Source organism: Streptomyces rishiriensis (assembly GCF_003112535.1).
Classification (GTDB): Bacteria; Actinomycetota; Actinomycetes; order Streptomycetales; family Streptomycetaceae; genus Streptomyces; species Streptomyces rishiriensis.
Window position 1 is genome coordinate 280,498 of sequence record NZ_BEWA01000007.1, and the last position, 56,507, is coordinate 337,004.

Here is a 56,507-nt window from a genome sequence, read left to right on the forward strand (position 1 = left end):
GAGGCCAGGGCGACGACGGCGTTGGCGATGTCGTCCGGGTCCCCCACGCGTCGGTACGGGATCAGGCGCAGAAGGTCGGCCTCGGCCTCGGGGGTGGACCAGGCGTCGTGGTTGATCGGCGTGCGGATGGCTCCGGGGGCGACCGCGTTGACCCTGATCCTCTTCGGGGCCAGCTCCTGGGCGAGGGTCTGCATCAGCATGCCCACGCCACCCTTGGAGGAGGCGTAGTTGACGTGCCCGGCCCACGGGACGAGCTGGTGGACCGAGCTCATGCAGATGATCTTTCCGGCCGACCGGGAGACCTCTTCGACCACGCCGCGCCGGAGGAACTCCTTGGCGGCCTCGCGCGCGCACAGGAACTGGCCGGTGAGGTTGACGTCGATGACCTTCCGCCACTGGGCGAGCGTCATCTCCGTCACGGCCGCGTCCCGTTGCAGGCCCGCGTTGGGCACCATGACGTCGATCGTGCCGAACTCCTCGACCATCCGCGCGACCATGGCGGTCACCTGGTCCTCGTCGGACACATCGGCCTGATGGGCGTAGGCGCGGACCCCGAAGCCCTCGATCTTCTTCACCACGTCCTCGGCCTCGCTCGCACCGGCGACGTAGTTGACCACGACGTCCGCCCCGGCCCGGCCCAGGGCGATCGCGGTCGCCAGGCCGATGCCCGAGTTGGCGCCGGTCACCAGCGCTTTCTGCCCCTTGAGAAGCGGCGCGGACAGCGGCCCACGGCTCTCGTCGACGTTTCCTGCCACCACGATCTCTCCTTCTGCCTTGCGGACGGCCGCCCTGGGCAACCGGACGACGCGCAGGAGCACGGCTGGACGTCGGCCGGGCCGTCAGGACAAGCCACAGGAGCCGTCGCGTACCCGGCCTGCCGACGAAAGCACCCGTCGCCACGGGGGAAACGGACCGGCACGCAAAGCAGCCGCACTTCGACCGGCCACGTCACACGGTCGGGCTAGACAGGCCCCAAGTGCCTCGCCGCGCCCGCAGGACGCGACATGCGCATAAATGAACCAAAGGGGAGTATCGGACGTATTGAACTACGGACCCGTCTTCCGTCGGGCCCCTGGACCGGACCTACCGCACACGGCACGGCAGGAGGTCCCAGCGGAAAGAAGAACGCCATGCAACGCGCCGTCACCCTCGCAGTGGCCGCGACCGCCGTCGCGGCCTTCGCCGCCGGATGCGGAAGCTCCGGCTCCTCCGGCTCATCGTCTTCGTCTTCGTCTTCATCCTCGTCTTCGTCTTCATCCAGCGGCTCCGCGCCCCCGTCGAGCAGTTCGGCGCCCGCCACCGGCGGATCCGCCGCACTGCGGGCGCACAGCTCCCCTCTGGGCCAGATCCTCGTCGACGGATCCGGCCGGACCCTGTACCTGTTCAAGGCCGACAGCGGCACGACCTCGCACTGCTACGACGCCTGCGCCCAGGCATGGCCGCCCGACACCACCACCGGGCGGCCCACCGCCGACGGCCTGAACGACGCCCTGGTCGGCACCACCCCCCGCAACGATCACACCACCCAGGTCACCTACAACGGCCACCCCCTCTACCGCTTCGCCCAGGACGCCAAGCCCGGCGACACCACGGGGCAGGGCAGCACGGCCTTCGGCGGAGCCTGGTACGTGCTCAGCCCCAGCGGCACCCCGATCACCGGCGCCGCACCCAGCCCCTCCCCGACCGGGTCGGGAGGCGGCTACGGCTACTGACGAGGTCGCGGCGCCGGGAACTCAGGCCGGATCGACGCCGGGCCAGCGGCTGGCAACGACCGACGTGTCGAATTTCTTGTTGCTGGCGTACTGCTTGGCCACCGCGCGGGCCGGGATGGACGGGTTGTTGTCGTACTGGGCGATCCAGTAGTTCGGCTCGGTCACGTGCGCGGCCTGGAACGCAGCGCGCACCTTGGGCCAGGTGGAAGTGTTGCAGTAGACCGTCAGCTCCTTGTTCGACGTCTGGGCCATGGTGTGCGTACACCACACAACCGCCTCCGGAGGGGTCGCGTCGCCCCGCTCGACGTCCAGGACGTGCGCCGGGGTGGTGTGGCGCACCGCGATCGACACGACGGTGGCTTGCGGGAAACGTGACTTGATCTGCGTCAGGTTGGCATACCGGCCGTCGGCGTAGCCGGCGACCATCTTGGCGCCGGCCGGGATATTCGACGGCGTGACCGCGTCGTACATGATCCGAGCCATGGGAGCCTCCTTCATTCCGATGTGACCAGGCACGATCAGACGCAGCGCAAGGCCTCAGGCGCTCGCGCCGGCCTCGGCTTCGCTCTCGGCCTCGGTGTCGATGCCGGTGCCGGTGTCGACACCGGGGTCCGTCTCCGTGTCGGCCCCGGCGTCCGCCTCTGTGTCGGTCCCGGTGTCCGTCTCTGTGTCGGCCCCAAGGCCTGTCCCGGTGTCCGTCTCTGTGTCGGTCCCAAGGTCTGTCCCCGTGTCGACCCCGGTACCCGCCCCCGCGTCGACCCCGGTATCGGTCCCGGTGTCCGTCCCCGCCTCGACTCCGATATCGGTCCCGGTGTCCGCCCCCGCATCGACCCCGACGTCCGTCCCCGCATCGACCCCGGTGTCCGCTCCCGCGTCGACCCCAGCGTCGGTCCCCGCGTCCGCCCCCGCGTCGATCCCGGTGTCGACCCCGGCGTCGGTCCCGGCGTCCGTCCCCGCGTCGACCCCAGCGTCGGTCCCCGCGTCGACCCCGGCGTCCGTCCCCGCGTCCGCCCCGCCGCTTTGCGGTGTGCCTGCGTTCGCCGCGGCGGAGTCGTACTGCAGGAGATTCTGCTGCTGGATGATCCTTACGAGGGCGTCCGCGTAATGGGGGTCCGTAGCGTAGTGACCGGCCGCCACGGCTCGCGCGAAGGCGATGCCATCACTGGTCTTGAACGCCGGTGCGTAGTTGGAGTTGTTCCGCAGGAATGCGCCATGGTCACGAAAGGAATCGGTCATCGAATTGTACGAACGGAAGTTCGCCTGGACCGTCACGCTCTGGCCGTTGATCACCTCGCGGGTGGGTACCGTGACGTACCCGGTGGCGATCGAGCCCCACGTCACCTGGCCGTTCCGCGTCTGAGCCTTGATTCCGAAATAGTTGTTGGCGTTACCCATGTGCTTCGCTCCCCAACCACTCTCGAGAATGGCCTGAGCGATCGTGACCGAGGCTGGAACCTGGAACTCCGCTTGCGAGGCCCGGCCCGCACTGACGGCATCGGAGAGGAACTGCTGCTGTGCCTGCGTGAGCGTCATGTCTACTCCAAGAGGCGTGATGCGGTGAGTCCACAACGGGAGCCCGTGCGGCACGAGGAAGCGGAAAGCGGAAAAGCGAGCAGAACGCCCCGAGTTGTCATCGAAGTGGACGACGGCCGCCGACAAGCGAAGCCAGGCCGGCGAGGAGAACAAGCGCCGGCGCGCTCCGCATGATTCCGCGATCATTTCGGAACCCGGCATGGTCACGGGGCCGGATAGCGCTTGCCCGAAAGGCAGTTGAATGGAGGACGTTCCGACCTCTCCCGGCCTTGCGCCTCTGGCAACCGCATGAGCCGGTAATGCCAATGCTATTGGACATGGCGATACCGAGCAAATCAGGCGAATTCCCTCCGCGCGGTTCCACGGAAGTCCGGTGACACCCCATCTCCATTGCGCGGCAAGGGATTTGCGTGCCGAGCGGCTGCGCTCCCGCGCTCTCCGCACCTGTGACGCGGACAGGGAAGAGGCCGGTCCGGAGCGCGCGCTCCGGACCGGCGGTGAGGGGTGTGTTCAGCCGGCGGCGGGCACCGGCTCACGGTCCGCCGCTGCCGCCGCCTTCGGGCCGGACTCCTCGACCGTGTCGGTCTGCGCGTCGGGCGTCGGTCCTGCCTGGGGCCCCGGGGTGCCACGGCCGGAAGCGCCGTGGTCTTCGCCGGGGCCATCGTGATCATCGCGCCGCCGCGCTGAGCGTCATCGGCATCCCGTTCCTGACGACGATGGGACTCGGGGCCGCAGGAGCCGTACTCATCGCCGTGCTGGCCGCGATCACCCTCGTCCCCGCCATCGCCGGATTCGCCGGCTCCCGGCTCGCCCCCAAGCCCGGCAGCCGCGCCGCACAGCGGGCCGCCGGCGCCGACGGCGGTACCGGGCACACCGCCATGGGGGCCCGCTGAACGAAGTGGGCGATCGCCAAGCCGTTGCTCACCGTGCTCGCCGTGACGGGCGCCCTGGTGGTCCTCACCCTGCCCGCGACGGATCTGCGCCTGGCCCTGCCCGACAACGGCTCCGCCCCGCACGCCTCCACCGAGCGCAGGGCCCACGACACGATCAGCGACAAGTTCGGTCCCGGCTTCAACGGCCCGCTCCTCGTGCTGACCGGGGCCGAGAACGGTACGCGTGCCGCGAGTTCACGGGCAGACGCCCAAGTCGTCCGGAAGCTGCGGACCTTGAGGGACGTCCAGGCCGTCCTGCCGCCCCAGCCCACCAGCGACCCGGCACGGCACGTCATCACCGTCCTGCCCGCGTCCGGCCCGGACAGCGTCCGCACCGGCCGTCTCGTCAGCGACATCCGCGAGACGGGGGCCGGCATCCGTGAGGCCACCGGAGCCACCCTCTCGGTCACCGGCACCACCGCGGTCGACATCGACGTCTCCAACCGGCTCAGCGACTCCCTCCTCCCCTTCGTCGCCATCGTCGTCGGCCTCAGCCTGATCCTGCTGATGACGGTTTTCCGCTCGCTCGTCATCCCCGTCAAGGCGGCCGTCGGCTTCCTGCTCTCGGTGGGCGCCTCGCTCGGGCTCGTCGTCGCCGTCTTCCAGTGGGGATGGCTGGCCGACATACTCGGCGTGCCCCACAGCGGCCCCGTCGTCAGCTTCCTGCCGATCATCCTGATCGGCGTGCTCTTCGGACTGGCCATGGACTACGAGGTGTTCCTCGTGTCAGGGATGCGCGAGGAGCGGGCGCACACCGGCCGGGCCCGCCAGTCGGTCGTCGACGGGGCGCGACACAACGTGCGAGTCGTCACCGCGGCCGCACTGATCATGTTCACCGTCTTCACCGGGTTCTTCCCCCTCGACGACTCCCTGATCAAACCCATCGCCTTCGCCCTGGCCGTCGGCGTGGCCGTTGACGCCTTCGCCGTCCGCATGACGCTCGTGCCCGCGGTGCTCGCCCTGGCCGGGCGGGGCGCCTGGTGGCTGCCGGCCTGGCTGGACCGGATCCTGCCCGACCTCGACGTCGAGGGCGCCGGCCTGCGGAAGGCCGCACCGGCGGACCACAAGGAACCCCAGCCCGTCTCCTGAGCGCATCCGGGCCGCGCCCGGGCCGCATCCGGGCTCAGTCGTGCGGCCCCGCCCCGTGCAGGAGGGTGTCGATGACGAGGGCGGCCAGCGCGTCGGGATCCTGTGCGGCCGGGTCCTGGTCCGCGCCGGGCCTGTCGAGAGCTTCGCTCAGGAGGGCGTAGTACACCTGCCGCGTCCATTCCAGGTCCGCGCCCGGCGCGAGGAGTCCCTCGCGCCGGGCGCGGATCAGGAGTTCGCGCGTGTGGGCGTCGATCTCGCTCCACAGGGCGGCCGCGGCTTCGGAGTGGGCGTTGGCGTGGCTGAGGGTGAAGCGCCAGGTGCTCTTGACGCGCAGCACGTTCGCGGTCACCCGGTACAGGGCGACGAGCGCGGGAGCGGCGTCGGGGCGGGCCTCTTCGATGGCGTCGATGAGCTGCTGCTTCGCGGACACGGCGAGCGCGTCCAGGAGTGCCTGCCTGTTCGCGAACCGTCGGTGCACGGTGATCCTGGTCAGCCCCGCGGCCTCGGCGATCTGCTCCATCGAAGCACCCGTGTCCTGGGCGAGGATCCGCTCGGCCGCCTCCAGAATCGCGCGCACACTGCGCTCGGCATCTGCCCGCAGTGCTCGGCCCATGTCTGTCTCCCGTCTCGTCGGCTCATGTCTTGACCCTTCGTAGAGGATACGTGAACGCTACGGCTCTCCCATTAATTGATGCTTCCATGTTGCTTCTTAAGGATGAACTGATACATTGGTGAAACCGATCGGGGGTTCACCCGATCCCGGAACCAGGAGTGCGAGATGACGACAACACGACCGGTGGCCCTCGTGACGGGCGCGTCCTCCGGCATCGGAAAGGCGGCCGCCCTCGCGCTGGCCGCAGCGGGCCACGAGGTGGTCGGCACCAGCCGCGACACCGCACACGTCACCCCGCTCAAGGGCGTGACCTTCCTCGACCTCGACGTGACCGGCGACGCGTCGGTGACGGCCGCGGTCGGCGAGGTGATCGACCGGTTCGGGCGCATCGACGTGCTGGTCAACAACGCGGGCATCGGCTCGGCGGGCGCGGCCGAGGAAAGCTCCGCCGCACAGGCGCAGGGCCTCTTCGACATCAACGTCCTCGGCGTCATCCGCATGACGAACGCCGTCCTGCCGTACATGCGCGCCCAGGGCAGCGGCCGCATCGTCAACATCTCGTCCATCGTCGGCTTCATGCCGCAGCCCTACATGGCCGTCTACGCGGCCTCCAAGCACGCCGTCGAGGGCTACTCGGAGTCCGTCGACCACGAGGTCCGCGAGCACGGCGTGCGCGTCCTGCTCGTCGAACCCGCCTGGACCAGCACCGCGTTCGACGTCGCCAGCGTCCGCCCCGACCGGCCCCTGGACGTCTACGCCCACCAGCGTCACGTCTTCGAGGAGTACATGGCCCAGGCCGTCAAGGACGGCGACGACCCCGCCGTCGTCGCCAAGGAGATCGTCGCCGCCGCGACGGACGCCAAGCCCAAGCTGCGCTACACCGCCGGCGCCATCACCGGACGCGTTCGCACCATGCGCCGCATCGTCCCCTCCCGCATGTTCGACCAGCAGCTGCGCAAGCTCAACCGCCTGCCCGCCGCCTGACACCCGGGCACCCCCACGCCCCCTTCAGCCACCAGACGACAGCGACAGCGACAGCGACAGCGACAGCGACAGCGACAGCGACAGCGACAGGAAAGCGAAGCTCGACATGAGCACCTATCTGGCAGACGCGGCCGAGAACCTCAGCGTCGAAGGACCTTCCGCGACGTTCGCCTACCGGCGCCTGGGCCCGCGGGGCGGCACCCCGCTGGTCCTTCTGAACCGGGTCCGGGGAACCCTCGACTGGTGGGACCCGGAGTTCCTGGACCACCTGGCCGCCGAACGCGACGTGATCGTGTTCGACAACGTCGGCACCGGCTACACCACCGGCGCCCCGGCCGACTCCGTCGGGGGGCTCGCCGACGGCACGGTCGAGTTCATCGAGGCCCTCGGCCTCACGCAGGTCGACCTGCTCGGCTGGACGCTGGGCGGCACGGTCGCCCAGCACATCACCCGCACCCGGCCCGACCTGGTGCGCAGGCTGGTCGTCGCGGCCGCCGGCCCCGGCGGAACGGTGCCCGGCGCGCCCGCCCCGGACCCGCGGATACGGGCCACCATGACCAAGCCCGAGGTCACCGGGGACGACCTGGTGTTCCTGTTCTTCCCGGACACGGACACCGGTCGCGCCGCCGGTTACGCGCACCTCGCCAGGGTGGCGACGCGGCTGGCCACCGGGCTCCCCGAGGTGTCCGAAGCCGCGGCCCTGGGGCAGATCACCGCCATCGCGAAGGACGCGGCGATTCCCTTCGAGCAGGTGCGAGCGGACCTGGCCGCCATCCGGCAGCCCGTCCTCTACGCCACCGGCATGCAGGACGCGATGATCCCGGCGCTGGCGGCCTACACCGCCGTCCAGCACCTGCCCAGCGCCACCCTCGTCGCCTACAGCGACGCCGGCCATGCCTTCCTCTTCCAGCACGCGAAGGACTTCGCCGCCCAGGTGACGGCCTTCCTCGCCGGCTGACCGTCCGACGAGACCCGGCAGCACCGAGGCTCGCTCAGGGCCCCACCCGGCCCGCCTCCCCGAACGAGGAGACCCACTGTGGAGTCGACCAGCGATCCGGCGCGCCGGGAGGTCACGCCGCTGGAACTGTTCTTCGACCTCGTCTACGTCTTCGCGATCGGCCAGCTGTCGCATCAGCTGCTGGCGCACCCGACGTGGACCGGCGCGGCCCAGACGCTCGTGCTCTACCTCGCGGTCTACGCGGCGTGGGCGTACACCACCTGGGCGGTCACCCTCGTGCCGGCCGAGGACCCGCGGACCCGCCGGATGCTGCTGGCGGTCATGCTCGCCGGGCTGTTCATGAACGCCGCGATCCCGCGAGCCTTCGGCGACGCCGGAGGGGTCTTCGTCATCACGTTCCTGCTGATTCACCTCGGCCGGACGGTATGGCTGCTCAGGGTGGGCCTCGACGAGGTCAACCAGGAGCACTTCCGCCGCGTTCTGGTCTGGTTCATTGCGGCCGCACCCCTGTGGCTGACCGGCGCGGCGGTCGGCGGCGGCGCGCGGCTGGCGTGGTGGGCCGCGGCGGTTCTGGTCGAGTTGGCGGGCACCTGGACGGCGCATCCGCTGCCCGGCCGCAGGCTGGAGTCCCGGCAGGTCGGCTTCGCCGGCGGGCACCTGCTGGAACGCGGCCGCCTGTTCGTGATCATCGCCTTGGGTGAGACGGTCATGACCACCGGCACGGCGCTCACCGCGGCGCCGTACGAGCCGATGACCCTGCTGACCGCCGGGGTGGCGCTCACCGGCACGGTCGCGTTGTTCTGGCTGTTCTTCAGCCGTTCCGAGCGCGTCGTGCGCCACTACGAGCGGACCGAGGACCCGATGCGTGCCGGGCGCAGCGGTGTCATCAGCCTCATGGCCACCGTCGCCGGGTTGATCACCGCCGCCGTGGCCGACGAACGCGTCATCGCGCACCCCGCGGAGCAGGCCGGCATCACCACGAACCTGCTGCTGTTCGGCGGCCCTGCCCTCTTCATCGCCACGCAGACGTGGCACGGGGCGACTCTGTTCGACGACCTGCACTGGTCACGGCTGCTCGCGCTGCCCGCGCTGGTCATCGCGGGCACGGTCACGTCGGCGGCCCCGGCGTACCTGGCGGCGGTCGCCGCCGCCGCCATCGTCGTCGCCCTGGCCGCGTTCGAGGAACGCCGTCCGACCGGCGATGCGGACACCGAGCCGATCCCCTCGGCCCGCCCGTCCGACTGACCGATCCCCTTCATCGAACGTCACCCCACGTCTCGTCCGACTTCACTCCCCTTCACTCCCCTTCGCGCCACACAGCCCCCTTCACGCCGCATCACCTGGAGGAATCCATGGGCCAGTCCCCCAGCACCGTTCCCGCCGCCGGAGCCGACCGGGGCCTCGGCCGCCCGCGCGCTGCCGAGCAGTCCGTCCCTGCCCCCGCCCCTGCCGTCGCCGTCCGCTCCGGCGCCCGCGACCCCGGCCGTCCGGTGTCCGGACACGGCGTCACCGGCGCGCGGGAGCGGGTCGCCTGGTCAGGGGGCGGGACGCCATGACGGAGATGACGGAGAGAGGCGTACTGATCTGCGACGCCCACGAGTTGATGCGGGCCGGCCTGCGCGGGCTGGTCGACGGCCAGCCGGACCTCACGGTCGTCGGCGAGGCCGGGGACGGCGAGACGGCTGTGGCCCAGGCACTCACGCTGCGCCCGGACCTCGTCCTCATGGAGGCGCGGCTGCCGTGCCTGGACGGCATCTCGGCCACCACCCGACTGCGCGCGGAACTGCCCGACACACGCGTACTGGTCCTCACCGCCTGCGACCGCGACGAGTACGCCTACGCGGCGCTCCGGGCCGGAGCGAGTGGCTTCCTCGTCAAGGACGCCCCGGCCGCCGAGATGCTGGTCGCCGTCCGTGGGGTACTGCGGGGCGAAACGATGCTCGCCCCTTCGGTGGCGCGGCGGCTCGTCGACCGGTACGTCACGGGCGCCGTCGCCCCGCTCGCCGACGCACGCCTCGACACGCTGACCGGGCGCGAGCGGGAGGTGCTGGGTCTGGTCGGCCGCGGGCTGAACAACGTGGAGATCGCCGAGAAGCTGTTCCTCGGCGAGACCACCGTCAAGACCCACGTGGGCCGCATCCTCACCAAGCTGCGTCTCCGTGACCGCATACAGGCCGTCGTCGTGGCCTACGAGAGCGGACTGGTTCGTCCAGGCGGATGACCCGGTCGGACGCCCGGGAGGACGCCCGACGACCCAGCCGATCCCTAGGTTCGAGGCCTGTCGATCATGCGGGAGTCCCTTCGCCGCCCCCCGGGTCACCGGCGCGGTCACTCCCGCGTTCGGCCGAGGACCTTCGACGCTCGCCCCGTATGCGAACGTCCGCCCCTGCGCCCTCTCGGCACTTTCAGAAACTTCCGCACTGGAGCACACCATGACGCAGCACAGCATGTTCAGCATCGAGACAGTCGCGCCGAAGATCCGCAGGGTCACCTTCTCGAATCCGCCGGTGAACGTCGTCGGCGCGGACACCGTCACCCGACTGGCCGACGTCGTCGACGAGCTGAGCCGGGACGAGCAGGTTCAGGTCGTCGTCTTCGACAGCGGCACTCCCGGATACTTCTTCAACCACGCCGATCTCGGCCAGGTGCCCGAACTCCTGGCGCTGAACGGCCCCGACGGGACCCCGGCCTGGGTCGACCTGGTCACGAGCCTGACCAGCGCCCCGTTCATCAGCATCGCCTCCATCCGCGGACGGACCCGGGGTGGCGGGGACGAGATCGCCCTGGCCTTCGACCTGCGCTACGCCAGCCGCGAGGAGGCGTTCTTCTGCCAGCCCGAGGTCGCGATCGGCATCGTCCCCGGCGGTGGCGGCAGCGACCGTCTGGCCCGGCTGCTGGGAAGGGACCGCGCGCTCGAAGCGATCCTCACCAGCCAGGACTTCGACGCCGATACGGCCGAGCGGTACGGGTGGGTGACCCGGGCCGTCGCCGACGCCGAACTCGACGACCTCGTGAGCGGCGTGGCCGCGCGCATCGCCTCGTTCGACAAGCAGTCCGTCCTGGCCGCCAAGGCACAGATCAACCGTTCGACCCTGCCGCCGGTGGCCGATCTGCGCGCGTCCTGGGCGGAGTTCGCGGAATCGGTGAACTGGCCGGGATTCCAGGCGCGCGTCCCGCAGCTCGGAAAGGCCATCGCCGAGATCGGCCTCGAAGAGATCGAGCGAAACCTCGGCCACTACGCCGGCCTCATCAACGAACAGGCATGAGCGCCGTCCACCCGCGGTGAGGCCCGCTCCACGCCGACCCGCTCCGCCGGAACCGAACGGAAAGGCACCGACATCATGGCTGACATGCAGACGGCCCAGCCGCACGAGGCGGCGCAGGCTGGAATCACGGAGTGGCGACGCATCGTCACGAAGCTGGACTGGGACCGGCTCCCCGATCTCCTCACGGAGAACGTCGCCTACCGCTCCCTGCGGACCTCGAGCCGTACCAGGGGAAGGACACGATGGCGGCGATCCTGCGCGTCGTATTCGCCGTCATGGAGGACTTCACCTATCTGCGGCGTTTCATGGGCGTGCCCCGGGCTCACACACACGGGCATGAAGAGCTACCCCCACTCCTTTCTCCCCGCAGATTCGAGAGAGGGCAGCCGCGATCTCACCCCGTAATGTCACTGGTCGGCGGGATGCTTTCGAGATCGAGGAGGATCAGGAAAGCGTGAGCGGGAAGGTGACCGCCCCGGAGATGCTTGTCAGTGCGACGCGTGGGCCGAAATGGGCCACACCGTGCAACGCACCTTCGGCAGCGAGAATGTCCGGCGAGTGGCTGATCGCGATGTCCTATCCGTCCTGCCCCACCGCCTCGTTCTCCGTGCCCGCATAGGGATTGCCCGTTCCCTTTTCCTTCCTCCCTCGGAGGAGAAAGCTTGATGCCGACCAGAGCCGGGAGCGAGTCGGGATGCTCGATGTCCCTTGATTTCAAGCGTACTTGCGAGGGCCAATACCGGCAAATCGACCGCAGCCGGTGGCCGCCGCCGTACGAGTGGCACACCCCATCCGCCAGGTGTGCAATGGAGTCGGGGAAGAATGTTGTCAACGAGCCTTGTAGGCAAGGGATCCGGACTCAATCGAGGAGATCGGCGATGGTACTGCAGCAAATAACCGTCCCGCATGTGGGCACCTACAACTTCGGAGTCGGAGTGGACCGACTCTCCGGAACCGCTATGAATCTCGTGGTGACTCCGACGACCGCGCCGCCGACCGATGCCAGCGGTTCGAGCCAGTCCTTCGAGGTATCCGTGTCACATCGACACACGACCTGCTGGAGAAGCTGGGAATCGACGTCAAAGCCTCGTACGGCTGTGCCGCGTTCGGTGCCGGCATCTCCGCACGCTTCTCCTTCGCCCAGAGCAGCGAGGTGCACTCGGCATCTCTGTTCATGGCGATAACCGCCACCATCCACCTGGCGGACCTGAGCATCCCCGAGTGCACTCTGACCGGGCCCGCCGGGGCCATGGTGGGCCGTCCGGAGGTGTTCACCCAGAGATACGGCGACATGTTCGCCCGGTCCTGCCGCCGCGGTGGCCTCTTCGTAGGGCTGATCCGGGTGGAGACGTTCGACGAAACGGAGTCCACCGCCATCGAGGCCGAACTGGGCGGCTCGTACGGATTCTTCTCAGGCGAGGCCGCCACGAAATTCACGAAGGTCACCCAGGATCACAAGGTGAACGTCTATTGCAAGATGTATTCGGAAGGGGGCCCCGCGCTCCAACTGACGGACCCGGCCGATCCCGCGGGCCTGCTGAACGCCGCGAACACGTGGATGCAGGCGATGCATGACGACCCGAGCAAATACTCCCAGCCGTACGAGTGGACTCTGGCGCCCATCTCCATCACCGAGGGCCCGACGCCGCCGAACCCGGAGCAGATCGCCAACGCCCAGGAGATCCTGAAGTTCTGCGCCCAGGAACACGCGGCGCTGCTCGACCAGTTCAATCTCCTCAACTGGTGGGTCAAGCACCCGGACCGTTACGACTGGACAGGAGCGACCCCCCTGGCCGAGGTGGTGGCGGCCGGGAGCGGGACCCAGAAGGACCTGGACACGGTTGCGGCGTGCGCCAGCGCCGCCATCGAGGATCCGTCGACGGCGAAGAGGCCCGCCACGTACGCCGAAGAGCAGGGAACGGTCTACCCGGCCGGGGTGATGCCCGCCAGCCCTCCCAAGCCACTTCCCGGGCCCGTCACCGTCTACGACCAGGTGTCGTTCGCCGGTCACTCCCAGACCCTGGCACCTGGCAAGTACGACAACGCCGAAGGCAACATCACCATCGGCAACGACTCGATCCGCTCCCTCCAGCTGCCCGCCGGCATGGTGGTGGGGCTGTACGAGCACTTCCACTTCCAAGGGCAGTTCATCGACATCAGGGAGAGCACCGCGGACCTGAACCAGTGGTCGGCGAAGGCGAGCTCCCTGGCGATCTACCGGGACGGCGAGGAACCGCCGAGGACCACGGAAGTCGTACTGATCCAGTTGCCGAACCTGGACACCTGGGACGGCCCTTTCTGGGTGTTCTCCGCCGCGAACGGCATACAGAACGCGCCCACCATGTCGATCCGGTCCGCGCACATCCCCGAGGGAATGATCCTCACCCTGTTTTCGGGGCCCGACTTCACCGGCTCGGCTTTCGACTTCACACAGGACACGGCCGAGCTCGGCGAACACGCCCCGGGCACGTACTCGTTCGCCGTCTGGGACCGGGTCCAGGGTGAGAAGCCCGTCCTGCCTCCCGGCTGATACCGGGGAGAGGCGGGAACGGCAAGCACGCAGCGGCCGGGGCCGGCGGGTTCCTGGTCGAGGACACCGGTCCCCGGCCGAACGGGATGTCCTGCGGTTGCTCGGCACTCGTCTGTCCGACCGTGGGCGATTCTCACGAGAATGACGGAGCTACGCGGTCACCGCGACCACCCGCTTGCCCACGGCTCCGCCGCGCTCGAACGCCTCGTGGGCGGCCGCGATGTCCGCGAGCGGATAGACGCTGTCGACCACCGGGCGCAGCGCATATGACGTGACGTGGCCGGCCAGCTCACGGAGCACGGCGGTGTCGGGATTGGCGCTGAAAGCGCGGATGCGGCGGGCGCCGTACACGCTCGACGCGGCGATCGCGGCCAGGGCCGAAGCGGACAGTCCCACGGTGACCATCCGGCCGCCTTTGGCCAACCGGCTCCGGTAGCAGTTCAGCTCCGTGCCGACGGTGTCGACGATGACGTCGAAGGGGCCGATCCCCTCCGAGGCGGTGGAGCCGTAGTCGAGGACCTCGTCGGCGCCCAGGTCGGCAAGGAGCCGGGCGTGGCGGTCGCGAGCCAGCGCGGTCACACGGCCGCCCATGGCGTGCGCCAACTGCACGGCGGCCGTGCCGACCCCGCCCGCCGCACCCCGGACCAGGACCCGATCCCCGCCGGCGAGATGCACGCTGTCGCGCAGCGCGATCAGCGCCGTGGAGCCCGCGACGACCAGGGAGGCCGCCTCGACCGACGAGAGGTCCGCCGGAGCCGGGGCGATCCGGTCCGCGGAGACCACGACGTACTCGGCCGCCCCGGCCACGGCATGCCGCCGCCGGGGATGCACCGTGCCCCACACCCGGTCCCCGACCCGGCAGCCCGCGACATCGGGGCCGGTCGCGGCCACGGTGCCCGCGAAGTCCAGTCCCACCCCGATCGGGAACCGGCGCCCCGACATCATCTTCAACTCACCCGTGCGGACGATCACATCGTGCCCGTTCACGCTGGACGCCTCGACCGACACCAGCACCTCACCCGCACCGGGTGCGGGGCGGTCCACGTCATTGACCCGTAGGACGTCCGCTGCACCGTAGCTCGTGATCTGAGCGGCCTTCATGTCGCTGTCCTTCCGTGGCCTGCTGTGGTGGATCAGATACTGGGCCCCGCGCTCGGCATCACGGTCGTTCCCCTTTTCCTGGGTCCGGCAGACCCACCCTCGCGGGCTGCGCCGACGGCATACTGGCGCCGTGACCGACGACACGCTCGCCATGAGTGACGATCCCCGACGCGAACTCGGCGACTTTCTGCGAACGCGCCGGACTCGGCTGCTGCCGCAGGAAGTCGGCCTGGAACCCGGCCCGAGGCGACGGGTCGCCGGACTGCGGCGGGAGGAACTGGCCCTGCTCGCCGGGGTGAGCGCGGACTACTACCAGCGCATGGAGCAGGGCCGCGACGTCCGGCCGTCCGACCAGGTCCTGGACGCCCTGGCCCGCGCCCTCAACTTCTCCGCCGAGGAGTCCCGGCACCTGCACAGCCTCGCCGTCGCCGCGCGCACGCCCACCCGCAGCCCGCGCGAGCACGCTCCGGAGGAGGTACCGCCCACCACGCTGCGGCTGCTGGGCACCATGACCTCGCCCACGATGGTCGTCGGCCGTTTCCTCGACATCCTGGCGTGGAATCCGCTGGCAGGTGCACTGCTGGGCGAGTTCACCCGACTCCCCCGAGCCGAGCGGAACGTGCTGGGGCTGCTGCTGCACCCCGAAGCCGACCAGGCGTGCCCGGACCGGGCGGCGACCGTCGCCGAGCTGACCGGGATGCTGCGCAGGCAGGTCGCCGCCGATCCGGGGAACCCGCGCGCCGTGCAACTCGTGGGCCAACTCGCCGTTCGCAGCAACGAGTTCGCGACCCTGTGGGCACGCCACGACGTCGAGGAGGTCACCCGCGGCCGGATGCGCGTCAACCACCCGCTGGTCGGCGAGCTGAGCCTGGACTGGGACGCCTACCCGATGCCCGGCGCTCCCGGTCCGGTGCTCATCACCTGCACCGCCGAGCCGGGAGGCCCGGACGACGAACGACTCCAGCTGCTGGCAGGCCTGCTCGACGCACCCGGCACGACACCACGGCTGCCCGGCACGACACCGGTGGCCTCCCGGCAGCCGTGACACACCGGTCTGCTCGCGACTGACGTCACCGCCGGACCCCCGCCTGCCTGACGAGCGAGCAGACGGCCCGTGGCACAGCCCGCCCGGCGGGAGAACCCCGCGCGCCTGGCGCGGCCGGCTTCCCCGCCCCCCGCACCCCGCCCCCGGCTTCTCATCACCCCGACCGGAAAAGCCGGGTTAGTCTGCCGGAATGGAGACCGTCGAGCGGCCGCCCGCCTTCGGCGTGGGGTGATGAACGGCTTCGCGGGGGACGTGCGGGTCCTCTTCCTCGTCGCGGCGGTCTGCGCGGCTGCGGGACGTCACCGGATACACCGTCGCCCGCCAGGTCGCCGACCTGGAAGCGATCCGGCGTACGCTCGGCGCCGACCGGATCATCCTGGTCGGCCGGTCCTGGGGCGGATCACTCGCCGCCCAGTACCTGGCCGCCCATGGCGAGCACGTCGCCAGAGCGGTCTTCACCTCGCCGGGCGCGCTGTGGGGCCGTCAATACCCCGGCTCCAGGGCCGGGGAACCCTGGAACCGCCTCTCCCCCGCCCAGAAGGCCCGGCTCGACCGGCTGAACAGCGCACCCCGCATCATCGCGGCGAGCCTGCTCCTCCAGATCAACCCCGGCGCCGCGCACGCGCTGGTCGGCGACCGCGAGGTCGACCACTGGATGCACGAAGTCGCCCTCCAGGGAAAGGACAGCACCTCGTGCGAGGACGCTCCGCCCACCACGGCGCACGACAACCCGCAGGGCTTCTACAGCAACCAGATGACCGTCAGGGACTTCGAGCAGCTCCCCGACCCCCGGCCCCGTCTGCGCACCCTGCGCATCCCCTCTCTGATCATGCGAGGGGAGTGCGACTTCATCAGGCCCGCCGTGACCGCCGAGTACCGACACACCCTCGCAGGCTCCGAGTCGGTGACCGTCAAGGGAGCCGGCCACTCCATCTCAGGAGACCAGCCCGGCCGCTACACCGCGCTGCTGCGGGCCTTCCTCCTGGACGAACCGCTGCCGAAGGGCACCGGCTGAGTCCGGAACGGGCGCTCGGGCCGATCGTCCCCGCGCTCACACGGAACCCGAGACCGTCATCCAGCGCCACTGGGTGAACTGCTCCAGGTTGGCGGTGCCGCCGATGCGGGAGCCGTTGCCCGACGCTCCCATCCCACCGAAGGGGGCGTTCGCGGCGTCCTTGGCGGAGACGTCGTTGAGGTGCACCATGCCGGTGCGCAACTGCTCGGCGATGACCGCGGCCCTCGACGTCGAACCGGAGTGCACCGCCGCCGTCAGGCCGTATTCGGTGTCGTTGGCGATCTCGACGGCCTCGTCGTCGGTACGGAACGCGACGACGGGGGCGACCGGCCCGAAGATCTCCTCGGTGAAGGCGGGCATGGTCCGCTCGACGCGGTCCAGAACGGTGGGCGGGTAGAACAGCCCGTCGCGGCGTCCGCCCGCCAGCACCCGTGCACCGGCGGCCACGCTCTCGTCCACGATGCGTTCGACCCTCGCGGCCTGGCGCTCGCTGATCACGGGACCGAGGGCCACGCCCTCTTCGCGCGGGTCGCCGACCCTCAGCTCACCGGCCTGCCTGATCAGCGCCTGCGTGTAGGGCTCCACGAGGTCGGCGTGCACCAGATGACGTCCGGCGGCGACGCAGGCCTGCCCCTGATAGCCGAAGGAGCTCATCGCCCCGGCTGCCGCGGCGGAGCCGATGTCGGCGTCGTCGAGCACGACGATCGAGTTCTTGCCGCCCAGTTCCAGCGCCACCCGCTTGAGCCCTTCGCCCGCGAGGCGGGCGACCGCCCGTCCCGCCTCGGTGGAGCCGGTGAAGACGACCATGGCGACATGGGGATCGGACACGACCGCCTCACCGGTGCCGGGGCCTCCGGGCAGGACGTGGAGCAGTCCCTCGGGCAGTCCGGCCTCCTCGAACAGCCGCGCCACGACGACACCGCCGGTCACCGGTGTGTGGGGATCGGGCTTGAGCAGAACGGCGTTGCCCAGCACGAGTGCGGGCGCCAGAGCCCGCATGGCGAACAGCAGGGGAGCGTTCCAGGGATTGATGACGCCGACCACCCCCAGGGGGACCCGCCATGCGTAACTGGTCAGGGCGGGTGCCGACGGGCTCAGGATCTCGCCGAGGGGCAGCGACGCGAGGCCGGCGGCCTGCGCGAGCTGGCTGAGTCCGGCCGCGATCTCGTAGTCGCCCTTCGCCGGGACGCCTCCGGACTCCCTGACGATCCACTCGCGGATCGCTCCGCGGTTGTCGCGCAGGGCCCGGGCGGCGCGGAGCAGGACCTCGGCGCGCTCCTGGGGCGCCGTCGCGGCCCAGGCCCGCTGGGCTCGGGCGGCCCGGGTCCCGGCCCGGACGACATCCGCGGGCGCTGCCACACCCACCTCGGCCAGCCGCTCCCCCGTGGCGGGTTCGTTCACCGGCTGAACACCGCCCTCGGACCGCCGCCAACCGCCGCTGTAGATCTTCCCGGTCCATTCGGCCGCGTCCGGCCACGTCTCCTCGTCGGTGACGCTCATGGCACGACCCTCCAGCCCGACACATTGGTTTATCTTTTACATTTATGCCCATATCGATGGTATATGTCCGGCCATCTCTCCTAGGTTGCTCGCGGCCGGGCCGGGACGCACGGTGGAAAGACCGAAGCGAGGGCGGATGAACGCGATGACGGGTTCTGACACCGCCGGCGACGACCGGGCGGCGTGGCGGCCGGACGACCCCATCGACGAGTCGGCCACGGCCGGAGCCTGCGTGGACGCGAACGGCATCGTGACCAGGTGGAGCGAGGGAGCACGGCGGCTGCTCGGATACCGGTCCACGGAGGTAGTCGGCCGGCCCGCGGCATCACTGCTCACAGGCGAGCCGCCCGCCGAGACGCTTCGTTCCCTGAAAACGCTGCCGCGGTGGAACGGGACGGCGACTCTCCTGCACCGGGACGGCCACCACCTCGCGGTGAACCTGCTGGCCCACCGCCGGGAGCCCGGCGGCGAGGACGAAGGCGAGGACCAAGGAGGCGGCGAGTGGCTCCTGGTCGCCCCCCTGGCCCGGTCGGCGTCGCCGCTCCACGACGACACGCTGGTGATGTGGGCGTTCACCCGGTCCCCGCTCACGACGGCGCTCTACGACACCGGCCTGCGGCTGCGGCGGGCGAACGCGGACATGGAGCGGGTGATCGGTCTGCCCGAGGCGGCGATGCAGGGGCTGCGCGTGTCGGAGATCGTGGTCGACCCGGAGAGCGACCGGACGGAACAGTGCATGCGGCGGGCGCTGGAGACCGGCGAACAGCAGCATCTGCAGCAGTCCCTGCACCTGGCGGGCCATGAGAGCGCGAGCGTCTGGACGACGTTGCTCACCCCCGTGCGGGACGCCGAGGGAACGATACGGGGAGTGCTCCTCTCCGCGTACGACGTGACCGAGGAGCACCTGGCCCGAGGGCGCCTGGCCCTGCTCAACGAGGCCAGCATCCGCATCGGCAGCACCCTGGACCTCGCCCGGACCGCGCAGGAACTCGCCGACGTGGCCATCCCTCAACTCGCCGACTTCGTCACCGTCGACCTGCTTCCCGCCATCGAGGGCGGCGACGACCCGCGCGCCGGCTCGCCGCCCAGCCCCGTCATGCTGCGCCGTGTCGCCTACCAGTCCGTCCTGGAGGGCTGCCCCGAGGTCGTGGTGGTACGCGGAACGGTGGCCGCGTACCCGGACGATTCGACCGCGGCCAGATGCCTGACCACCGGCCGGCCGCTGATCGAGAACGTGACGGCTTCCGCGATGGACCGGGTGGCGAGCCAGACCCCGGACCGGGCCGAGCGGATGCGGCACTACGGCTTCCACTCCGTGCTGGCGGTGCCGATGCGCGCCCGCGGCATCACCCTCGGCGTGGCCACGTTCTCCCGCCACCGGCACCCGGAACCCTTCGAGCAGGACGACCTGCTCCTGGGCGAGGAGATCACCGCCAGAGCCGCCGTCTGCATCGACAACGCCCGCCGCTACAGCCGCGAGCGCCGCACCTCCCTCACCCTTCAGAGCAGTCTCCTGCCGCAGCGGCTGCCCCCGCAGGCCGCCGTCGACATCGCCTCCCGCTACCTCCCCGCCAGCACGCAAGCCGGCGTCGGCGGCGACTGGTTCGACGTGATCCCGCTGTCCGGCGCCCGGGTCGCACTCGTCGTCGGCGACGTCGTCGGCCACGGCATCCAGGCCTCGGCCGCCATGGGACGACTGCGTACCGCCGTGCGCACCCTCGCCGATGTCGACCTTCCGCCCGACGAGCTGCTGACCCACCTGGACGACATGGTCATCCACCTGTCCGCCGAGGCCGAAAGCGCGGCCGACGTCGTCGGCGACATCGGCGCGACCTGCCTGTACGCCGTCTACGACCCGGTCTCCCGGCGCTGCGCCATGGCTCGCGCGGGCCACCCCGTACCCGCGCTGGCGACCCCGGACGGCGCCGTCGTGTTCCCCGACATACCCGCGGGCCCGCCGCTGGGGCTGGGCGGCCTGCCCTTCGAGGTCACCGAGATCGAGCTGCCCGAAGGAAGCATCCTCGCGCTGTACACCGACGGCCTCATCGAGGCCCGCGGCCGCGACCTCGACGAAGGTCTCGACGCACTGCGCAAGGTGCTGGCCCGGCCGGCTCCGTCCCTGGAGAGCACCTGCGACACCGTGCTCCAGACGCTTCTCCCGGACCACCCGGCCGATGACGTGGCGCTGTTGATGGCCCGCACCCGCGCCCTGGACGCGGCCCATGTCGCCACCTGGGACGTGCCGCCCGATCCCTCGGCGGTCGCCGAGACCCGTAAGAACGCCACCCGGCAGCTGGCCGCCTGGGGCCTGGACGAGGCCGCCTTCGTCACCGAACTGGTGGTCAGCGAACTCGTCACCAACGCCATCCGTTACGGCGGCGCCCCCATCCAGCTCCGCCTCATCCGCGACCGCAACCTCATCTGCGAAGTCTCCGACGGCAGCAACACCACCCCCCATCTGCGCCGCGCGCGCACCTTCGACGAAGGCGGCCGCGGCCTGCTCCTCGTCGCTCAGCTCACCCAGGGCTGGGGCACTCGCCAGACGTACAGCGGCAAGACGATCTGGGCCGAACAGACCCTCTCCCCGCCTTCTCCACCGTCGACGGAGACGGACTGATCCCGTGAGGATCCTGGCGCCCCCTGCGGCACCGGCGTCGACGGCAAAGCGGATTCCCTTGCCGACGCGCCGATGCTCCACCCCGGGGCGGAGCATCGTCCCTGACGTCCACCGGCTCGTCCGATCAGTCGGCGGGAGGTTGCCCCGACCACCGGGGACGGGACATCGGCCCTGCGGACCACCGCGAAGGCATCACTCCGGGCCGCCCTCGTGCGTCAGTCCGTTTCGATGCTGTCCAGCACGTTCAGCCTCGCGGCCCGTCGGGCCAGCCACAGCGCCGCCAGCAGACCCACCAGAGCCGCACCGACGACGTAGGCGGCGAGTTGCGCGTAAGGGAAGACGGTCGTGAGTCCGGTCATCGCACTGCTCAGCAGCCGGACGCCGGCCAAGGCCAGGAAGCTGCCGATGGCGATGCCCAGGGCCGCGCCGAAGGACGCGATCAGGACCGACTCCAGGCGGACCATCCGCCGCACCGCACTGCGGGACAGTCCGACCGCTCCGAGCATGCCTATCTCGCGCTTCCGCTCCAGTACGGCCATGGCAAGGGTGTTGACGACGCCCAGGGCCGCGATGATCACGGACAGGGCGAGCAGTGCGTACATGGCGTCCAGCAGCAGGCTGATCTGCGAACTGAAGTGGTCCCGCATCTGCTGCTTCGTACGGACGTTGATGAGCGGGTTGTCGCCGGTGGAATCCTTGAGCGCCTGTTGCAGTGACGCTCTGGCCCCGGTGACCCCTTTGACCAGGACCGTGCTGTAGAACGGCGCGGTGGTGTGCGGGCTCAGCACCGACCGGCTCATCAGCACGGATCCGAGTACCTCGCTGTTCCGGTAGACCCCGCCGACCGTCAACCGGCCGCTGCTGCCGTCCGGATAGGTCACCGGGACCGTACTGCCGACGGCCCAGCCGTCGTTGACCACGTGGTCCTGGTCGACCAGGATCTCGCCCCGCCGCAGGGCCGCGGTGGAGCCGCTGACCATGTTCGGGACGATCAACCGGTCGAAGCTCTTCGCGTCGACGCCGGTGACGGGAAGGTCCTTGCCGCCCGAACGGAAGCGCTGGTCGTCCCGGCCATGCCGTCGGCCTGCCGGTGTGGCGGTGGGAGTTCAGCCGACCTCGTTGCGGACGGAGGTGTCGAGGTCGGTGGCGGTCAGGCCGAAGGTCTCGGCGGTCTCCGTCGCGTCCATGTGGAACGGCGCGTACCACTGGTAGTCCATCTCGGCCATCTCGCGGGCGATCGGCACGATCAGCCCGGCCGTACGCGTCACGGAGCGCGGTATCTGGATGAGTTTGATCGGTGGCCGGCCTGCCGCGACGGCGTAGCGCCGCGCCAGCTCGCGAATGGTGACGGCCGGCGCGGACGGCACGTGCCAGGGTCGGCCCCACGCGCGTTCTTCCGAGGCCAGCGTGATGAGGGCCTGTGCCATGTCGCCGTTGAAGGTGAAGGTGTGCGGCATGTCCAGGTGGCCGGTGATCCAGGCCGCTTTCCCCTTCTGCAGGGCCGACTTGATGAGCAGGGAGTAGATGCCGTTGGCGTCCTTGCCGATGTAGTCGGAGCCGCGGACCTCGACGGTGCGGATCCCCCCGGCGAGGGCTTGTTCCCACATGCGTCTGCGCAGGCGGCCCTTGTGCCCGGTGGCGGCCATGGGGGTGTGTTCGTTCATCCGGCCGCCGGGCTGCGGACCGTAGGCGTAGAGGCTGCCGGTCAGCGCGAGGACGGCGTCGTTCGCCTTGGCGGCGGTGATGGCCGCCGTCTGCAGGGGCGGCAACAGGCGCTCCCACATCGTGTATGAGGGTGGATTGGCGCAGTGGTAGATCACTTCCGCGCCGCGGGACAGCTCGGTCAGGCGGGACGGGTCGGACGCGTCCGCGGCGACCCGGTCGACCAGCGGGTGCTCGGGGCCGGTGCCGCTGCGGGTGACGATCCGGACGCTCTCGCCGCGCTCGGCGAGCAGACGAGCGACGTTGGTACCGATGGAACCGGCACCGATGATGACGTGCTTGGCCATGACGGTTTCTCCTTCTCCGGGGTATCGGTCAGTCGTCCACGCCGGAGCCGGTATAGGTGGGTACGTCGGCGAGCATGCCGGCGATCTGCGGGTTGAGCTCGTTGCGGCGCCGGTGCAGTTCCTGGATCTTGGCGTTCAGGTCGGGGTCGTCGTCGTCACTGACGTCGAAGATCTCCAGCCGTTCGACCAGGTGCAGCCCGAGGTGGTCGGTCTGGTAGGTGGTCGGGTGCGTCAGGTAGGCGAAGAGCCCGTCGAGATGTTCGACGACGAACACCGCGCCGTACGTGTAGTCGCCGCCGTGGTCGCGGCCGACGACGAAGGACTTGATGGCGGGGTTCGACCGGCCCTGATTGCGCCAGCTCTCCAGCACCCCTTCGATCTGCTCAGGCGTCGCAGTGGCCTTCATCGTGACTCTGTTGATGTGGTAAATCATGACTTACTACCCGTTCCTAACGTCGTTATAATTCCTAACGGCGTTAACTATGACGCGCGTCGCCGGCGCGGTCAAGACGGTGACTAGTGTTCGAGGACACCATCGAAGCGAAGTGACGGACCATGCCGACCAGCACGAGACGGGCCCGCGAACGGGCGAACACCCGGGAGCGGATCATCGAGGCCGCGCTGCACGTCCTCGAGACCGAGGGCATCGCGGCCCTGACGATCCGGCGCATCGCCACCGATGTCGAATATTCCGCGCCCGTCGTCTACCAGCACTTCGCCAACAAGGACGCGCTCGTACTGGAGCTGGTCGCGCACGGTCACCGCCTGATGCTGAGCGAGTTCCGCCAAGCCGCGCAGGAGCCCGATACGGACCGGCGCATGACGCGCATTGCGTCGCAGTACGTCCGGTTCGCCGGCGAGCACCCCCACCTCTTCCAGATCATGAACGACCCGATGGTCGACGCGGACGAACGCCGGCGCGTCGCAGAACCGGTCATCGACGTCCTCAAGGAGATGCTCACCTCCTGGTCGGCTGCACACGACGTGGTCCTGGCCGATTTCGACCAGGCTTGTGAGATCCTCTGGGGCACGCTGTACGGCATCGCGTCGCTCAGTTACCTCGGCAGCGTCGGCAACGATCGCGCCCGCTGCCTCGCCGAACAGGCGCTTCGCACGATCCTCCTCGGTTGGCGAACCGAGACGCCGGCCAACGGTCGCCCGGCGAGCAGCTAAGGGCTCTGACCACTGTGGTTCGCCGGGTTTAGAGGGAGGACCGGAGTGTTCGTCGAGATCGTCTTCGTGTTCCTGCCTCCGGAGATCAGGCTCGTGCGTCTCGCTGCTGAACTTCCTTGAGGACCCCGGCCACGGTCGCGAAGTCATGGTCCACGTGGAGGACAGTGTGCCCATGGTGGACAGCTGTCGCACACACCAACAGGTCGATCGCTCCCGCCGCCCGATGCTGGCCCCTCTGGGTCAGTTTGTACTGGGCGGTGTCGACCCACCGCCAGGCGTTCTTCGGAACCGGAGAGAGCAGACAGAGCGCGTCCAGCTCCTCGGCCAGTTCATCTCGGTGAGACGGACTGGTCGCCGAGTAGAGGAATTCGGCACGTGTCGGCTCGCAGATGTGGAACACCCCGGCGGCGATGTGTCCCTCCCAGGGGCGCAGCGCACCTGGGGTACGGAACAGATGCCACAGAGCCGAGGTGTCCACCAGATACGTGATCACTCGAAGGCCTCGCGCCGCGCACGCTTCTCGGCTTCACGCGCCGCTGCGGCCTGCTCGAACTCGCCGCGCTCACCTCGCGCGGCCAGCTTCTCCGCGGCCTCAAGCCTCTTGATCCGCGCCACGTAGTCCCGAAGCGCCGCGTTGACGGTCTCCTTCTTCGTCGTGGCACCCATGAGCCGCATGGCCTCGGCCAGCGCCTCGTCGTCGAGATCAATCTGAGTGACGGACACCGGGGACACCTCCAGCATACGTAATGTATGCATCCAAGATACATCGCCAACATTGCAGACGACGACCGATCACAAAAGACCGCTCATCAGCAGGGCCTGCTGCACCCCGACACAAATCACCCCATGGAGCCCATGATCGGATTGACCGTAATCGGCGTCCCGAATCTGTCCTGCCGATCATGAAAACACGCATGTAGACGCTCTACGAGCGTCCCTCAACTCGCCGCCCAGCCCGCATAGTCGCCGCTCGGATCGATTCTCCTCGCGTAGCGAGTGGTGGGGCGGGTGGGACTCGAACCCACGGCTGACGGATTATGAGTCCTTTTCGGATCTTCCGATCCGTCCCCGCTCTTGCCTCGATCTTCCTATAGCAGCAGGTCAGAGGCGCTTTGCCGTTCTCTCTCCGCGTCGGCCTTCCTGATCTTTCCGGGTCCTTCCGTCCCCTGCGGGTCCCCTGGCGGTCCTGGGAGCCTCCCCGTGGGGGGAGCCTGGGACACGCGGTGAGACGGCTACGGCGCCGTAGCCGCCCCGCTCACTGGCCGAGATCGGTCAGCAGGTCGTCGAGTACCGTCTCCTCCTCGATGCGCACGCCGAGTTCCGTGAGGGCAGCGGGCAGGTCCGGATCCCACGCGGCGGTGGTCGGCGTGCCGGTCAGGGGCGGGGCCAGGAGGGTGGCCGCGACGGCGGCACGGTAGTCGGCGGCCGTGTAGCGCCAGGGGTGCCAGGGGATGCGGCGCAGCAGGGCGGAGGCGATGCGCAGTCCGCCCCAGTCGAAGTCGCCGTGATAGCGCAGCGTGGTTCCCTGGGCGTGCAGGTGCCGCAGCAGGGTGAGGGCGGCGGCCGAGGGCTGACCCTGGAGGCAGACCAGCGGCGGGCAGGCGGTGCCCAGGGTGTCAGCCGCGACGGCCAGGACGGCCGGGTTCTCGCAGACGCGGACGACAGCAGGTGCCGTGCGCGGCGGCTGCCGGGTGAGCTGCCGTAGCGTCAGGACCGCCGGTTCGCCCTCGCCGGCCGCCCAGTCGAGGGCGGGGGAGCCGTGCAGGCCCAGGGTCAGGACCGTGGCGGACAGGGCGTCCTTGAGGAGTCCGGCAGAGGCCCAGGCCTCACGGCGCCATTCGGCTCCGCTGCCCTCTGGGAAGCCGGTCAGGGCGCGGGCACCGGACAGGACGAGGGTGGCGAGCGGGGTGCCGTCGTCGAGGGCGTGGGCGTCGTTGAGGGTGGCGGCGGCGAAAACGGACAGGGAGACGGCCGGGTCTGCGGGCAGCCGGCGCAGGGCCTCGGTCGTGCCGCCCAGAAGGCTCTTCGCCGCCTGCGGGGTACGGGCGAGCCGGCGTACGAGGCCGTCCGCGCGCAGCCGCTCGGCCCAGCCGGCCAGTTGGGGCCTGTGAGTGTGGATGAGCTCGTCGAGCGGGGCGTACGCGTCCCGCCAGGCCTGCTCCTCCCGCTCGCGAACGTCGGCGACCCGGGCGACGGGTCCGGTGAGGGCGGTGACGGCGGAGCCCAGGCCGCCGGGGCTGACGCCGGAGCGGCGCAGGACGGCGTCCACCGTGTCGAGGCGCACGCTGAGCGAGCGTCCGGCGCCGGGGGCACGGCCCAGCAGCCGTTCTGCGGCGGCGCGCTGCGCGGGGGTGGGGTCGGCCAGGGTGACCGGGCCGGTCAGGGGCTCCTCCCGTGCCATGCGACGGCATACGCGGTCGACCAGCCAGGCGAGGTCCGGGCCACCGAGCAGCCGGGCCAGGCGGTCGCGGTCGACGGGCGCCGGGGGCCGCCCGTCGTTCACGGCCACAGGGCGTCCTCGCCCTCAGCGGTGGAGGCGACGGCCTGCGCGGGCAGGGACACGAGCCCATGGCCCGGCTCCGTACCCCGCACCCGTTCGGCTCCGTCCCATTCCCATCGGGTCACCAGGACCGCCGGGATCTCCTCGACGCGGGAGAGCTGGGCGATGGCGATGCCGGGAACCTGCGGGTAGCAGGCCCATTCGCGTTCGCTGGTCATCACCACGTCCAGGTCGAAGGCGTGCAGCAGGCCAAGGCACTTGGCGCGGGAGTCGTCGTCGACCCCGGCGAACGCCTCGTCCAGGGTGACCAGGCGCGGGGCGTGCGGGGCGGCCGTGGCGTAGTGCGAGGAGGCCGCCGCGAACAGCGGCACGCTCACGGCCAGGACCCGTTCGCCACCGGAGGCGGGCCCGGTGGCCGGGACCCACTTGCCGTGCTGGTGGCGTTCGATGCCGAACTCGTGCCAGGCGCGGTAGTCGAGGGCCGCGGTGAGGACCTCCAGCCAGCTGCCCGCGGTGTCGTCGGCCTGCCTGCGGGCGATCTCGGCCTGCAGGAACTCGCCGACCGCGGCCCGGTCCTCGGGCGTCCAGGCGTCGGCGGACTGGCGCAGCCGCTCGCGGGCCTGGGCGAGGCCGGCCGGAGCCTTGCGCGAAGGGCGCCAGACCAGGCGCAGCCTCATGCCGGTGGAGGTGGGCCGTTCCTCAAGTTCGGCGTTCATGGCCCGCACCTGGCGCTCGGCGGCGCCGATCAGCTCCTGCAGCGTGCCGGCGACCTCGGTGAGGAGGTGGGTTTCGAGGATCTCGCGTTCGTGCGCGGACAGGATGCGGGTCAGCTCGGCGACCTCCGCGGCGAGGGCCTCGGCGAGCTCGGGGACGGCCCGCTGACGGCCCTGGTAGACGATCTCGACGACCATGCCCTCCTCGGCCATCCGCGCGGAGGCGCTGTGGCCGCCGCGGGAGAGGGCGTCCTGGAGCTTCTTGTACTCCTCGCTGAGCCGCTTCTGCACCCGCTCCCAGGCCCCCTCGGAATCATCGGTTCCGGACAGTTCGGCCTCGATGGAGCGGGCGAGGGCGACGGCGGGGGTGGCGGCCCATGGCCCGGCGTAGAGCGGGGGTACGGCTGCCTCGGGCAGGGCGACGGCGAGCAGCCCGGTGGCTGCGAACCGCTGGAGCGCCGCGATGGCCTCGGCGCGGGCCAAGGTAGCGTCACGGACGTCCACCTCCAGGCGTTCGATGTGCCCCTGGGCGAGATGGGCGCGCCGGTCGGCGGCCGTGTGGTCCTCGCGGGCCCGCCGCTGGTCGCCCTCGCAGGCGACCAGCGCGTCGGCGGTCTCGGCGAGGCGCCGCTGAAGTTCCGCGACGGCGGCGCCGACGGTGGAACGCAGGGTGGTGTGGCGTTCGTCTGCTGCGGCGGCGAGACGCGCCGATTCCTCGGCGCGCAGCGACAGTTCGGCCACCCGAGTGCCGGCCCGCTCGGTCTCGGTATGTTCGTCGGCCAGGGCACGCGCCGCGTCGGTGCGCTCGCTCAGGGCGGGCCACAGGGCGGCGAGGACGGCACCGTAGTCGGCCAGAGCCTGGCGGACGGCGGCCAGGCCCGCCCGGTCCGCGGGCAGGTTCACCGCCGCCGCGGTCTCTGCGAGTTCGGTGGCGGCCCCGGCTTCCCGCCGGGACACGGCCGCCAGTTCGGCCGAGCGTTCGTCGCGGCGGGAACGAGCCCGGTGCGCGGCGTCGGCGGCGGCGGCGGCGAGCGCGTGCGCGTGGCGCAGGGCGGCGTCGTCGGGAAGGGCGGCCAGCTCGGTGTCGAGGGTGCCCCGGCGCCGGTCCACGTCGGCGCGCTCGGCGTCGAGCCGGTCCATCTCGCCCGCCAGGGCGCCGAGTTCGTCACGCAGGGCGGCGATCCGGGCCCGGCGCGCCTCCTCGCGGGCGCCCTCGCCGACGTACACGGCCGCCGGTTTCGACCAGCCGCCGGTCAGCGCCCCGATGCGGAAGCGGCCGTCGGCCGCCACCCAGGTGTCACCGGATCCGCCGGAGCCGAGACCCACGGCCGCCAGCAGCCGGGAGACGGTCTCCTCACCCACCGACAGGGCTCGGGCGTCGCCGTGGTCGACGGCGGGGCGGAGCACGTCGGCGAGCGTCGGCCCGCTCAGGGGGGCACCCGGCGACAGCAGAACGTCGTGCCCGTCCGCGTGCACGGCGGTGCCGTCCGGGTACACCCAGGCGTCCAACAGACCGGAGGCCTCCAACGCGGCCTCCAGGCGCGCCCGTTCACCGGCCGGCACCTGCTCGCGGAAGTCGACCAGCCGCCACAGCGGCGCCCCCGGCGCCTGGTCGCGGACGCCGGGCGTCCGGGTGTGCGGTGCCGTGGGGCCGCGCTGGCCGCCCGCCTCCAGCTCGGCCAGTTCCCGCTCGGCCTCGGCGGACCGGGCCCGGAGCCCGGCGAGTTCCTGCCCGAGGGCAGCCGTCCGGTCGGCCAGACGCGCCGCCCGTTCGCGGTGGGCCTGAGCCGCGTGTTCCCGTGCGGGATAAGAGCCCTGACAGTGCGTCACCCAGTCCTGGAGGCCGTCCAGCAGCCCGGCCGGATCGGCGACGGCCAGCTCCTGGCAGGCGTCCAGATGCGCGCGGACGCGGGCCACGAGGTCCCGGCCCGCCTCGGCGGCCCGCTCCTCGGCCTCGGCCTGTCGCCCCGCGGTGTGGCCGGCCTCGGTCTCGGCCTCGTCCAGCCGGCGGGCGGCGGCCCGCCGTTCGGCGGCGGCCTCGTCGGCGCGGGCTGCCAGCTCCTCCACGTGCTCGACGGTGCGGCGCCTGCGCGCCACGGACTCCTCGGCCGTACGGCGCAGTTCGCTCTCCGGCACGCCGTCGGTGCGCAGCCCGCCGTCGAGCCGGGCCGCGGCTGCCGCCTCCCGCTCGCGGGTGAGCGTGTCGGCGATCCGCTCCTCGGCCGCGTCGAGGCGTCGCCGGGCCGTCTCCAGGCGGCCGAGCGCCCGGGTGTGCGCCTGGGCCGCCTCGTCCCGGTCGGCCTCGGCGCGGGCCAGCTCCCCGGCGGTGCGGCGGGCATCGGCCGCCGCCTGCTCCAGCTCCCGGGCGCTGCGCATCTCGGGGCCCTCGCGCAGGGCCGCCTCCTGCGCCTTCAGACGGGTGGCGGTCTCCTCCAGCTCGGCGATCCGCTCAGCGGCAGCGGCCCGGTCCCGCTCGGCCTCCTCCCGCTCGGCACGGGCCTGGGCCAGGTCGCGGTGCAGCTGCTCGTAGCGGGCGTGCTCGCTGCGGGGCAGCCGGGCCCGGCGCCTTGTCGCGACGCGGGCGTAGCGGCGGTAGTGGTCCAGGAACGCGGAGGCGGCCCGCTCCGCCTCGGCGGCGGCCCGCAGCTCCTCCTTCTCCTCGTCCAGGGACCGGAACGCCTCGGCCACGTCCGCGACGACCGCCTGGTCCATCGGCGGCAGCGCCTCGGTCAGCGCCCGGGACAGGGCGGTCTCGTTGGGTCGTTTCGACAGCTGGGGCTGGCGCAGCTGGATCAGCAGGTCGACCAGGGCGGCGTAGCGCCGCTCGCCGAGGCCGAACAGCGCCTCGTCGACCGCCCTGCGGTACGCGGTGGCCGTGTCGTACACCATGCCGCGTCCGGCGACCGCGTCCGCGAGCCGGTCCCGGGACAGCGCGGTGCCGGTGGCGTCCAGCAGGCTCAGGTCCTCGCCGACGCGCTGGTCGGTGACGGCGTACCAGTGGCGGGCGACGCCGCGGCCCGCGACCGCCTTCAGCCCGCAGGCGAGCGTGCGGAAATGGGCCTGCCCGATGTCGGCGTCGACGCGGCCGAACTCGATCCAGGTGTAGCCGAGCCGCTCGGGGTGCGGGTGCTCCCCGCCCAGCAGCAGGTTCCACTCCATGCGCTTGTTCGGGTCTGCGTCCGGCTCCACACGGCGCGCGGACAGGTCGCCGTCCAGCAGGAACGGGAGGGTGAGGGCGAGGACCTTGGACTTGCCGGTGCCGTTGTTGCCGCGCAGCAGCAGCCGGCCGTCGCGGAACCAGAACTCCTCGGTGTCGTAGTAGAAGAGGTCGACCAGGCCGATGCGCAGCGGTCGCCAGCGGCCGGGAGCGGGCTGGGGCAGGGCGGTCACGGCTGCGGTGCCTTTCGTCGAGAGGTGCGGGGACTGCGGACTCCCGGTTCCACGACAACGGTCTCGCCGACCGCGTACCGGGCGAGTGCGGGTAGCGGAGCCACGCCCTGGGGCGTGCGGGTGACCAGGGCGAGCGCGGTCAGCTTGGCCAGAGCCTGCTCCACCAGCTCCCCTTCCGCGCCGGGCTGCTTGGCGCTCTTGGACCAGAACCCGCCGTGCTCGACGGCCAGTTCCCGCACCCGGCGCTCAAGTTCCTCGCGGCTCACCTCGCCGCCCGCCGCCGCGAGGTGCTCGGCGAGCAGCAGGGTGACGTGCCCGTGGGTGCCCTGCTCCGGCATCCGTACGTCGGTGAGGTCGTCCTGGGGGTCGACCATGGCGATGCCCTCGGCGCGCACCTCCGCCACCAGGCCGGTCAGTTCGCCGACGCGGGCGGTGAGGAAAGCTCGCTGGCGGGTCAGGTAGGCGAGTTCCTCGTCGCTCAGCTCGTCGTAGTACAGCACCGGGTCGTCCAGGAGGCGGCGGGTGAGCTTCTGGCGGATCGCCCGGAACCGCAGTTCGCCGCTGTCCAGCGCGCTCTCCGCGATGAGCCGGTCCAGCCGCTCCTCGAAGCCGTCGGCCGTGATCGTGGAGGGGCCGTGGCGGGCGGAGAGCAGTCCGGCCAGGACACGGCGCTGGACGTCGTAGAGCACATCGCCCGTCCCGCTGACGTAGGCGTCCTCGTCCCCGGCGACCCGCCGCAGCACGCCGTGGCGCAGCAGCAGCCGTACGACGGCGGCAAGGTCCCCTCGCTCGTCGCGCCGCTCCAGCGTGAACTGCAACCCGGCCGCGGCCAGGTGCGGGTCGGCGGCCTCCAGCACCACCTGTTCGGCGAGACGGCCGAGCGCGATCTGTGCCTCCCCGCGCTCCAGTACGGCGAGCGCCAGGCACAGCAGCACGTAGCGGCGGCGGGTGAACGGCGCACCGGCGCGGGACGCCTCGCGGGCCGGGTGGGTGGCATCGGCGAGGGTGCCAGGCGTCTTGCGCAGCCGGGCGACCTCCGCGTCCACCCGCAGCGACCAGCCGGTGTTGCGCTCGAACCAGTCGCGCAGCTCGCCGGTGTACTGCCTGACCAGGCGGTACGCGTCGGCGTCCGGTCCGTGCGCGAGCAGCAGCGGCTCCTTGAGCAGGGCACGTGCGGCCTTCTGGAACTCGGCGGTGCGCCGGCCGTCCAGCACCTCACCCAGGGGTGTGGTCATCGCGCCTCCCGTGCGGGGACACCCGCGGTCAGGTCGGTGATCTCGACGAGGTGGTCGGGGCCGCGGAACACCCCGCCCGGCGTGCGGACCTCGGCCGTCGTACCGTCGTCGAGCGCGGTGAGCCGGATGTCCATCGTGCCGTCGTTGCTGGTGGTGACGGTCGTCGTCATGCCGGGCCGCCAGGTGGCCAGGGCATCGCCGAGCAGCCGCAGGAACAGGCCGAAGGCCATGGGGTCGAGCTCGCCCAGCGCGGACAGCCGGGTGATGCCGTCCGTCGCGAGCCGGGCGCGGGCCGCGGCGATCTCCTCTGCCTGCTTGGCGGCGATCTCCGCCAGCAGCCGCCGCTGTTCGGAGCGGTCCTGCACCTTGCGGGGCTTTCCGCGCCGCTCGTAGCTGCCGGTGCGACGCAGCTGCGGACTGATCCGCAGCGGCTCGGCCTCGGCCCACGGGGTGGAGGCGGCCACCGGGCGGGCCGCGCGGTCGGCGAGGGTGTCGGCGTCGACGGTGAGATGCCGGGCCGGGTACAGACCGAACGCGGCGCGCCACAGCCGGTGCCGCGCTTCGGCGTCGGGGGCCTCGGCGAACCAGCGGGCCAGGGTGCGGAAGTCCGCCGACCGGTCCGAACGCCCGGCCCGCCGCTCGTTCAACTGCCGTACGACGGCGAGGAGCTGCGGGATGGCGCCGAGGGCGCGGCCGCGCAGCAGCCGGGCCTGGGACTCGCGGCCGTCGGCGGACACGAACCAGGCGGACAGGCCCGCCCACTTCGCCGCCCACCGCGCCCGCGCCCGCGCCTCGGCGCTCTCGGCCTCGTCCGGGGCGGCGTCGGCCGCCTCCCGTGCCGCCGCCAGCCGCAGCAGCACGCCGACCCGGCCCTGCTCCTCCAGTTCGCCGATGAGCCGCGCGATCCGCCCGCCGAGCGTGATCAGGTCCTGGATGAACCGCTCCAGGTACTGGATCAGCCGGTCCTTGTAGGCGAGGAACACCTCGACCTCGACGCCGTGCAGGTCGATGGTGCGCTGCAGCGACCCCATGAAGGCGCGCGCGTTCTCCGCCAGTGCCTCGAACCGGTTCGTCAGCGTGGACAGCGCCAGGTGGGCCTTGGCCGGATCCGGTTCGCCTTCCTCGTGCTCGGCGGCGATCACGAGCAGGGCGCGCAGCTGCGTGACGATGTCGTGCAGCGCCACCGCCTGCAGCGCGCCGCGCCGCCCCAGCGCCTCGTCGTACACGGACAGCGCCTGTTCCGCGGCCTCGCCGGCCCGGGTGAGCTGGTAGATGAAGCGCCTGCGGTAGAAGTCCTCGACCGCGGTGACCCGGGCGGTGTCCGGATCGGCCCGCAGATTGCCCCACCCGACGAGGCTGTCCAGCGCCTTGACCACGGCGTCCGGGGCGGCGGGGCGGTGCTCCGACGGCAGCGCGGCGTGCACGTCCTCGGGCCGCAGATGCACCGCGAACCGCTCCTTGGCCAGCAGGAACACACGCATCACCTGGCGGTAGAGGGCGGCGTTGGGTGCGGTGAGGTGGGCGAACGGGGCGTACGAGGTCTCGGCGGAGGAGTCCGCGGATGCGGCGGCCTCGTCGGGGCGGATGCGGTCCGGTTCCGCAGGTCGTGACGTCATCGTCCTGCATTCTTCCGGATGAGACCTCTCCAGCGGCAATTCCGGCCGGACCCTTGCGCTGGGCTGCCATGCGCAGACGACTCGGAACAAGTAACCCCCGCCCAGGCATACTCGACCAGGTATATTGATATATGAGGCTGTATATATAAGCGGGCGCCGTGAGCCGCACCGTGATCGATCTCGACGACGAGGCCCTGGAAGCTGCCGCCAAGGAGCTCGGCACCACGACCAAGCGCGAGACCATCAACACCGCCCTGCGGGAGGTCACCGCCCGCTACCGGCGACTGCGCTCTCGGAGAGGCCCGCGAACTGGTCGCCGAAGACGCCCTGGACATGGACGTTCTCCTCGACAAGAGCAAGTACCGGTCCACCGGCGAGCCGGACGGTGCCGGCGGCGCGGGAGCGGATGCGTGACCTTCGCCGACTACCTGATCGACACCTCCGCCCTCGCCCGCGTCCTCCTCGGCCAGAGCACGGCCGAGTGGGACGACAGGATCGGCGCGGGACTCGTCGCCCTCTGCGACCTCACCGAACTGGAAGTCCTCTACTCCACCTGGTGCCCCATGCCCGACGGCATCTACCGCCGCGCACGCGTCGTCCAGGAGCTGCTCACCGCCAAGGGCGAGCATCGCAGCGAGGGACCCGTCGACCTGCTGGTCGCCGCCGCCGCGGAAGAGGCGGGGCTGACCCTGCTGCACTACGACCGCGACTTCGAGACGATCGCCCGTGCGACCGGACAGCCCGTACGCATGATCGACGTCAGGGACTGAGAAGCACAGTCCGGCACGCGGTGAGCGGGCATCGGGCCCCCTTTCACAGCCCGTACCGGTCGAGGATGCTCATCAGCTTGCGCCGGCGTTTCAGTTCCGCCCGCAGGCCGGCCAGATAGCCGGTGAACGTCTCCTGCGTCCCCAGCACACGATGGCAGTCACGGGCACCCTGCAGCAGCCGCGCCAGATGCTCGTAGACCCGGTCACCGGTCGGCTCCTTCAGCCGCTCGATCAGCCGCAGGTAGACCGCGAGCGCCTCGGCCGGGTGCGTCTCGCGCGACAGGTCGGCGAGGTGTTCCCACTGCCGGTCGTCGGCGATGCCCTCGGCCTCGCGCCAGGCCGCGTCCGCATCGCCGTCATCGAGCAGCGCGTCGATCAGCACGGGCCCGCCGTACCGGCCGCCGCGCTCACGGCGGGCGTCTTCCCTCAGCGCGGCCAGCGCGGCCACGCGCTCGGTCCCCCAGCACTCTGCGGCCTGAGCGGCAGAGCGCAGCTGCTGGTAGGCGACCAGGGACCGCTCGGTGCGGAACCGGACCCGGCGCACACCGACCACGTCGGCATGCCGCCCCGCCTTCGCGTAACGGGCACACACGTAGTCGACCAGGCGGCCCTCGATGTACGTCTCGGCGGCACAGTCCCGAAGTCCGCGCTCCGCCCATGTGAGCGCCTCGTCAGCGCGGCCCGCGGACTCCAGCTCCTCGGCGATGCGCAGATGGGTGGCACCGGACGGGTCGAGGTCCTGTGCGTACAGGGCGACCAGCGCGTCGATGTCGCCCTCCGCCTTGACCAGACGCTCCATCAGATACCGCGCCGCCCACCCGGACGGCCTGCGCCTGAGTGCCTCGGCCGCCAACTGCCGCACGCGGGCAAGCCCACTCGGCCCCAGCGCCTCGGCATAGTCCAGCGGGTCCAGATCCGTCAGCTCGCCGCCGTCGCCGAGCACCTGGCCGGCCAGCCACTCGGCCAGCCGCTCCGGATCGGTGCGCGCGACTCCGCACGCTTCCACATGGGCCTCGGCCACCGCGGCGGCGGCCTGCCCCACCACACCGTCGGAGTCGTCGATCTCCTCATACGCCTCCCCCAGCACCCGGATCGCCTCCTCGGCCAGACCGACCGCCTGTGCCGCCCGACCGTCGGCGGTCAGGGCGCGCAGCGCGGCCGCCGCCTCTGCCACCTGCTGCGCATACCCGGGGGCAGCGGCGTACTCGACGTACCCGTACCGGGCGAAGGGCCGCGGATCGACCAGCGCCAGGATCCGTTCCCGGACCGTACCGAGGTCGGAGCGAGCTGCGGCGGCCCGCAGCTCCAGGCGCCGGCGCAGCCCGCGGTCCTCGGCGATCTGCTCCCGCACCAGCGTCAGGAGTTCGTCCCGGGACAGCGCAGTCAGCCACGCTTCCAGGCCGGAGGCCCGTGCCTGTGCCGCGGCCCGCTGACGCGGGATCGTCTTGGCCCGCCGCAGCACGGTCAGCCCCACCGCCACACAGTGCTTGCAGAAGTTGCCCTCCTGCCCGTACGGGCAGTCGCACCACCCCGAGAGCCCGTCGTCCCCGGCCAGGGTGAGCTCCACCTCATAGGCATCCGTACCGTGCACCACGGCGGTGGCCGAGCTCTCCCCCACCTCCAGACCGCTCACCGCGTCCAGATACCCCAGCCCCCGCTCGAAGGACCGCACCCCGGCCAGCGCCCGCAGATCGTCCTCGCCGAACCCCACAACTTTCCGTGCCACACCGCATATTCAACCGCGGATGGGGGGCTCGCGGAGGCCCGGCGACTCCTGCCGTCCACTCGTGCGCGGCCGCGTGCGGCGGGGTACCCGAGCCGAAGGACGCGGCCCTGCCGCGGGCGTCCGCGCGGAGCTGGTCGTGACGGCGAGAGAGCCCAGGCAAGAAGTGCACCGCGAAGCCGCACCGCAGTTCCCGAACCTCGTGTCCCCTGAGCGTCCCCTGGGCGCGGTTCCACTCCAGCCCGCCGCCCCGCCAGCCACTACATCACCGCAGGTCACAGCCCCAAGGGCAACTGCAGACCCAGGCGTCTACCCAAGCAATGCCCAACGGGGTCACTCCGTTGGGCCAAAGTCCCGAATCCCGCAGCCCGAAGAGACGTTTCCGCAGGTCAGAAGGGGCGGCTCGTGTCGACGCCCCTTCGCCTTTGTCAGTCTGTTCCTGTCCTTGTGTCCCGACTACGTCCCGACACCGCCTGATTGGACAGGACCCACGGGCTTGGCAGGGCGTCGTACCAGTTCGGCGCGGGGCTCGAACCCTGCCGCAGCGGATTTCCTTTCCAGCGCCCATAGGCTCAGCCCCTGAAACGGGGCGGAGCCTATGGGTCCGTATTCGCAGGCCCAGACGTTGCCCAGTCAGCCATCGGTCGTGCCCCGATCGGCCCATCCAGACAGCCGGGACCCCTTCAGCCTGCCTACGCTTCAGGTGCGGTCGACGCCGGCACCGGTGCCTGTGGCGCAGGTGTCCGGGGTCACAGGACCCGCGAGGGCCGTCGCCTTCACACCGGCGCAGTGAGCTGTCGTCGTGAGAGTGCGGTCAGGCCGCGAAGGAGGCAAGCAGTTCGTTGTACTGCTTGGCGGCTGTGTTCAGGTCTTCGTCGGAGAGGCCGAAGGCGGTGCCGTACAGCTTGACCATCGGCTGGATGTCGAACTGGCAGAGCCGCAGGGTGGCGTGCCAGTTGCTGAGGAGGGTCTCGATGGTGGCCTGGTTCGAGCCTTCGGGGGTGTAGTGGTCTGCGGGGACGCCGGCGGTGACGGCGACGACGGCCTTCTTGCCGGCCAGCTGCGAGGCAGAGCCGTCCATGGTGAAGGCCCAGCCGAGGGTGAAGACTTTGTCCTGCCACTGCTTGAACAGGGGGGTGGTGTTGTACCAGAACACCGGGTGCTGGAAGACGATCACGTCGTGGTCGGCCAGCAGTGCCTGCTCGGCGTCGACGTCGATCTGGAAGTCGGGGTAGGTGGCGTAGAGGTCGTGCACGGTGACATGGGCCAGCTCGCGGACGGCGTCAACCAGAGCCTTGTTGGCCCTCGACTGGGACAGGTCGGGGTGGCCTACGACAAGGAGAACCTTGGGCATGATGAGAGAACCTCTTCAGTGATCAGGGAAATGAATGAGCAGGTGCGGGCTAGCCGGGTGTGACGGGCCAGATTCGACAGGGCGTCAGGTCACCGGTCGATGCTGGCCATGTTTGCCTCGTCGTGGCGTTCGCCTGCGGCCGGTGTGAGGTTGTTGAGGCGGTCGAGCTGAGCGGCGCTGAGTTCGATGCCGTCGGCGGCGGTGTTCTCTTCGACGCGTGCGACCCGGCGGGTTCCGGGGATGGGGGCGATGTCGTCGCCGCGGGTCAGTAGCCACGCGAGCGCGGTCTGGGCGGGGGTGGCGCCGATCTCGGCTCCGATGGCCTGTACTTCGTCGACGATCGCCAGGTTGCGCTGGAAGTTCTCGCCGGTGAAGCGCGGGTTGGTCTTGCGCCAGTCGTCGTCGGCGAAGTCGTCGACGGTGCGGATCTGCCCGGTCAGCAGGCCGTGGCCGAGCGGTGAGTAGGGCACGAATCCGATGCCGAGCTCGCGCAGCAGCGGGAGGATTTCGGCCTCGACGTCGCGGGTCCACAGGGAGTATTCGGTCTGCAGTGCAGTCACCGGATGTACGGCATGTGCCCGGCGGATCGTCTCCGGGCCGGCCTCAGAGAGGCCGATGTGGCGCACCTTGCCTTCGGTGACCAGTTCGGCCAGCGCACCGACGGTCTCCTCGATGGGGGTATTCGGATCGACGCGGTGCTGGTAGTAGAGGTCGATGTGGTCGGTGCCGAGCCGCTTGAGCGAGCCTTCCACCGCGGTCTTCACGTTGGCGGGGCTGCTGTCGATGACGCCGGGGCCGTCGCCGGCGTGGGAGACGAGGCCGAACTTCGTCGCCACGACGACGTCGTCTCGGCGGCCCTTGATGGCCTTGCCGACGATTTCCTCGCTGTGGAAGGGGCCGTAGATCTCGGCGGTGTCGATGTGGGTGACCCCGAGGTCCAGGGACCGGTGGATGGTGCGGATCGACTCGGCGTCGTCGAGCCCTCCGCCCGTGGTGTAGGTGCCGGCCATGGTCATGGCTCCCAGGCCGATGCGGGAGACATCGAGCCCGCCCAGTGATACGTGCTTCATCAGGTACTCCTTGTCGTGACGGCCGTCAGGCCTGCCGGTAGTCGTGAGTAGTGGGGCGCCACCTGTCGGCGGACCGTGCTGGGGTGATCCGCAGGCTGAACCAGCTGCGCCGGGTCAGTGCTCGTGGGCTGCTGGCTCCAGAACGAGGACAGGGATCTCACGGTCCGTGTTCTTCTGATACTCGGCGTAGTCGGGGAACGCTTCGACGGCTCGGGCCCACCACAGGGCCTTCTCATCCCCGGTCACCTCGCGTGCCAGCATGTCCTGGCGCACCGGGCCGTCCTGAAGTTCGACCCGGGGGTCGGCCACCGCGTTGTGGTACCAGAGCGGGTGGGTGGGGGCTCCCGCCATGGAGGCGACCACGGCGTAGGAGCCGTCGTGCTCCACCCGCATGACCGGCGTCTTGCGGATCTTGCCGCTCTTCGCTCCCAGGGTGGTCAGGATGACGACGGGCAGGTCCCGGAGCCTCTCGTCTTCTTCACGTGCGATCAGGACACTCAGCGTCGTTCCCTGCGTACCGCCGGAGCTTTCGTACAGCTCCACCTGGTCCCGTACAAACTGCGCCTTGCTCGGCTCATACTCGCCTTTGAGGGGCATGTTGACTCTCTCCGTGCTGTCGAAACGTGCACCCGGCGCGCTCCTCCGTCCTGGCCGGGGTGCGGGGCGTGGTGCTCAGGCGTGGGCGTCGTCGTAGGCCAGGGCGCCGCCCAGTTCGCGGGATGCCTGGGCCTGGGCGAGGAGCTCCTTCGCCTTGGCTTCGGCGGCCTCGATGGCGTCGGCGCCGGCGACGAAACGCAGCAGCGGCTTCTCCTGCTGGGCGATGGTGAGCAGGGCGCGGGCGAGCTTGGCGGGGTCGCCGGGCTGCTGGCCGTTCATGCTCTTCATGCCCTCGATCCGGGGTGCGGTGCGCGGGGCGTAGTCGTCGATGGACAGCTCGGGCCAGTTGGTGGAGCCGTCCACGAGGAGTTCGGTGCGGAAGTAGCCGGGCTCCACGATCGTGGTGTGGATGTTGTACGGCTCGACGTCGTAGCGCAGGGACTCCATCCAGCCCTCTTCCGCGAACTTCGAGGCGGCGTAGGCGGAGGTGAACTCCATGCCGACCAGTCCTGCGGTCGAGGTGATGGTGATGACGTGGCCGGCGCGCTGCTTGCGCATGATCGGCAGGACGGCGCGGGTGACGTTCATCGGGCCGAAGAGGTTGGTCTCGAACTGCCGGCGCATCTGCGCGGGCGAGATCTCCTCGAAGTAGCCGGTGAAGAGGTTCCCGGCGTTGTTGATCAGGACGTCGATGCGGCCGAAGCGGTCGACGGCGGCCTGCGCGGCGGCCTCGGCGTCCTCCAGGCTGGTGACATCGAGCCTGGTGACCAGCAGGTTGTCCTGCGGCCCGCCCAGGGTCTTCTCGACCTCGTCGGGGCGGCGGCCGGTGGCGACGACCTGGTGACCGGCGGCGAGGGCCTCGCGGGCGATGTCCGTGCCGAGGCCACGTCCGGCACCGGTGACGAGAATGACCTTGCTCATGGGGGGTTTCCTTTCAGGCGCCGTGCTCCGGCACTCGCTGTGTGCGGGGGTGATGACTGCACCGCAGCCGGCGCCGCAGAGGGGGCTGGGGCCGGCGGCACGAGCCGTCTGCCTGGACGGTTCACACCGCCGTGGGCGGCGCACCACCAACAAAACCGGCTGTCACGCGAGGGTGGGAGTCCCTGATGAGGGGGTCACTGACAGGGACCCCCAACCCGGCGGATGCGCTCGTAGAGTGAAGCGCATGGCAGGCAGAAGCGACCCCAACGGCACCAACCGCGACATCCGCGATGATTTCCGTGCGGAGATCCGGGAATTCCTCGGCACGCGACGGGCCAAGGTCACCCCCGAGCAGGCCGGACTGCCCCTGTACGGCGGGGAACGCCGACGGGTCACCGGGCTGCGCCGGGAGGAGGTCGCCCTCCTCGCGGGCATCTCCAGCGAGTACTACACCCGGCTGGAGCGCGGCAACGCCACCGGCGTCTCCGAGAGCGTCATCGAGGGCATCGCGCAAGCACTTCAGCTCGACGAGGCCGAACGCATCCACCTGCTCGACCTTCTGCGCGGCGCCGGCACGACCCGCCCGCCACGCCGCCGACCCGCCCAGCAGCGTGTCCGGCCCACGGTGCAGCGCGTCCTCGACTCAATGACCGGCACACCCGCGTTCATCCTCAGCGGACGCGGGGACATCCTGGCCGCCAACCACCTCGGACGTGCCCTGTTCTCACCCGTCTACGCCGACCCGGTACGGCCGCCGAACAACGCCCGTTTTGTCTTTCTCAGCCCGCACGCGACCGAGTTCTTCCGCCACTGGGACGAAGTCGCAGGCGACACGGTCGCCATGCTGCGCGCCGAGGCCGGCCGCGACCTCTACGACCGGCGGCTGACGGACCTGATCGGGGAGCTGTCCACCCGCAGCGAGGAATTCCGTCGCCGCTGGGCGGCCCACAATGTCCGCATGCACACCACCGGCGTGAAGCTCCTCCACCACCCGGTCGTCGGCGACCTCGACCTGCCCTTCGAAACCTTCCCGCTCCCCGACGGCCCCAGCCAGTTCCTCCTCACCTACACCGCCGAACCCCACTCACCCTCGCAGGACGCCCTGAACCTGCTGGCCAGCTGGGCCGCGACCCACGACGACATCGAGCGGTCCGCGCTGGCCAACGACTCCCAGCCCGCCGACTCGGGCGAAACACCGGACTGAACGACGGGCCACGCGAGGCGACATGCCCGCCCGCGAACACGACAACTGACCACCCGGACGGCAACACCCGAAACGCATCGGGGTGGGCGAGGGCGGCGCTCGGTTCGCATGGACGCGGCCGAGGCCCCTCGGGATCCGGCCAGGCCCAGAGCCCGAGGTGTTCATGCCGGGGCTGCGGCTGTCTCTCCCTGCGGGATGAGCGGGCCGGGCACCGTCGTCCGGATGGACAGGTCCAGATCGAGGCGGCTGTTCATGTCCAGCTCGAACCGGCCGTAGGGGTCCACGTGGGTCCAGAACAGTGGGGACAGGGCCCGCCGGTCGGCATCGGTGAGCCGCTCCTGCCACTTCTCCTCGCCCAGGATGTCCTGGAGGAGCAGCAGCAGGCTGAAGCCGAGCATGTGGGCGAAGGCGAACCCGATGATGGAGGCGCCGTGCGTGTCGGTGTACTGCCGGTCGATCTCCACGTCCGTGCAGTGCCGCAGGACGCCCTCGATCATCGCGGCGGCCTCGGAAACCGAGCAGGACTCGAGCTGGCTGTAGACGCACAGCGACTTCTTCTCGACAGTGCCAGTAGATCATCACGCCGGGGCCGCGGTACCGCTGGTGCCACTCAGTCATGAAGCCCGACGGCCTCATGCCGGCCGGCGGTCCGAAGACCTCCCTGGCGACGGAGAAACCGGTAGTCAATGTGAAGGGGTCGGTGGACCTCAGCAAGACGTTCACCAACGACTTCGCCCTCCAGGCCAACAAGACCGAAGGCTTCAAGACCACGACGACCCCGGCGGGGCCGACCGGCTGAACTCCCACCCGGTCCGGGGCCGCCCAGGTGACATCCACCTGGGCGGCCCCGCCCGCACTCTGTGGGTCGTGGCCGCGACCTCGCCGTCAGGGCCGGCTGCTCGGCACGGACCGTGATCGGGCGCGCCCGACCACCAGCGCCGCCTACGCCCACCCCGCCCCGGGGCGCACCGGACCGGTCAGCGGACCGGAAGCACCCTGGTGTGCTCCTCGCGCACGGCCTGCAGGGAGCTCGGGTTCAGACCGAGCAGGCTCAGGATCGTCGGAGCGATTTGCTCGGTCTGCACGCGCGTGGAGTCACGCACGCCGTCCGGAACCGAGGCGCCCGACACCACCAGCGGAACGTCGAGGTCGTCGGCGTGGGAGCCGCCGTGCTCGGCGATCTTCTTGGTGCCGCCGGTGTAGACGACGCCGTACTGCGCGACGCCGAGGATGTCCGGGACACGGGCGTCGCCGGCTTCGACGTGGAAGTAGCGGGCCGCGGCCTTCCCGGCGTAGACCTTGCTGAGCCCGCTGCGGGTGAAGGTCCTGGGTGCGACGTTGATGTCGGTCCCGGTGCCGCTCTGCGCCAGCAGGTACCTCTTGGCGAACTCGGTGGCGGCCTGCGAGCGGTCGGTCAGCCAGAGCAGCATCGCGTCGTCGTCCACGGAGTGCGCGACCAGATCGCCGGCGGCGGGATGGAGTTTCTTCCAGGCGGCGTTGAGGCCGTCCAGCAGCGGGCCGTCGTCGATCCGGGTGAGCGCGTTGGGGTCGGTGGGCGACTGCCCGTGCTTGGCGGACAGGATGACCGTGGTGCTGTCGGCCAGGTGCCGCTTGGCGATCTCGGACGTCAGGGCGCCGATTCTCGCGTTGACGAAGTCCAGGTTCTTCGCCAGCAGCGGTCCGGGCACGTTCTTGGCGGTGTAGCCGCCCGTGAGCCCGTCGGAGGCGGGCAGCTTCTGCGCGGTGGAGACCGACTGGAAGTTGAGGCCGAAGATCGCCGGGGTGCCGACCTTGTGACTACGGCTGTGGTCGTATCCGTCGATCTCGTTGAGGACGGCCTGCACCTTGTAGCCGTCGTACTGTTCGGTGGCCTGGTTGTCCTTGGTCCAGTCGTTGCCGGCCGGGTAGCCGAGGGCGTCGCTGTTGATCTCGGGCGTGAACAGGTCCTGGATGCCGGTGCCCGAGGGCCCGTTGAGGATTTCGTATGCCGCATGCTTGTCCGACCACGCGGTGCGCAGCCCCGCACTGCGGGCCACCTCGAAGACGGTGTTCACCTTGAGGTAGGAGTGCGGGTAGACCGGTTTGCAGGTCTTGGGGTCGACCGGCAGCTTGGAGGCATTGATCAGGCTCGCCGGGTGGCCCGTCATCGACAGGATGCTGGCCGGCAGGCCGCTGAGGCCCTGCCCGGCGTCGATGGATGCCTGGTTCTTGTCCAGGTCCTCCGTGAGGTCCACCTCGACACCGGGCTTGACGGCCTTGCAGCTGGTGGTCCCGGCGGGCAGGAGCGCCGCATTGTAGGTGTCGTCGTAGTAGACGCCGGTGGTGCCGGGGCCGCCACCGGTCGCCTGGGCGACCATGCCGGGGAAGGAGTCGGACGGCGTGGTGGTCTTGGCGTGGGTGTACTCCACGCCGCCGCCGACCAGCCGCGCCAGTGCCGAGTTCGGGTGCCGGGAGACGTACCAGGCCAGGTCCGCCTCATGCAGTCCGTCGACCGAGATCAGCAGGACGTGCTTGGCGCGGGCCTGGTGGTGGGAGGCGGCGAACGCCGGGGGCTGGACCGCGGTCACGCCGGTGAGGACTCCCGCAGCAGCGAAAACGGCTGCGAGTCTGACATAACTTCTGGACATCGGTGCATCTCCCGGCTCTTTGGGGCGATTTGCGGGGCGGGCCCATCAGAGTCGCGTCTTGCGTACCGGAAACGGCGCGTGTATGAACGCCCACGGAAGAAGCGGTCGTGTCTTCATCAAGCAGGTCTGCTTTTCTTCAAGACCAAGGGACGTCCACTGCCCCGTCGAGCAGCCCGGTCCGTTCGCCACCGGAAGGTCGACGCAGGACGGTCCTCTCACCCGGGCGATTCCGGTGCCTCGTCCCGGTCGACGGGAATGAGCAGGGTGAAGGTGGCCGGGCGAGCACTGGCCAGGGAAATCCTGCCGCCCAGCGAGACGGCCAGGTCCCGGGCGAGAGCCAGGCCGATACCCGCTCCCGGTCCGCCCCCGGTGTGCCCCCGGTCGAACAGCCGGGCCGGCTCGCCCACCACGGCGCCCTCGTCCCGCACGTCGAAGGCGAGGGCGTCCTCCAGGTCCCGCACGGTGACCCGGACGGTCCCGCGCCCATGCACGCGGGCGTTGTCCAGCAGGATGCCGAGCGCCTCCGACACGGGCGAGGCTGGGACCAGCACATCGGTCGGTGTGCCCCGTGCGGCGCACTCCAGGCGTCTGCCGTCCCGGGCGAAGGGGCCGTGCCAGCGTTCCTCGGCGTCCCGCAGCAACTGCCCCACCGCGATCTTCCCGGCGGCGGAGGGGGGCACCTTGCCGGCACCCGACAGACGCAGCACCTCCTCCACCGTGTGGTACAGGCGGTGGGTGGTGGCCAGTGCCTCGGTCAGGACGGGGCGCAGCCCGGCGTCGTCGTCCTGGGCGAGGCCCGCCTCCAGGGCGAGTTGCAGACCGGTGAGCAGGGTGCGCAGCTGGTGGGAGGCGTTGGCGGTGAAGTCGCCTTCGTGGCGAAGGAGTTCGGAGAGGCTGTGCAGCATCTCGTTGTGGGTGCGGGCGACCTGGTCGATCTCGCCGATGCCGCTGCGGGCGGCACGGGCGTTCAGGTCGCCCTCGGTCACGGCCCGGCAGTGGCGAGACAGATCCTCCAACGGGACTGCCAGGGCCCGTGCCTGACGGCGGGCCACGACAACCGCGACGGCCAGCGCCAACGCCGCCACCCCCAGCAGCACCGCCCACGCGACGAGGACGCGGTCGCGCACGGAGGACGCGGGGAACGAGACCCGCACGACGCCGATCACCTTCTCGGCGTGGGAGACGGGCACGGTGACCACCAGATCACCGCCCGAGTGGCCCCGTACGGCCTCTCCGCCGAGAGCGCGACGGACTGGGGCGTCGCCCGCACGGGGGCCGCTGCCCGCCCGCAACCGTGACTGCGGGTCGTACAGACCGAGGTGCCCGCCCGCCGGGGGCTTGGGCAGTTCCACCGGGTCGCCGGTCGTGCAGTCCGGGCTCACGCTCACGGCCGCGGCCAGGGCTGACCGCTCGAGGGTGTCGCGCTGGTCGGCGTACAGGTATCCCGCCCTCTGGGGTTGTGCAGGGCGATGGAGACGGGGAGCCTGTTGAGTCGGCAGGGAGCGCGTGCCGGTGTGGACCCAGGCCATCTTGAACCGGGCCCGACGCGGCTCTGGCAGCGTCGCGCTCTCCAGGCCTCGCCACATGGGCTGTCCCCTCATCTCATCCCTGGCGGGCGCACGACCACACACACCAGAAAATGCGGACGTTCTTTCGCCTTACGATTAAGCCGCGCGCTGATCCACAGGAACGACGGGACAGCCCTTAGCCTCGTTTCGGTGGACATCGGAAACAGGGCGTCAGGACGCGAACCGGTGCTCAATCACAGGCTCGAGTCAGGTTCCGAGTACGCCTCAGCTATCAGCACCACGGAGGAGAACGCTCCCGCCGCGTGCGGGAGTGGAAGGCCAGGCAGCGCGGCCGGCCACCGAGGCGGGCCCGGCAACCCGGCCGCGCCCGTTCCCTCCATCTCCGCCTGGCGCGTGCCTCTTGCCGCAACCGCGGTCGCCGTCCCCCTCTACGTCCTGTGGGCGGCGCTTCTCGCCACCGGAGGAGGCGATCTCGCGGCTCAACTCGCGTGGACCGGGTTCATGGCGCGCCACCCGGGATCCGCATACAACCTGTCGTGGTACGGCGGCATGCACATCTTCAACTACAGCGTCCTCGCCCCGGTGGCGATGGCGACGTTCGGTGTCAGGACGGTGTCCGTGGCCGCCGGGCTCGCCGGGACCTGGGCTCTGGCGGCCCTGCTCGTCCGGGCGAAAGTCCGGCGCGCGCTATGGTCCGCACTGCTGGGGGCGCTGGCCGTGTGGTGCAACGTGGCGTCCGGACGAAGCACGTTCGCGCTGGGCGCGGCCGTCGGGCTGCTGGCGCTTCTCGCACTCCAAATCTCCCACAGACGTGTTGCCACCGTGACGTGCGCAGCGCTGGCCGCTCTCAGCGCGTGCACAAGTCCGGTCGCCGGAGCGTTCCTCACTGTGGCCGGTGCCGCGTATCTGATGGACCGGCAGTGGGCGAAGGCGGCCTCACTCATCGCTCCGCCCGTCCTGCTGACTGGCGCGGTCACCCTGCTGTTCCCCTTCACTGGCGAGCAGCCCATGCCCAGGGACAAGCTGTGGATTCCACTGATCCTCTGCGCGACCCTGGGGTGGGCCGCCCCTCGCGGCTGGCGCCTCGTGCGCTACAGCGCGGTCGCCTACGCCATCGGCGTCCTCGTGACCTTCTCCCTGGCGTCGCCGATGGGTGCGAACGTCAACCGGCTGGCCATGCTCACCGGGCCCCCGGTTCTCCTCGCGGCGTCGTTGACCCACTTCCCGATCCGCGCGCCGCGTCACGCCCTCCGCCACGCCGCACTAGCGGCCATGATGGTCACCTGCACAGGCTGGTTGATCAGCAACACGTATGACGATGTGGCTGCCTCCCGACCCTTGCCGTCGTGGGCCAAAGACACCGACGGTGTGATCGCCGCGCTCGACCGGCTGCACGCGGACCGCACTCGCGTCGAGGTCGTCCCCAACCGCACCCACCGCGAGGCATACCTTCTCGCCCCGCACGTCAATATGGCACGCGGCTGGAACCGTCAGCTCGACGTCGAGCGCGGTCGCCTCTTCTACGACGGCACATTCAGTGCCGCGAAGTACCGCGCATGGCTGGATCGTTGGGCAGTGGGCCTGGTCGTCCTGCCTCTCGGCGAACCCGACGGCGCCGGCCTCGCCGAAGCCAACCTCGTCAAGCACCCACCAGGGTGGCTCAAGCCCGTATGGCGAGACAACGGCTGGGTCGTCTACCGCCTGCAGGAACCCGAACCACTGGTGTCCGCTCCGGCAACGGTCCTGCGCACCGACGAAGCGAGCCTGGTCGTACACATGCCCTCGCCGGGGTCGACAATCGTACGGATCGCCTACTCTCCTTGGCTCAACGCACCAGGCGCATGCATCGAACACATTGGTGCCTGGACTCGGCTCAAGGCCCCCGAACGAGGCGACTACCGACTCGGATCGGCCTATCGCCTCCCGAGATCGAACGGCTGCAGCTGAACATCGGGGCGGTACGCACACCCGGGGCCAGAGCCCACACCTTGCCTCGATCGAATCACCGTCAGGACTGCTGAAACGCTCTGGGAGCACGCGGGATCAGCCGGAGCTCGATGAGCATCCTCCCTTGGCGCGCTCTTCCGCAGCACCGTTTCGCGGACGTCTGCGCGAAACGGTGAATGTCGCACCCGCGTTCCCGATGGGAGTGCCCGGCGACGCGGACCAGCGATGCGTCGCGTTCTCGTTGAGCGCCATCTGCGATCCGGGGGACTACAGGGCGACATTTCCTTAATAGGGCATTAGCGGTGATTGTCACCAGGTTTCATGAAGTAAGAGATTTCTGATCAGTGGAACCCGGCCTCCGGTCGTTCCCTCCTGCAGGGCAGAGAAGAGGTCCGAAATGGGGGACAGCCCCATGAAGACGAGCGACCCGCTCACGCGGCGGTTCGCGCTGAGGCTCGGTCCGCCGCCTCGGCAGCGGCGGCGTCGTTTCGAGCTGGGGAAGGCATTGCCCGCGCTGGCGGTGTTCGCCTCTGTGCGGCTCACCGGCGTGATCTTGGCGACCTTGTGGTCGCTGCACCTTGGCAGGCACCCGCGCACCGTGCTCGGCCTGGCATGGGACGGCCACTGGTACTGGCACCTCTCTCAGTACGGCTACGGCCTGATCGTCCACTCCAAAGGAAGCCACGGCGTCCACAACGACCTGGCGTTCTTCCCCCTCTTCCCGGGCCTGATCCGCGCTGGGGCCACGGTGCTGCCGATCGGTCCGATCAACGTGGCGCTGCTCATCGCATGGAGTGCCGCCCTGGTGGCGGCCTGGGGCGTGTACGCGGTCGGCGAGCTGCTGCACACCCGACGCGTCGGGATCATCCTTGTGGCGCTGTGGGCGCTGCTGCCGCACGCGATCCTCCTGACGATGGCGTACGCCGAACCCCTCATGACGGCCTTCTCCGCCTGGTCGCTCTACGCCATGCTGACCCGCCGCTGGCTGACCGCGGGGACGCTGGCGATCCTGGCCGGGCTGTGCCGGCCCAACGGCCTCGCCGTGGCGGTCGCCGTCGTCACCGGCGCCGTCGCTCATCTCTGGCAGCTGCGCCGCGCCGGTGAGCCCACCGCTGCACGCGCCTGGGCGACCGCCGCGGTGGCTCCCCTCGGATGGCTGGGCTACATCGGCTGGGTGGGGCTCAGGACACACGATCCCGTCGGCTACTTCCATGTGCAGAGCCTGTGGGGCTCACGGTTCGACTTCGGCCACTACACCGCCCACATGTTCAAGCATGTGATCGTCGGGCACGACACCCTCGTCGTCTATGTGACTGCCGCGATCGTCCTCGGCTCCCTGCTGCTGTTCGTCTTCTGCGTACTGAACAGGATGCCCTTGCCCCTGCTCACGTACTGCGCGGTCCTCATGGTGATCGCTCTCGGCGGCACCCACTTCTTCACGAGCAAGCCGAGGTTCCTGCTGCCGGCCTTCCCTCTGCTGCTCCCGCTCGCCGTGCATCTGGCGCGGAGCCGCCTACGCACCGTCGTCGTCCTGCTCACGGCCCTGGCCGGCGTCTCTCTCTTCTACGGCACCTACCTTCTCACCGTCTCCCATCGGGCCCTGTGACGAAAGGACGCCGCGTCTCCCGACGGCGCCAGAGCGGCCGGCGGTCCAGCCGGTGCGGAAGTTCCGGCGATCAGCCGGAAACACCCACCCGGGCAGCGGGCTCCTAAGGTGGGAGACGTGACTTCCAGCGCGGCGCCTCTGATACCGGTCAACATGTCCCTGGGTGTCCTGCTCGCCGTGCTGCTGCTGGTGGCGGCGGCGGTCGCGGGCTGGTTCCGTCTCGACCCTCACCCGTACAAGAGCAGGGCCCGGGAGATCCTAGTCGCCGGGTTCCGTGCCACCGTCCAACTCGCCGTGGTCTCGGTGGTCATTGCCTGGGCCGTCAAGGCCGTGCTGGGGCTGTTGACGTTCCTCGTCGTGATGTTCACGGTGGCGGTGCGTACGGCCGGACGGAGAATCACCAGCAATCACACCTGGTGGCTGACGGCCGCCCCGATGAGCGCCGGCGTGATCCCGGTCGTCGCGGCGCTGCTGCTGACGGGACTCGTCCCCCTGAAGGGCATAGCGCTGATCCCGATCACCGGCCAGCTCATCGGCGGTGCCCTCACCGTGACCGTACTGGCCGGACGGCGCGCCCTGGACGAACTGGCCCAGCGCCACGGCGAGGTGGAAGCCGCGATGGCACTGGGGTTCCCGGACCGGGACGCACGGATGGAGATCGCCCGCCCCGCGGCCTCCGACGCACTCCTGCCCGGCCTCGACCAGACCCGCACCGTCGGGCTGGTCACCCTCCCCGGCGCGTTCGTCGGCATGCTCCTCGGAGGGGCCAGCCCCGTCATGGCCGGAGCGGTGCAACTGTTCGTTCTGATCGCGCTCATGACCGTGCAGTCCGTCGCGGTCGCGGTGACGCTCGAACTCGTCGCCCGCCACCACCTGCACCGCCCCGGCCCGGGCGCCGCGCCGACCGGCCCGCCACGCAAGATCAGACCGCCGACGTGAGTAGTCCCGTCGGGCTGTGCTCCCTGAGCGCATCGGCGGCAACAGGGTGGCGAGGTCTGTTCACCTGGTGGACGACGTGGTCCTGCTGACCCACTGGGACAGCGTGATCTGCGTGGTCACGGCCGAAGGGGCTGCCCTGCGCCGACGGGGCGAGGCGTGACGGCAATCGCCGCGGGTGGCCGCGCACGCCCGCGTGTGTCGGCCTTTGTCGCACGCCAGGGCGTCGCGCAGCAGGGACAAGTGCGCGGGCACGGATGCGCGGGAGTCGCGTGTGTCCCGGCATGTGTCGCACGTTGCCAGGTGAGTCCGCACCGCGCTCGCCTCCTCTGGGGCGAGCGTCATGAGCGCGTGGCCGCACAGTGGTTCACGGACCGTGCGGCATTCCTCGATGGCCGTCTTCTCGCCGGACTTGTCGGTCAGGCAGTGGGCTTCGGTCATGGCGAAACCTCCGTTCCAGGTCCCACCCTCGCCCATGGACGGCCGCTGGCGCGTCGTCCCCGCGCAGCGATTTCCGGCTACCACGGTCGCGGTATGTGTCACGTCGGTCTACTGCCTGGGCGAGCAGCGGAACATCGCCCTATGCGGGCACCTGCGGGTGCCTTGGTTCGGATGCCGAGCTGACCAGCCCGCACTGGTAGGCGATGACCACGAGCTGGGCACGGTCACGCACTGCCAGCTTGGTCATGGCCCGGTTGATGTGGGTCTTGGCGGTCAGCGGGCTGACGAACAGACGGTGGGCGATCTCGTTGTTGGTCAGGCCCAGCGCAACGAGAATCGTCACGTCACGTTCCCGCGGCGTCAAGCACTCCAGCCGCGCATGTACGGCTGCCGGGCATGGCTCCGGCTGGGCCAGAAATCGCGTGATCAACGCTCGCGTCGCCGACGGGGACAGCAGCGCGTCGCCGTCCGCGACGGTGCGGACGGCATCGAGAAGCTCCTCGGGTCGCGCGCCCTTGCCGAGAAAGCCGCTCGCACCCGCACGCAGGGCCTCGGAGACGTGCTCGTCATCCTCGAAGGTGGTCAGGACGAGCACCCTCACGCCTGCGAGGTCTTCGGATTCCTTGATGAGACGTGTCGCCTCGATGCCGTCCATCTCCGGCATGCGGATGTCCATCAGAACCACATCCGGTCGCTCCGCGGCGGCCAGCTCGACCGCCTCGCGTCCGTTGGACGCCTCGGCCACGGTCTCCATGTCATCCGTGGCGTCGAACAGCATGCGGAACGTGCCCCGCAACAGGGCCTGGTCATCGGCAAGCAGTAGACGAATCGTCATGCCTATTTTCTCCGATCACGCTCCGGGCCGGGGTAGCCGGCGCGCAGCGGCAGTTCGGCGGTCACGGTGAAGCCTCCCCCTGCGCGCGGCCCCGCGTACAGCCTGCCCCCGATGGTGGCAGCCCGCTCACGCATCCCGATCAGCCCGTGACCGGCCCCCGGGCGAGCAGGCTGCGGTCCGGCGGACCCGTCGTCCTCCACGGTGATGGTCAGGCGTTCACGCTGATAGTGCAGGAACAGCCGGGCCCGGTCTGCTCCGGCGTGCTTGCGCACGTTGGTCAGGGACTCCTGCACGATGCGGTACGCGGCCAGATCGGCCGCCGGCTCCAGCGGTTCAGCCGTGCCGCGCCAGGCGTGGCTCACGGCCAGCCCGGCGCGTTCGAACGACGCCAGCAGGGCCGGTACCTGTGCAAGGCCCGGCATCGGCTCGCGGGGCGCGACCGGGTCGTCGGACTGCCGAAGCAGATCGACGGTCACCCGTAGTTCGTCCAGCGCGGAGCGGCTGGTGTCCCGGATGTCCTCCAGAGCCGTGAGGATTTGTTCCGGTCGCTGGTCCATCAGATGGACGGCGACGCCTGCCTGAGCGTTGATCAAGGCGATGTGGTGCGCGACGATGTCGTGCAGGTCACGTGCGATGCGTACGCGTTCGGCCGCCACACGCTGCTGTGCCTCCTGCTCACGGGTGCGCTCTGCGTGCTCAGCCCGTTCCTCCACGGCCGCCACGTAGGCACGGCGTGAGCGCACCCCGTCCCCGACGGCGGCCGGCAGAGCTGTCCAAGCCAGCATCGCGGCCTTCTCCGGGTCCAGCCACGACGCCGACGCGCCCACCACGGCGGCGCTGACCAGGAAGGCAGCCGAGACAGCTGCCACGGTCCAGGCGGTACGCCGGTTGGTCCGTACGGCCACGTTGTAGACAGACAACAGAACCGGGCTTGTCACCAACGGACTGTCTCGAACCTCGAGCAGTTGAAAGACCACCCCGCAGCCAATCGTGACAGCCAGTACGCCGAACGGGTGGCGGTAGCGCCACACCAACGCAGAGCAGCCGACGGCTGCCAGAGCCACTGTGGGCCACCGCAACAAGAACTGGTGCTGGTGCGGTTGGACCGAGGCAGCCACGACCGACAGCACAAACAGCACGGCTGAGCCCAACGCGTCCAACGCGCGGCTCCGATCTCGTGCTCCCCGTCCCCAACCGTTGATCACCGCCATATCATCACCGTAGTTTCGACAGCCGGATCAGGCATCGTCTCGCCACGGCACGGGGCCCGAGTGGAAGCTGCCCCCGCGTACTTGGGGACAGCTCCGCATGTGCGAAGCCTGCTCTCCCTCACTGCCACAGGTGACGTCGCCCCCGACTGGCCACTGGGCCTTTCCTGCGGCCTCGGAGGCCTTGCCGGCGGCTACCTCGGCTCCCACCTCCAACCGCTCCTGCCCGAGACCGCGCTTCGGCTCCTGCTGGGCACCCTCGCCACCGGAATCGACACGCTCTACACGGTCCAGATCCTGCGCTGACCACGCACGACTCAGCCCCCGTAGCCACTGCCGCACCCTCCACGGCCGGGCAGCCACCGGACACGGTGTTCACCTCGACCCGACACCGGCATCCGCAACACGACGCCGGGCGACTGCGGGACCGCAGCCGAGCGACGCATCGCCCAGACCGGACAGTTTTCAGTTCGGGCAGTTTCCATGAGCTCCAGCAGCGAAGAGCGGGAGCCACACTGCGCCGCGCGGTGCCGACCCCCTACCCGCCCTCAGGCGACGCCGGCGCGGCGGACGGAGCGACACCTTCCGTTTCCCTGCGTCCTAGCAGCGTCCCGACTCAAGCGCCCAGCCACTCACAGAAGCCACCTGCGGCGACTTCTCCGGTTACGAGCCGAGGCATCTGTGCAGGTCAGAGCAGTTCGGACTCTCGCTGGCGGCAACGCTGCCGAACTCACGCGCAGCGGATTCAGTCCGTTCAGGCGAATTTGACGATCCGGCAGGACAAAATGAACGTTTCCGCAGGTCAGGACCCTGCGCAAGTGGGGCGGGTGGGACTCGAACCCACGGCCGACGGATTATGAGTCCATTGGGGATCTTGGCGGCCCTTGCGTCTCTACGCTGATTCGTGACGTTCTTGCAGTTCAGATGGGGTGAACTGTGTCTATGCTCCCCCGCCTTTGTCAGTCTGTTCCTATCCTTGCGTCCCCAACGCGTCCCCAACTCCGTTGCACGGCGAAATTGGCACGGGGCTGACAGGCGATCGCGCCGGCTCGGAGGGGGATCTCGAACCTGCCCGCAGCGGATTCCCCTTCCAACGCGTAGAGGCCCTGCCTCTGCCGCGCCCACGCCGTCCACCCGGTCTGTGTGCTCCAGACCGAGTACTCGGTGTTCGAGCGAGCCGTGGAGGCCGATGTCCTGCCGGTCGTACGGGAGCTGGGCATCGGCTTCGTGCCGTATTCGCCGCTGGGCCGCGTCTTCCTCACCGGCGCCGTCAAGCCGGCCGACGAATACTCCGCCTACGACATGCGCAGCAAGGACGACCGCCGCCAGCCCGGCAACTACGAGAAGAACCATGCCGCGGTCCGCGAGGGGCATCGCGGTCACCCAGCTGGCGCTGGCCTGGCTGCTCGCACAGGGCGACGACATCGTGCCCATCCCGGGCACCCGCAGCCCGCGGCGTCTGGAAGAGAACGTGGCCGCCGCGCAGGTCACGCTCACATCCGAGGACCTCGCCCGCGTCCAGGAGATCCTGCCGCACGGATCGGCCGGCTCCCGCTACCCGGCGGCCATGATGCCGACCCGGCAGTAACAACGTGCTCGGGTCAGGTGTCCAGGCCTGCGTCGCGGGCCACGAGGGCGGCTTGGACGCGGTTGGTGACCTCCAGCGCGGTCAGGATGCGGCTCACGTGGGCCTTGACGGTGCTCTCGCGCATGGCGAGACGGGCGGCGATGTCGGCGTTGGTGTCGCCCTGAGCGAGCAGGGCGAGTACGTCGCGTTCGCGGGGGGTGAGCCGCTCCAGTCGGGCCTGGGCCGCGGTGACCTGGGGTTGGTTGGTGGCGTGGTAGCGGTCGATGAGGCGGCGGGCCGCGGCGGGGTGGAGCATGGCCGAGCCGGCGGCCACCAAGTGGACGGCGCGCAGTATTTCGGCGGGGTCGGTGTCCTTGAGCAGGAACCCGTCGGCTCCGGCGGCGAGGGCGTCGTAGACGTATTCGTCGAGGTCGAAGGTGGTCAAGGTGATCACCTTCGGCGGGTGGGGCAGGGCTCGCAGGCGGGCGGTGGCGGCGATGCCGTCCATGCGGGGCATGCGTACGTCGACGAGGGCGACGTCGATGCGGTGGGCGGTGGCCTGCTCGATGGCCTGGAGGCCGTCGGCGGCCTGGGCCACCACCTCGATGCCCTGGTCGCCTTCGAGGAGGTCGGCGAGGCCGAGGCGGACCAGGGCATCGTCGTCGACGATCATGGCGCGGATCATGTGGGGGTGCCGTTCTGCTCGATGCCGAGGGGATGGGGGATGCGGGCAGTCACGCGCCACGCGCCCGCGCCGGCCGGTCCGGCGTTCAGGTGGCCGCCGAGGGCGGTGACGCGTTCGCGCAGGCCGACGAGTCCGTAACCGCTGCCTACGGTGTCCGCGCGGGGAGCGCCAGGAGGGTTGGTGACCTCGACGAGGGTGGCAGGCGGCCGGTAGCCGATGCGTACCGTCACCGGAGCGCCGTCTGCGTGCTTGCGGGCGTTGGTCAGTGCTTCCTGCACGACGCGGTGCACGGCCAGGCGGTGGGTGGTGGGAGCCTGTTCGGGAAGGCCGTCGGTGGTCAGCTCGACGTGCTGGCCGGCGGCGCGGGCCTCGTCCGCCAGTTCCCCCACGTCCCTCATCACCGGGGTGAGTGCGGTGTCAGCCGGCGTGGCGTCGGGGTCGCGCAGCACACCGAGAACGTCGCGGAGATCGGTGAGGGCTTCGACGGACGCTGTGCGCAGCAGACCGAGCCGTTCGACGACCGGTGCGGGCAGCATGTCGCCCTTCGTGGCCAGCACGCCGGTGTGGAGCGCGATCAGGCTCAGGCGATGGGCCAGGACGTCGTGCATCTCGGCGGCGATACGGGACCGTTCCGCGATGCGGGCCGCCTCCTCACGCAGCTGCGACTCGACGCGCAGGTGCTCGACGTCGGCTGCCAGTGCCCGGACCAGGCGGCGCCGGCCACCCAGCCACAGCCCGCCGAGCACGGCCAGCACGGGCAGGAGCAGCGTGGACGCGTAGGACTGCGCCGTCCACAGGGAGGTGGCCCGGTAGCTGAGCAGATTGGCGCCCAGGGCGGCGACGGCACATCCCACCGCCACCCGCGCCCGACGATCCACGGCCAGGTCGAACAGGGCGACTGCCAGCAGCGGCAGCAACGGCCACCCCCACCACGCCGTGGCCACGGTGACCAGCAGCGGCGCGACCGGCCAGCGCAGTCGGGGCACGAGCAGGGCCACTGCGCACACCAGCGCCGCGGTGATGACGGGGGCCAGGTGGCGCCCGTCGAACGAGATGTCGTTCGACGCGGCGGCCAGTACGCACAACGCCACGAGTGCGCCACGCCCGTAGACCGCCCATCTGCGGCCTTCTCTGCTGCTCACCTGGCCCATGCTAGGCAGACCGGTGCGCTGTTCGGTCCGGCGGTCGGCGATGTTCATCCCCTACTTTCGTAGGGGCATGCCGTCGCAGAACGGCGGATCCGATGTCGGTCGCTGCTTTCTAGCGTCGATTCCATGAACGACTGGACCACCTCCCACGACCGTGTCCTGGCGCAGCGCAATGCCGAAGGCTGGATGTTCCTGATCGAGGCAGCCCGTGATCTGCGCACCACGGGTGCCATAGCCCCCAGCGGAAAGGCCCTGGCCCGCGCTCTGACCGATCCCGTACGGGCTCAGGCGCCCCGCCCGCTGGCGGTCCTGGAGGCCGGTGCCGGCACCGGCGCGGTCACCCGCACCCTGATACCCGACCTGCCCCGAGCCAGCCGCCTGGACCTCGTCGAGGCGAACCCACGTTTCGCCGCGCGACTGCGCCGTCTCGTCACCACGCATCCAGACCTGGCTGCCAGGCCCGCACAGGTGAACGTGCATCAGACCTACGTCGAGCAGCTCGACAGCGACCAGAGGTACGACGTGATCGTCTCGGGGCTGCCCCTGACCAACTTCACGCCCGTGCAGGTCGAGCGCATCATGGCCCGCTACATGGACCTGCTCCACCCCGGCGGCACGCTGACCTACTTCGCCTACCTCGGCACCCGCAAGGCGCGTGCCCTGACGGCATCGCGAGCCGAAGCCCGACGCCACGCCGCCGTCGACGACGTCATGGCTGCCTACCAGCGCACCTACGCCACGGGCCGCTGGACGGTATGGGCCAACGTTCCCCCCGCCTACGTCTGGCATCTGCAACGCCCCCTCGTCT

At 70.5% G+C, this 56,507-nt stretch carries 47 protein-coding genes, 1 tRNA gene and 5 pseudogenes (2 of these 53 only partly in view); 25 read left to right on the forward strand and 28 right to left on the reverse strand.

Annotation, left to right across the window (positions count from 1 at the left end):
• On the reverse strand, positions 1 to 755 hold the 5' portion of the coding sequence (locus Sri02f_RS13950; RefSeq protein ID WP_109001541.1) for an SDR family oxidoreductase. Its footprint begins 85 nt before the window's first position; 755 of the gene's 840 nt are visible here — the first part of the coding sequence; the start codon lies at positions 753 to 755; its stop codon lies beyond the left edge, outside the window.
• A 375-nt stretch (positions 756 to 1,130) separates the two neighbouring features.
• Here Sri02f_RS13950 and Sri02f_RS13955 point away from each other — a divergent pair, with 375 nt between their 5' ends.
• Positions 1,131 to 1,712 carry a COG4315 family predicted lipoprotein gene (locus Sri02f_RS13955; RefSeq protein ID WP_109001479.1) on the forward strand — a complete coding sequence of 194 codons (582 nt, stop codon included), beginning with the start codon at positions 1,131 to 1,133 and terminating at the stop codon, positions 1,710 to 1,712.
• A 21-nt stretch (positions 1,713 to 1,733) separates the two neighbouring features.
• Here the strand turns inward: Sri02f_RS13955 and Sri02f_RS13960 are convergent, their stop codons facing one another.
• Both Sri02f_RS13960 and Sri02f_RS13965 read right to left on the reverse strand, forming a co-directional pair.
• Positions 1,734 to 2,195, reverse strand: coding sequence for a hypothetical protein (locus Sri02f_RS13960; protein ID WP_109001480.1), 462 nt, complete (start codon positions 2,193 to 2,195; stop codon positions 1,734 to 1,736).
• 54 nt (positions 2,196 to 2,249) lie between these two features.
• The gene (locus tag Sri02f_RS13965; RefSeq protein WP_159106707.1) at positions 2,250 to 3,245 is read right to left on the reverse strand and encodes a glycoside hydrolase family 73 protein; all 996 of its coding nucleotides are present in this window, start codon (positions 3,243 to 3,245) and stop codon (positions 2,250 to 2,252) included.
• Between the two features lie 716 nt (positions 3,246 to 3,961).
• On the opposite strand from Sri02f_RS13965, the gene Sri02f_RS43855 reads away from it, so the two are divergent.
• A complete protein-coding gene (locus tag Sri02f_RS43855) occupies positions 3,962 to 4,138 on the forward strand; it encodes an MMPL family transporter (protein ID WP_307721036.1) in 177 nt (58 codons plus the stop codon).
• Positions 4,139 to 4,180: 42 nt separating this feature from the next.
• Positions 4,181 to 5,266, forward strand: coding sequence for an MMPL family transporter (locus Sri02f_RS13970; RefSeq protein ID WP_307721037.1), 1,086 nt, complete (start codon positions 4,181 to 4,183; stop codon positions 5,264 to 5,266).
• A gap of 34 nt (positions 5,267 to 5,300) precedes the next feature.
• On the opposite strand, the gene Sri02f_RS13975 is transcribed toward Sri02f_RS13970, so the two are convergent.
• On the reverse strand, positions 5,301 to 5,879 hold the full coding sequence (locus tag Sri02f_RS13975) for a TetR/AcrR family transcriptional regulator (RefSeq protein WP_109001482.1): 579 nt from the start codon (positions 5,877 to 5,879) through the stop codon (positions 5,301 to 5,303).
• Positions 5,880 to 6,044: 165 nt separating this feature from the next.
• Between Sri02f_RS13975 and Sri02f_RS13980 the strand changes: the two genes are divergently transcribed.
• The 7 genes from Sri02f_RS13980 to Sri02f_RS14005 all read left to right on the forward strand — a co-directional run bounded on the left by Sri02f_RS13980 (position 6,045) and on the right by Sri02f_RS14005 (position 13,617).
• Complete coding sequence (locus Sri02f_RS13980; protein ID WP_109001483.1) at positions 6,045 to 6,863, forward strand: oxidoreductase; 819 nt, start codon at positions 6,045 to 6,047, stop codon at positions 6,861 to 6,863.
• A 106-nt stretch (positions 6,864 to 6,969) separates the two neighbouring features.
• The gene (locus Sri02f_RS13985; protein WP_109001484.1) at positions 6,970 to 7,821 is read left to right on the forward strand and encodes an alpha/beta fold hydrolase; all 852 of its coding nucleotides are present in this window, start codon (positions 6,970 to 6,972) and stop codon (positions 7,819 to 7,821) included.
• 78 nt (positions 7,822 to 7,899) lie between these two features.
• Positions 7,900 to 9,066: a low temperature requirement protein A gene (locus Sri02f_RS13990; protein ID WP_109001485.1), complete on the forward strand. Its 1,167-nt coding sequence runs from the start codon at positions 7,900 to 7,902 to the stop codon at positions 9,064 to 9,066.
• A gap of 107 nt (positions 9,067 to 9,173) precedes the next feature.
• On the forward strand, positions 9,174 to 9,377 hold the full coding sequence (locus tag Sri02f_RS41210) for a hypothetical protein (protein WP_159106708.1): 204 nt from the start codon (positions 9,174 to 9,176) through the stop codon (positions 9,375 to 9,377).
• A gap of 5 nt (positions 9,378 to 9,382) precedes the next feature.
• Positions 9,383 to 10,042, forward strand: coding sequence for a response regulator (locus Sri02f_RS13995; protein ID WP_109001542.1), 660 nt, complete (start codon positions 9,383 to 9,385; stop codon positions 10,040 to 10,042).
• A 211-nt stretch (positions 10,043 to 10,253) separates the two neighbouring features.
• Positions 10,254 to 11,087: an enoyl-CoA hydratase/isomerase family protein gene (locus Sri02f_RS14000; protein WP_109001486.1), complete on the forward strand. Its 834-nt coding sequence runs from the start codon at positions 10,254 to 10,256 to the stop codon at positions 11,085 to 11,087.
• A 1,174-nt stretch (positions 11,088 to 12,261) separates the two neighbouring features.
• Positions 12,262 to 13,617: a hypothetical protein gene (locus Sri02f_RS14005; RefSeq protein ID WP_109001487.1), complete on the forward strand. Its 1,356-nt coding sequence runs from the start codon at positions 12,262 to 12,264 to the stop codon at positions 13,615 to 13,617.
• 150 nt (positions 13,618 to 13,767) lie between these two features.
• Here the strand turns inward: Sri02f_RS14005 and Sri02f_RS14010 are convergent, their stop codons facing one another.
• On the reverse strand, positions 13,768 to 14,718 hold the full coding sequence (locus tag Sri02f_RS14010) for an NADP-dependent oxidoreductase (RefSeq protein ID WP_109001488.1): 951 nt from the start codon (positions 14,716 to 14,718) through the stop codon (positions 13,768 to 13,770).
• A 130-nt stretch (positions 14,719 to 14,848) separates the two neighbouring features.
• Between Sri02f_RS14010 and Sri02f_RS14015 the strand changes: the two genes are divergently transcribed.
• Both Sri02f_RS14015 and Sri02f_RS14020 read left to right on the forward strand, forming a co-directional pair.
• Positions 14,849 to 15,763, forward strand: a complete 915-nt coding sequence (locus Sri02f_RS14015; RefSeq protein ID WP_245970624.1) for a helix-turn-helix transcriptional regulator — start codon at positions 14,849 to 14,851, stop codon at positions 15,761 to 15,763.
• A 259-nt stretch (positions 15,764 to 16,022) separates the two neighbouring features.
• Positions 16,023 to 16,778 (forward strand): annotated as a pseudogene (locus tag Sri02f_RS14020) (alpha/beta fold hydrolase); the annotation flags it as partial.
• 36 nt (positions 16,779 to 16,814) lie between these two features.
• Here the strand turns inward: Sri02f_RS14020 and Sri02f_RS14025 are convergent.
• Positions 16,815 to 18,278 carry a benzaldehyde dehydrogenase gene (locus Sri02f_RS14025; protein WP_109001490.1) on the reverse strand — a complete coding sequence of 488 codons (1,464 nt, stop codon included), beginning with the start codon at positions 18,276 to 18,278 and terminating at the stop codon, positions 16,815 to 16,817.
• A gap of 136 nt (positions 18,279 to 18,414) precedes the next feature.
• Between Sri02f_RS14025 and Sri02f_RS14030 the strand changes: the two genes are divergently transcribed.
• Positions 18,415 to 20,895, forward strand: coding sequence for a SpoIIE family protein phosphatase (locus Sri02f_RS14030; RefSeq protein WP_109001491.1), 2,481 nt, complete (start codon positions 18,415 to 18,417; stop codon positions 20,893 to 20,895).
• A 215-nt stretch (positions 20,896 to 21,110) separates the two neighbouring features.
• Here Sri02f_RS14030 and Sri02f_RS14035 read toward each other — a convergent pair whose 3' ends face one another.
• From Sri02f_RS14035 to Sri02f_RS14045, 3 genes are all read right to left on the reverse strand, one after another.
• On the reverse strand, positions 21,111 to 21,890 hold the full coding sequence (locus tag Sri02f_RS14035; RefSeq protein ID WP_109001492.1) for an ABC transporter permease: 780 nt from the start codon (positions 21,888 to 21,890) through the stop codon (positions 21,111 to 21,113).
• 111 nt (positions 21,891 to 22,001) lie between these two features.
• Positions 22,002 to 22,904: an SDR family oxidoreductase gene (locus Sri02f_RS14040; protein ID WP_109001493.1), complete on the reverse strand. Its 903-nt coding sequence runs from the start codon at positions 22,902 to 22,904 to the stop codon at positions 22,002 to 22,004.
• A gap of 28 nt (positions 22,905 to 22,932) precedes the next feature.
• Complete coding sequence (locus Sri02f_RS14045) at positions 22,933 to 23,337, reverse strand: Dabb family protein (RefSeq protein WP_109001494.1); 405 nt, start codon at positions 23,335 to 23,337, stop codon at positions 22,933 to 22,935.
• A gap of 122 nt (positions 23,338 to 23,459) precedes the next feature.
• On the opposite strand from Sri02f_RS14045, the gene Sri02f_RS14050 reads away from it, so the two are divergent.
• The gene (locus Sri02f_RS14050) at positions 23,460 to 24,077 is read left to right on the forward strand and encodes a TetR/AcrR family transcriptional regulator (protein ID WP_109001495.1); all 618 of its coding nucleotides are present in this window, start codon (positions 23,460 to 23,462) and stop codon (positions 24,075 to 24,077) included.
• An 85-nt stretch (positions 24,078 to 24,162) separates the two neighbouring features.
• Here Sri02f_RS14050 and Sri02f_RS14055 read toward each other — a convergent pair whose 3' ends face one another.
• From Sri02f_RS14055 to Sri02f_RS14085, 6 genes are all read right to left on the reverse strand, one after another.
• Positions 24,163 to 24,570 (reverse strand): PIN domain nuclease, encoded by a 408-nt coding sequence (locus tag Sri02f_RS14055; RefSeq protein WP_109001496.1) that lies wholly within the window; start codon positions 24,568 to 24,570, stop codon positions 24,163 to 24,165.
• A complete protein-coding gene (locus Sri02f_RS14060) occupies positions 24,567 to 24,800 on the reverse strand; it encodes a type II toxin-antitoxin system VapB family antitoxin (RefSeq protein ID WP_109001544.1) in 234 nt (77 codons plus the stop codon). The genes Sri02f_RS14055 and Sri02f_RS14060 overlap by 4 nt, the downstream gene beginning before the upstream one ends.
• Before the next feature lie 532 nt (positions 24,801 to 25,332).
• Positions 25,333 to 26,586, reverse strand: a complete 1,254-nt coding sequence (locus Sri02f_RS14070; RefSeq protein WP_245970626.1) for a TIGR02679 family protein — start codon at positions 26,584 to 26,586, stop codon at positions 25,333 to 25,335.
• A complete protein-coding gene (locus Sri02f_RS14075) occupies positions 26,577 to 30,680 on the reverse strand; it encodes a TIGR02680 family protein (RefSeq protein WP_109001497.1) in 4,104 nt (1,367 codons plus the stop codon). The genes Sri02f_RS14070 and Sri02f_RS14075 overlap by 10 nt, the downstream gene beginning before the upstream one ends.
• A complete protein-coding gene (locus Sri02f_RS14080) occupies positions 30,677 to 31,915 on the reverse strand; it encodes a TIGR02678 family protein (protein ID WP_109001498.1) in 1,239 nt (412 codons plus the stop codon). The genes Sri02f_RS14075 and Sri02f_RS14080 overlap by 4 nt, the downstream gene beginning before the upstream one ends.
• Positions 31,912 to 33,531: a TIGR02677 family protein gene (locus Sri02f_RS14085; RefSeq protein WP_109001499.1), complete on the reverse strand. Its 1,620-nt coding sequence runs from the start codon at positions 33,529 to 33,531 to the stop codon at positions 31,912 to 31,914. Before Sri02f_RS14085 ends, Sri02f_RS14080 begins: the two co-directional genes overlap by 4 nt.
• Before the next feature lie 158 nt (positions 33,532 to 33,689).
• On the opposite strand from Sri02f_RS14085, the pseudogene Sri02f_RS43860 reads away from it, so the two are divergent.
• Together Sri02f_RS43860 and Sri02f_RS14095 are read left to right on the forward strand one after the other, a co-directional pair.
• Positions 33,690 to 33,945, forward strand: a pseudogene (locus Sri02f_RS43860) (type II toxin-antitoxin system VapB family antitoxin).
• The gene (locus Sri02f_RS14095) at positions 33,942 to 34,301 is read left to right on the forward strand and encodes a PIN domain nuclease (protein WP_109001500.1); all 360 of its coding nucleotides are present in this window, start codon (positions 33,942 to 33,944) and stop codon (positions 34,299 to 34,301) included. Before Sri02f_RS43860 ends, Sri02f_RS14095 begins: the two are co-directional and overlap by 4 nt.
• 43 nt (positions 34,302 to 34,344) lie before the next feature.
• Here the strand turns inward: Sri02f_RS14095 and Sri02f_RS14100 are convergent, their stop codons facing one another.
• From Sri02f_RS14100 to Sri02f_RS14120, 5 genes are all read right to left on the reverse strand, one after another.
• Positions 34,345 to 36,027 (reverse strand): SWIM zinc finger family protein, encoded by a 1,683-nt coding sequence (locus Sri02f_RS14100; protein WP_245970627.1) that lies wholly within the window; start codon positions 36,025 to 36,027, stop codon positions 34,345 to 34,347.
• 811 nt (positions 36,028 to 36,838) lie between these two features.
• Positions 36,839 to 37,378, reverse strand: a complete 540-nt coding sequence (locus tag Sri02f_RS14105; RefSeq protein ID WP_109001502.1) for an NAD(P)H-dependent oxidoreductase — start codon at positions 37,376 to 37,378, stop codon at positions 36,839 to 36,841.
• Between the two features lie 89 nt (positions 37,379 to 37,467).
• Positions 37,468 to 38,448: an aldo/keto reductase gene (locus Sri02f_RS14110; protein ID WP_109001503.1), complete on the reverse strand. Its 981-nt coding sequence runs from the start codon at positions 38,446 to 38,448 to the stop codon at positions 37,468 to 37,470.
• 114 nt (positions 38,449 to 38,562) lie between these two features.
• The gene (locus tag Sri02f_RS14115) at positions 38,563 to 39,045 is read right to left on the reverse strand and encodes a nitroreductase family deazaflavin-dependent oxidoreductase (protein ID WP_109001504.1); all 483 of its coding nucleotides are present in this window, start codon (positions 39,043 to 39,045) and stop codon (positions 38,563 to 38,565) included.
• Between the two features lie 75 nt (positions 39,046 to 39,120).
• Positions 39,121 to 39,966: an SDR family oxidoreductase gene (locus tag Sri02f_RS14120; RefSeq protein WP_109001505.1), complete on the reverse strand. Its 846-nt coding sequence runs from the start codon at positions 39,964 to 39,966 to the stop codon at positions 39,121 to 39,123.
• Positions 39,967 to 40,210: 244 nt separating this feature from the next.
• Between Sri02f_RS14120 and Sri02f_RS14125 the strand changes: the two genes are divergently transcribed.
• Positions 40,211 to 41,170, forward strand: a complete 960-nt coding sequence (locus Sri02f_RS14125; protein WP_109001506.1) for a helix-turn-helix domain-containing protein — start codon at positions 40,211 to 40,213, stop codon at positions 41,168 to 41,170.
• A gap of 367 nt (positions 41,171 to 41,537) precedes the next feature.
• Here Sri02f_RS14125 and Sri02f_RS42760 read toward each other — a convergent pair.
• A pseudogene (locus Sri02f_RS42760) lies at positions 41,538 to 41,791 on the reverse strand (Tn3 family transposase); the annotation flags it as partial.
• Here Sri02f_RS42760 and Sri02f_RS14135 point away from each other — a divergent pair.
• On the forward strand, positions 41,787 to 41,969 hold the full coding sequence (locus Sri02f_RS14135) for a hypothetical protein (protein WP_109001507.1): 183 nt from the start codon (positions 41,787 to 41,789) through the stop codon (positions 41,967 to 41,969). The pseudogene Sri02f_RS42760 and the gene Sri02f_RS14135 sit on opposite strands and share 5 nt — an antisense overlap.
• Positions 41,970 to 42,147: 178 nt before the next feature.
• Here Sri02f_RS14135 and Sri02f_RS14140 read toward each other — a convergent pair whose 3' ends face one another.
• Together Sri02f_RS14140 and Sri02f_RS14145 are read right to left on the reverse strand one after the other, a co-directional pair.
• Positions 42,148 to 43,797 (reverse strand): alkaline phosphatase family protein, encoded by a 1,650-nt coding sequence (locus tag Sri02f_RS14140; RefSeq protein WP_109001508.1) that lies wholly within the window; start codon positions 43,795 to 43,797, stop codon positions 42,148 to 42,150.
• Between the two features lie 215 nt (positions 43,798 to 44,012).
• Positions 44,013 to 45,398 (reverse strand): sensor histidine kinase, encoded by a 1,386-nt coding sequence (locus Sri02f_RS14145; RefSeq protein ID WP_245970628.1) that lies wholly within the window; start codon positions 45,396 to 45,398, stop codon positions 44,013 to 44,015.
• Between the two features lie 321 nt (positions 45,399 to 45,719).
• Here Sri02f_RS14145 and Sri02f_RS14150 point away from each other — a divergent pair, with 321 nt between their 5' ends.
• From Sri02f_RS14150 to Sri02f_RS41215, 4 genes are all read left to right on the forward strand, one after another.
• Positions 45,720 to 47,273, forward strand: a complete 1,554-nt coding sequence (locus tag Sri02f_RS14150) for a DUF8823 domain-containing protein (protein ID WP_109001509.1) — start codon at positions 45,720 to 45,722, stop codon at positions 47,271 to 47,273.
• A 412-nt stretch (positions 47,274 to 47,685) separates the two neighbouring features.
• Positions 47,686 to 48,879 (forward strand): putative hexosyltransferase, encoded by a 1,194-nt coding sequence (locus tag Sri02f_RS14155; protein WP_245970629.1) that lies wholly within the window; start codon positions 47,686 to 47,688, stop codon positions 48,877 to 48,879.
• A 153-nt stretch (positions 48,880 to 49,032) separates the two neighbouring features.
• On the forward strand, positions 49,033 to 49,818 hold the full coding sequence (locus Sri02f_RS14160) for an ABC transporter permease (RefSeq protein WP_109001547.1): 786 nt from the start codon (positions 49,033 to 49,035) through the stop codon (positions 49,816 to 49,818).
• A 16-nt stretch (positions 49,819 to 49,834) separates the two neighbouring features.
• On the forward strand, positions 49,835 to 49,978 hold the full coding sequence (locus Sri02f_RS41215; RefSeq protein ID WP_159106709.1) for a hypothetical protein: 144 nt from the start codon (positions 49,835 to 49,837) through the stop codon (positions 49,976 to 49,978).
• Between the two features lie 417 nt (positions 49,979 to 50,395).
• On the opposite strand, the gene Sri02f_RS14170 is transcribed toward Sri02f_RS41215, so the two are convergent.
• Both Sri02f_RS14170 and Sri02f_RS14175 read right to left on the reverse strand, forming a co-directional pair.
• Positions 50,396 to 51,091: a response regulator transcription factor gene (locus tag Sri02f_RS14170; RefSeq protein WP_109001512.1), complete on the reverse strand. Its 696-nt coding sequence runs from the start codon at positions 51,089 to 51,091 to the stop codon at positions 50,396 to 50,398.
• A 2-nt stretch (positions 51,092 to 51,093) separates the two neighbouring features.
• Complete coding sequence (locus Sri02f_RS14175) at positions 51,094 to 52,302, reverse strand: sensor histidine kinase (protein ID WP_109001513.1); 1,209 nt, start codon at positions 52,300 to 52,302, stop codon at positions 51,094 to 51,096.
• A gap of 105 nt (positions 52,303 to 52,407) precedes the next feature.
• On the opposite strand from Sri02f_RS14175, the pseudogene Sri02f_RS14180 reads away from it, so the two are divergent.
• Positions 52,408 to 52,605: pseudogene (locus Sri02f_RS14180) on the forward strand (sulfite exporter TauE/SafE family protein); the annotation flags it as partial.
• Positions 52,606 to 53,118: 513 nt separating this feature from the next.
• On the opposite strand, the gene Sri02f_RS41220 reads toward Sri02f_RS14180, so the two are convergent.
• A tRNA-Met gene (locus Sri02f_RS41220) sits at positions 53,119 to 53,195 on the reverse strand.
• 220 nt (positions 53,196 to 53,415) lie between these two features.
• Between Sri02f_RS41220 and Sri02f_RS14185 the strand changes: the two are divergent.
• Positions 53,416 to 53,887, forward strand: a pseudogene (locus Sri02f_RS14185) (aldo/keto reductase); the annotation flags it as partial.
• A 13-nt stretch (positions 53,888 to 53,900) separates the two neighbouring features.
• Here the strand turns inward: Sri02f_RS14185 and Sri02f_RS14190 are convergent.
• Positions 53,901 to 54,551, reverse strand: a complete 651-nt coding sequence (locus Sri02f_RS14190) for a response regulator (protein ID WP_109001514.1) — start codon at positions 54,549 to 54,551, stop codon at positions 53,901 to 53,903.
• Complete coding sequence (locus tag Sri02f_RS14195) at positions 54,548 to 55,693, reverse strand: sensor histidine kinase (protein WP_109001548.1); 1,146 nt, start codon at positions 55,691 to 55,693, stop codon at positions 54,548 to 54,550. Before Sri02f_RS14195 ends, Sri02f_RS14190 begins: the two co-directional genes overlap by 4 nt.
• 132 nt (positions 55,694 to 55,825) lie before the next feature.
• On the opposite strand from Sri02f_RS14195, the gene Sri02f_RS14200 reads away from it, so the two are divergent.
• On the forward strand, positions 55,826 to 56,507 hold the 5' portion of the coding sequence (locus Sri02f_RS14200) for a class I SAM-dependent methyltransferase (protein ID WP_109001515.1). 50 nt of this gene lie beyond the right edge of the window; the window shows 682 of its 732 coding nt (coding positions 1-682); the start codon lies at positions 55,826 to 55,828; its stop codon lies beyond the right edge, outside the window.

Bases quoted from the DNA above. Each gene is read 5' to 3' on its own strand.
- Sri02f_RS13955 (WP_109001479.1), top strand. From the start codon at position 1,131: ATGCAACGCGCCGTCACCCTCGCAGTGGCCGCGACCGCCGTCGCGGCC.
- Sri02f_RS13960 (WP_109001480.1), bottom strand. From the start codon at position 2,195: ATGGCTCGGATCATGTACGACGCGGTCACGCCGTCGAATATCCCGGCC.
- Sri02f_RS13965 (WP_159106707.1), bottom strand. From the start codon at position 3,245: ATGACGCTCACGCAGGCACAGCAGCAGTTCCTCTCCGATGCCGTCAGT.
- Sri02f_RS43855 (WP_307721036.1), top strand. From the start codon at position 3,962: ATGGGACTCGGGGCCGCAGGAGCCGTACTCATCGCCGTGCTGGCCGCG.
- Sri02f_RS13975 (WP_109001482.1), bottom strand. From the start codon at position 5,879: ATGGGCCGAGCACTGCGGGCAGATGCCGAGCGCAGTGTGCGCGCGATT.
- Sri02f_RS13980 (WP_109001483.1), top strand. From the start codon at position 6,045: ATGACGACAACACGACCGGTGGCCCTCGTGACGGGCGCGTCCTCCGGC.
- Sri02f_RS13985 (WP_109001484.1), top strand. From the start codon at position 6,970: ATGAGCACCTATCTGGCAGACGCGGCCGAGAACCTCAGCGTCGAAGGA.
- Sri02f_RS41210 (WP_159106708.1), top strand. From the start codon at position 9,174: ATGGGCCAGTCCCCCAGCACCGTTCCCGCCGCCGGAGCCGACCGGGGC.
- Sri02f_RS13995 (WP_109001542.1), top strand. From the start codon at position 9,383: ATGACGGAGAGAGGCGTACTGATCTGCGACGCCCACGAGTTGATGCGG.
- Sri02f_RS14000 (WP_109001486.1), top strand. From the start codon at position 10,254: ATGACGCAGCACAGCATGTTCAGCATCGAGACAGTCGCGCCGAAGATC.
- Sri02f_RS14005 (WP_109001487.1), top strand. From the start codon at position 12,262: ATGGCGATAACCGCCACCATCCACCTGGCGGACCTGAGCATCCCCGAG.
- Sri02f_RS14010 (WP_109001488.1), bottom strand. From the start codon at position 14,718: ATGAAGGCCGCTCAGATCACGAGCTACGGTGCAGCGGACGTCCTACGG.
- Sri02f_RS14025 (WP_109001490.1), bottom strand. From the start codon at position 18,278: ATGAGCGTCACCGACGAGGAGACGTGGCCGGACGCGGCCGAATGGACC.
- Sri02f_RS14030 (WP_109001491.1), top strand. From the start codon at position 18,415: ATGAACGCGATGACGGGTTCTGACACCGCCGGCGACGACCGGGCGGCG.
- Sri02f_RS14040 (WP_109001493.1), bottom strand. From the start codon at position 22,904: ATGGCCAAGCACGTCATCATCGGTGCCGGTTCCATCGGTACCAACGTC.
- Sri02f_RS14045 (WP_109001494.1), bottom strand. From the start codon at position 23,337: ATGATTTACCACATCAACAGAGTCACGATGAAGGCCACTGCGACGCCT.
- Sri02f_RS14050 (WP_109001495.1), top strand. From the start codon at position 23,460: ATGCCGACCAGCACGAGACGGGCCCGCGAACGGGCGAACACCCGGGAG.
- Sri02f_RS14080 (WP_109001498.1), bottom strand. From the start codon at position 31,915: ATGACCACACCCCTGGGTGAGGTGCTGGACGGCCGGCGCACCGCCGAG.
- Sri02f_RS14085 (WP_109001499.1), bottom strand. From the start codon at position 33,531: ATGACGTCACGACCTGCGGAACCGGACCGCATCCGCCCCGACGAGGCC.
- Sri02f_RS14105 (WP_109001502.1), bottom strand. From the start codon at position 37,378: ATGCCCAAGGTTCTCCTTGTCGTAGGCCACCCCGACCTGTCCCAGTCG.
- Sri02f_RS14110 (WP_109001503.1), bottom strand. From the start codon at position 38,448: ATGAAGCACGTATCACTGGGCGGGCTCGATGTCTCCCGCATCGGCCTG.
- Sri02f_RS14115 (WP_109001504.1), bottom strand. From the start codon at position 39,045: ATGCCCCTCAAAGGCGAGTATGAGCCGAGCAAGGCGCAGTTTGTACGG.
- Sri02f_RS14120 (WP_109001505.1), bottom strand. From the start codon at position 39,966: ATGAGCAAGGTCATTCTCGTCACCGGTGCCGGACGTGGCCTCGGCACG.
- Sri02f_RS14125 (WP_109001506.1), top strand. From the start codon at position 40,211: ATGGCAGGCAGAAGCGACCCCAACGGCACCAACCGCGACATCCGCGAT.
- Sri02f_RS14135 (WP_109001507.1), top strand. From the start codon at position 41,787: ATGAAGCCCGACGGCCTCATGCCGGCCGGCGGTCCGAAGACCTCCCTG.
- Sri02f_RS14140 (WP_109001508.1), bottom strand. From the start codon at position 43,797: ATGTCCAGAAGTTATGTCAGACTCGCAGCCGTTTTCGCTGCTGCGGGA.
- Sri02f_RS14145 (WP_245970628.1), bottom strand. From the start codon at position 45,398: ATGAGGGGACAGCCCATGTGGCGAGGCCTGGAGAGCGCGACGCTGCCA.
- Sri02f_RS14155 (WP_245970629.1), top strand. From the start codon at position 47,686: ATGAAGACGAGCGACCCGCTCACGCGGCGGTTCGCGCTGAGGCTCGGT.
- Sri02f_RS14160 (WP_109001547.1), top strand. From the start codon at position 49,033: ATGTCCCTGGGTGTCCTGCTCGCCGTGCTGCTGCTGGTGGCGGCGGCG.
- Sri02f_RS14170 (WP_109001512.1), bottom strand. From the start codon at position 51,091: ATGACGATTCGTCTACTGCTTGCCGATGACCAGGCCCTGTTGCGGGGC.
- Sri02f_RS14175 (WP_109001513.1), bottom strand. From the start codon at position 52,302: ATGGCGGTGATCAACGGTTGGGGACGGGGAGCACGAGATCGGAGCCGC.
- Sri02f_RS14190 (WP_109001514.1), bottom strand. From the start codon at position 54,551: ATGATCCGCGCCATGATCGTCGACGACGATGCCCTGGTCCGCCTCGGC.